This window comes from Streptomyces triticagri, from assembly GCF_003429565.1.
Lineage (GTDB): Bacteria > Actinomycetota > Actinomycetes > Streptomycetales > Streptomycetaceae > Streptomyces > Streptomyces triticagri.
In genome coordinates this window covers 1-57096 of sequence record NZ_QUAK01000020.1, presented here as the reverse complement: position 1 = coordinate 57096, position 57096 = coordinate 1, and the positions used below count along the sequence as shown (strand labels likewise).

Below are 57096 nucleotides of genomic sequence, written 5' to 3'. Positions count from 1 at the left end.
GCCGTAGGGATCCGCCAGCTTGGCGATCCGGCCCACGCCCTCGATGTCGGAGGGGCCGAAGCGCACCGAGCCCTCGCCCTCCCGCACGCGGGCCACCGTCGCGTCGCAGTCCTCCACGGCGAAGTACGGCAGCCAGTACGAGGGCCCCTCGGCCTCCACGGGGTCGTCCGCCTTGGCGACGACCCCGCCGAACATGGCGTCCGCGCCGGAGCCCACCGGGAGCACCGTGACGTAGGTGCCGCCGTCCATCGGTACGTCGAAGGTGTCGAGGCCCACCGCGGAGTAGAACGAAGTGGCCGCTGCGACATCCTCCGTGAAGAGCTCGACCCAGTTCAGCGAGCCCGCTTCCTCGACCTTCTCCAGGCCGGGCATCGTGCCGGGCCGCCAGACGTTGAACCCCGCGCCCTGCGAGTCCTCGAGGATGCCCATGCGGCCGAGGTCCGCTACGTCCATCGGCTCCATCGGCGCGGACCCGCCGGCGTCCTGCACCGCCTTGATGGTGGCGTCCACGTCCGGCGTACAGAAATAGATCGACCAGGCCGGGGCGGCCATGTCCGCGGGGACGGACATACCGCCGGCCACCGCCTTGCCGTCCGACGTGAATGTGCCGTACCCACCGAACTCCGCGGGTCCCGGCGCGAACTCCCAGCCGAAGACCCTGCCGTAGAACTCCGCGGCGGCTTCGATGTCCGGGGCACAGTAGTCCGTCCAGTTCAGCGAACCGGTGACGAACCGGGTTGTGAGCATGATCGGCTCCTTGGACGAGTCCGGTTGTCCCTTTCGTCACCGAGTCTTCCACCGCCCACTGACAATCGCCGCCCGTGACGTCTCCCGCGGTGCTGACAAAGATTCAGTTCCTGAAGCCGACAAGTTTCTGAGAGCGCTCTCAGTCACAACTCTTGACGCCGGGGACGACGCCCGCAACATTGATAACCCGCAGGGCGCCTCCCCCCAACTTCCGCACGCCCCTGTGTCCCCCACACATCAGGAGTGTCCTAGTGATATCGCGCAGAATGTTCCTCACCGCGGCCATCGGCACCACCGCGGCCCTGACGTACCCCGTCTGGGGATCCGCCGTCGCCCCCAAGGCGAGCGCGGCCCCCGAGACCTGCGAAATCGCCCTGGAGAACAAGTCGTTGCCCGGCACGGTGTACGCGTACGTCACCGGCCACGAGCTCGCCACGGACGCCTGGGTGCTGCTCAAGGCGGACGGCAGCGTCTACAAGCCCGAGGACGTCTCCGAGCCCGAGACGCCGCTGCCCGAGGACTGCGCGATCCCGCTGGGCGAGGCCGGGTCCGAGCCCGTCGTCCTGACGCTCCCTCAAATGCACGGCGCCCGGGTCTACTTCGTACGGGACGAGAAGCTGGACTTCTTCCTCAACCCGGGCCCGTCCCTCGTGGAGCCCGCGTTCTCCACGCCCGAGGACCCCAACTACGGCCGCACATGGTCGTTCGCCGAGTTCACGTTCAACACGGAGCAGTTGTACTCCAACATCAGCTATGTGGACCTCGTGACATCGTTGCCCATCGGCATCACTCTCGAGGGCGACGAGACGCACACCGTGGCACCGCTGCCGGACGGCGCGGTGGACAAGATCGCCTCCGACCTGGTGGCTCAGCAGGAGAAGGACGGCCAGCCCTGGGGCGACCTCGTCATCCGCGGCGACGGCGACAGCGTCCTGCGGGTGATCTCCCCGCAGAACCTCATGGCACCGTTCTTCGGCACACCCGAGGAGATGCCCTTCCGCGACCTGTTCGCCGACTACGTCGACCAGGTGTGGGAGAAGTACCGCTCGGAGGACCTCAAGATCGACCTGCAGGGCGGACGCGGTGTGCTCACCGGGCGGATCGAGGGCGACACCCTGACGTTCGAGGGCGGCCACACCTTCGCCAAGCCCGAGTCGAAGGACATCTTCACCTGCAACCACGGGCCGTTCGCCAACAACCCGGACGACCCCGACGACAAGAAGGGCCTGCTGGCGCGGATCGCCGCCGGGTTCAACCGCAGCATCATGCTGACCCACCCGGAGCAGCCCAACGGCGCCACCGCCGACGACTACTACGGCGACGACGTGACCAACCACTACGCGCGCGTGGTGCACGCCAACTCGCCGATCGGATACGCCTTCCCGTACGACGACGTGCGGCCGGACGGCGAGCCGGACGAGTCGGGCGCCGCGCACGACGGCAATCCGCAGCGCTTCACGGTGACCGTCGGGTCCTGATCCCGCGTGCGGCCGGTCCCGGGACCGGTACGACTCGTGACGTGGGCCCCGGCCGCCCTCCTCAGGCCGGGGCCTGCGTTCAGCCCGTCCGGCATCACTTCAGCCGTCCGGCTCTCCACCCCGGCCCTTTACCGGGCTCCACTTCAGCCGTCCGGCTCCACTTCACCCCTTTGTCGGGCACCACTTCGGCCCGTCGGGCACCACTTCAGCCCGTCCGGCACCACTTCAGCCTGTCCGGCGCTTGAGGACGAGGCGCGGCAGCGCCAATTCAGCCCGTCCGGCGTTTGAGGACAAGGCGCGCCAGCGCCGGGGCTGTTGAGGTACCACCCACCGGCCGGTGGCGGGTCGCGTTCCAGGCATCGGCCTGGCGGCCTCGTCCTCAAACGCCGGACAGGCTGAAAGATGTCCTCAAACGCCGGACCGGCTGAAGTGGCGCCGGACAGGGTGAAGTGGAGCCGGATGGCATGGATTGGTGCCCGGCAAAGGGCTGAAGTGGTGCCAGGTAAACGGCTGAGGTGGAACCGGACGACTGAAGTGGAGCCCGGTACAGGGCTGAGGTCGAGCCGGACGGCCGAGGTGGAGCCCGGTACAGGGCTGAGATGGAGCCGGACGGCTGAAGTGGAACCCGGTACAGGGCTGAGATGGAGCCGGACGGCTGAAGTGGAACCCGGTACAGGGCTGAGATGGAGCCGGACGGCTGAAGTGGAACCCGGTACAGGGCTGAGATGGAGCCGGACGGCTGAAGTGGAGCCCGGTGAAGGGCTGAGGTGGAGTCGGAAAGGTGGGCCCGGAAGGGGCCAGGGGCAGATGTGCTCGGCTCAGGCCGAGGTCCGCCTCACCAGTACCGTGGGGGTGACGATCGACGCCGGATCGGCCTCCGGTTCGGGGCCCGCGGCACCCCGCGCCGGTCCGCGTTCCAGGCTGCGCAGCAGAAGCCTGGCCATCATGCGGCCCATCTCCTCGATGTCCTGCCGCACGGTGGTGAGCGGCGGTTCCGTGCGGCCGGCCAGCGGGACCATGTCGTCGAAGCCGATCACCGCGACGTCCTCGGGGACCCGGCGGCCCGCCTCGCGCAGCACCCGCAGGGCGCCCGAGGCCGACAGGTCGTTGGCGGCGAACACCGCGTCGAGGCCGGGGCTGCGCTCGAGCAGCTCACGCATCGCCCGCTCGCCGCCCTCCGGGGTGAAGTCGCCCTCGGCGATCAGTGCGGCGTCCGCGTCCGGCACGACGTCCCGGTAGCCGTCCAGACGGTCAACGGCCGAGGTCTGGTCCAGCGGGCCGGTGATGTGCGCGACCTGACCGCGGCCGAGCGACAGCAGATGACGTACGGCCTCGCGCGCGCCCCCGCGGTTGTCGCAGTCCACGTACGGGGTGCTCTCCTCGACGGGATCCGGGCGGCCGCCGAAGACGGTGGGCAGGCCCGACGCCCGTACGATCGCGGGCAGTTCGTCCTGGGTGTGCACCGAGAACACCAGGGCGCCGTCGACATGGCCGCCCGCCAGATAGCGACCCACGCGCGCGTAGTCACTCTTCTCCTCGACGAGCAGGAGCACCAACTGCGAGTCGTGGGCGGTCAGTTCCTTGCTGATGCCGCGCAGCTGGCGGCCGAAGAACGGGTCCGTGAACACCCGGGTCTCCGGCTCCGCGATGATCACGGCCACCGCGTCGTGGCGGCGGGTGACGAGGCTGCGGGCGGCCCGGTTCGGTACGTAGCCGAGCTCTTCGACCACGCGCATCACCTTGCTCGCGAGGGGAGCGGTCACGCCCGCGCCCCCGTTGACCACCCTGGAGACCGTGGCACGGGACACCCCGGCCCGTGCGGCCACGGCCTCCAGGGTGGGGCGTGGGGCGGCGGGCTTGTCAGTCAACGGGGCGCTCCTCGACGGCGGTCGGCGGCCGGTGCGGCCCGCCGCAGCTCAGGATAGCCACCGGTGGCGGCTGCTCACCCGTTCATGAGAGCGCTTTCTGGATCCGCGCAGCGGCCCCTCCCGGGCCCGCCCCAGCCCTCAATGGTGACCCTCGTGCCCCGACGCGGCCTTCTCACCGGATTCCGCTCCACCCTGCGCGGACTTCTCCGATGCCCCCGACTTGCCCGACTCCCCAGCCTTGCCGGACTTCGCGCCGTGCCCGCCATGGTCCCCATGGCCCGGCACGGTGCCGTCCGGCTTGGCGACGAGCAGGAATCCCGCCATCCCCATGTCGGAGTGGCTCTGCACATGGCAGTGGTACATCCAGGCGCCCGCGCCCACCCCCTCCCCCGCGATGATCTGCAGTCCGAAGGAGTCGGCCGGCCCGGTGATCTTGTTGTCGATGACCGGGGTCGGATCGTCGGGTCCGGTGAGGATGCCGGTGCGGTTGTCCGCCCAGCGGTGACCGTGGATGTGGAACGTGTGGTACAGCTCGCCGTGCGTGATCACGATCAGCTCGACGCGGTCCTCGACGGTGACCTCGAAGTCAGGCCCCGCGTCGAGGTTGTTGATCGTCATGTCGTTGAAGACGATGGTGAAGCTCTTGTCGGGCAGCGGGTCCCCGTCGCGCCGTACGACCAGCGGGCCGTAGAGCCCCTTGGTCAGGCCGCCGGTCCCGTGGTCGGTGCCGACGACATGGTCGTGGTAGTTCCAGTAGCCCGCGCTGCCCTCCCGCCAGGTGCCGTCCTTGCGCTTGCCCGGAGCGTGGGTGCGCCAGGTGTAGGTGCGGGTCTCGCCCGGCTCGACATGGCTCTTGTTGTGCCGGGTGCCGTCGCTGGTGATCTCGTAGTCCACGCCGTGCGGATGGAGGCTCGCGGCCACCTTGGAGGTGTTCTCCACCTCGATGTGCAGGGTGTCGCCCTCGACCATCTCGATCAGCGGGCCGGGGATGGTGGCCTTGCCCTTCTCCAGTCCGTATCCCATCTGGCCGTCCGGGAGATCCTCCACGTACAGCTTCAGGTGGCGGTCCTCCTTGGCCGCGACGGCCTTCTTCACGGCATCCGCCTCGTCGGCCGCCGACTCGGGCGGGAACGCCGCCGACATCGATGTCAGACCCGTGGCCGCGACTGCTCCTCCGGCGAAAAGCCGCCGGTTGAAGCTCCGCCTGCCGATGCCACCCGCTTCACGCATCACCGAACTCCCCACGTCTGTACGGAGATTGACAGGGGCAGCACGGACCTATGGCTCCCCACGGACACCACACCGTAGCGGCGGGGTCCGGGTTTATCCACGCTCAGGACAAAGTTCGAAGTATTCCGGTCATACCTATTGGCGGGTTGCGAAAAGAGGTCTAGCTTCCTTGGCGCCGTTGCTGTATCCGACGAGGGGTGGGTGAACACATGCGGCTCACACCGCATCAAAAGCCCTTGGCACCAACAGGGTTGAGCAGATCCAGACGCAGAGCGCGACGGGCCCTCGGAGCGGGACTGCTGGCCGGGGCGGTGACCGCGGGCATGCTCGCCACCTCACCCGCCACCGCCAGGCCGTTCCCCGATCCGCCCGCGACAACGATGTCCGTCCAGTCGCCGCCCGGCGGTGACAATGTGCGCGTCCTCGTCTTCCACGCCTCGGCGGACGAGGAATCACCGGTGGTCAACGCCGGTATCGAGGCGATCGAGAAGATCGGCCAGTCAGGGCCTGCGGGCCAGCGTTTCACCATCACCGCGACCGACGACGCCTCGGTCTTCACCAACGACACCCGCCTGAGCCGCTTCAACGCCGTGGTGTTCCTCACCGGCGCCGGCGATGTGCTCGACGGTGCACAGGAGTTGGGCCTCGAGGCGTACATGGAGGCCGGCGGCGGATTCCTCGGGCTGCACGACGCGGCCCGCACCGAGCCGTACTCGGACTGGTTCTCCGGACTGATCGGCGCCCGGCCGACCGCGGGCAGCGGGGCCGAGGCCCAGCGCGCCACCGTCGAGCTCGGCGACCGTCAGCACCCGGCGACGAAGGACCTGCCGCTGGAGTGGAAGCGCCCCGACAAATGGCTCAACTGGGAGAAGAATCCCTCGGGTTCGGTGCACACCGTGGCCCGGGTCCGGGAGACCACGTACAAGCCGGGTGAGGGTGCGAACGGCGCCGACCACCCGATCTCCTGGTGCCGCGACTACGACGGCGGGCGCTCCTTCTACACCGGCATGGGCGGCACCGCCGACTCGTACGCCGAGGCGGACTTCCGCGACCACCTGCGGGGCGCCCTGCTGTGGACGACCCGTCTGGTGCGGGCCGACTGCAAGGCGGCCATCGACGCCAACTACGAGGCCAAGCGGCTCACCGAGCCCAACAAGCCCGGTGAGAACGACCAGATCGGCGAGCCGCACGGCCTTGTGACGGCCCCCGACGGCCGCGTCCTGTACATCGGCCGCGGCGGCGCGGACGCCTCGCAGCCGGTGGTCACCGACTGGGACGACCCGAACATCGGCAAGGGCACGGGCGAGATCCACGTCTACGACCCCGAGACCGGGAAGACCACCCGCGCCGGAGCGCTCACCGTCTTCGGCAACAAGGGCGGCGGCGACGAACTGATCAAGGTCGAGGAGGGGTTGCTCGGGATCGAGCTCGACCCGGACTTCGAGTCCAACGGCTGGGTGTACCTGCACTACACGCCGCACTCGGAGATCGACCGCGACAAGCACATGGCCGAACGCCGGGTCTCCCGCTTCACGTTCGACCTCGAGACCAACAAGCTGGACATGGACAGCGAGAAGGTGCTGCTCGACTGGCCGGTCCAGATCCACAGTTGCTGCCATGCGGGCGGCGGCATGGCCTGGGACTCGAAGGGCAACCTGTACATCGCGACGGGTGACAACAACTCGAGCCAGTTCAGCGACGGTTACTCCGGCAACAACCCGGAGCCGAACTTCAAGGGTGTCTCCTTCGCGGACGCCCGGCGCACCGCGGGCAACACCAACAACCTCAACGGCAAGATCCTGCGGATCCATCCGGAGGACGACGGCACCTACACCCTGCCGAAGGGCAACCTCTTCACCGGTGAGGAGCCCGACGAGGGCGGTGGCAAGACCCGCGGCGAGATCTATGTGATGGGCGTACGGAACCCGGCGCGCATCTCGATCGACAAGGCGACCGACACGCTGTACGCGGGCTGGGTCGGCCCGGACGCCGGTGAGCCCTCGACCACTTGGGGCCCCGCCAAGTACGACACGTTCGCGGCGATCACCGAGGCCGGCAACCACGGCTGGCCGTACTGCATGGGCAACAAGCAGCCGTACCGCGACCGGAATCTGCCGGACCCGACGAAGCCGCTCGACTGGTACGACTGCGACGCGCCGAAGAACGAGTCGCCGAACAACGACGGCCTGGTCAACATCCCGCCGATCACCAGCAACACCATCTGGTACTCCCCCGCCGGCGGCGGCCCGGACTTCCCGCGCGACGAGAACGGCGTGCCCTCGTACAAGGAGGACGAGCAGGAGTTCCTGCTGCCGTGGCTCAAGGGCGGCGGCCAGGCCGCGATGAACGGTCCCGTGTACCGCTTCGACTCCGACAGCAACAGCAAGGACAAGTGGCCCTCGTACTGGGACGGCAAGTGGTTCGTCGGTGACTTCTACGACACCGACCAGCCGCGGCACGCGGTGCTCACCGATCCGAAGACCGTGGGCAAGGGCGGCGTGCCGGTGCACGCGGAGTCCCTGAAGAAGATCGTCCCGATCGGCGACGACGGCATCAAGAACCTGATGGACTGGAAGTTCGCTCCCGACGGTTCGCTGTACGTCCTCGACTACGGACGCGGCTTCTTCACCTCGGACGAGAAGTCCGCACTGTGGCGCGTCACGTACAAGGGCGGCGGCGCCACACCGAAGGCCGACTGGGTGGCGAGGGGCTGAGCATGAGACAGAGACACACCGGCAATCGGCCGTGGCAGATACTGGCGACCGCGTTCCTGCTGCTCGTCGGGCTGCTCGCGCCCGCCGCCTTCGGCCAGGACGTGCCCGAGGCGGACCAGGCCGCGGCCAGGAAGGCGGCCGCGGAGCAGACGCTCACCTGGACCGCGGGCGACCCGATCGACAAGTACCTGTCGGCGCCGACCACGGCGGTGGCGGGTCCCACGACGATCGTCTTCGAGAACAGCGAGGCGACCGGCAACACGACGAGCATGCCGCACACCCTGACGTTCGACACGTCCAATCCGGACTACAACAACGACGTCACGCTGAACATCCTGGCCAACCCCTCGGACGCCGAGGGCGGCAAGCACACCGCCGAGGTCACCCTGACTCCCGGCAAGTACCGCTACCACTGCACGATTCCGGGGCACGGCACCATGGAAGGCGTCCTGGAGGTCACCGAGGGCGGCGGCGAGGACACCACCGCTCCCGAGACCGACGCGAAGGTGGACGGCACGCAGAACGCCGACGGCGACTATGTCGGCCAGGCAACGGTGACCGTCACGGCCACCGACGAGAGCGGCGGTTCCGGCGTCGAGAAGACCGAGTACGCGCTCGGTGACGACGGCGAGTGGCAGCCGTACACGGACCCGGTGGTGATCGACCAGGTCGGTGACCACAAGATCCGGTACAGAGCCACCGACAAGGCGGGCAACACCTCGGACGAGAAGACCGCCGAGTTCTCGGTGGTCGCCCCGTCCGGCGACGACACCGATCCGCCGGAGACCTCCGCCACCGTCACCGGTGAGGAGAACGAGGACGGTGCCTACGTCGGCACGGCCACGGTCACCGTGTCGGCCTCCGACGCCGGTTCGGGGGTCAACAAGGTCGAGTACGCGATCGGCGACGGCGGGTGGCAGGATTACACCGAGCCGGTGGCCTTCCAGGAGGCCGGTTCGTACACGGTGAAGTACCGCGCCACGGACAAGGCCGGCAATGCCGCGGAGGCCAAGGAGGTCGCCTTCGAGGTGGTCGAGCCGCCGGCCGAGGACAAGACACCGCCGGAGACCTCGGCGAAGGTCGAGGGCACGAAGAACTCCAACGGTGCCTATGTCGGTACGGCATCGGTGGCGGTCACCGCGACCGACGACGACTCCGGTGTCGACAAGATCGAGTACTCGCTCGACGGTGCGCCCTTCGTGGCGTACGACAAGGCGGTCGTGGTGGACCGGCTCGGCCGGCACACCGTGGCATACCGCGCCACGGACAAGGCGGGCAACACCGCGGAGGCCAAGTCGGCCGGCTTCACCATCGTCGAGGGCGGCGGCGTCCCGGCGCCCAACTGCCCGGAGTACGACGAGCGGGACACCGTCTTCCTCGGTGAGGTGGACAGTGGTGTGCCGAACCGGATGACCAAGTCCCGTTGCACGATCGGCGAGTTGATCGAGGACGAGAAGGACTGGTCCTCGCAGGCGCTGTTCCTCAAGCACGTGGACGAGGTCCTGGAGGATCTGCTCGACGAGGGCGTGATCGACAAGCGCGAGCGCAAGACGGTCCGTCAGGCGGCCAAGCAGTCCGGGATCGGCAAGCCGGGTCAGAACACCGGCTACAAGCCGATCTTCGACGGCACACAGAAGTCCTTCGACAAGTGGCAGCAGGTGGGCGGCGGCAAGTTCGGTCTGAACCCGGACGGTTCGATCACCTCCAGCACCGAGGTCGAGGGCATGGGCATGCTGTGGTTCCCGGAGCGGAAGTTCGAGAACTTCTCGATCAAGCTGCAGTGGCGGGACGACGCTCCCGGCAACGGGAACGCCAACGGCGGTCTGTTCGTCCGCTTCCCGCAGGTGCACGACCACCCGGAGGAGGACCGTCCGGAGTGGGTCGCCATCAACTACGGCCATGAGATCCAGATGCTCGACCGGCCGGACGGCGACATGTACAAGACCGGTTCGGTCTACGGCTTCGACCGCGTGGGCCTGGCCGGCGCGGGCGTGACGCCGAAGGGCACCTGGAACGACTACGAGGTCCGGGTGGAGGATCAGCACTACTCGATCTTCCGCAACGGCGAGCTGATCAACGAGTTCGACAACACCGGCGGTCAGGTCTTCGAGCCGCCGCGTGACGGCGACCCGGGCACGGACGGGCGGCGTTACGCCTCCGGCTATGTCGGGCTGCAGGTGCACGGGGTCACCGATGTGATCTCGTACCGCGACATCCGGGTCAAGGAGCTGTAGCCCGGGGCCTGTTCGCGGAATGTGCCGCGCGCCCTCTGCCCGTCCCCACGGGCAGGGGGCGCGCTTCTGCGCTCACGTGCCGTGCGCTTCTGCGCTCACGTGCCGTGTGCTTCTTCGTCGTCGTGCCGGGCGCGGCTCGGCTGTACGCGCTTGGGCTCGCCCGGCATCTTCGGGTACTCCGGCGGATAGGGCATGTCGCCGAGGCCGCGGTCGTGTTCGTCCCGGTCGGCGAGTTCGAGGAGGGCGTCGAGCCGGAAGCGGTGGTCGTCCATGTCCGCGTGCACATCGCCGAGTTCGGTGTAGCGGGCCGGCATGGTGGCGAGGTCGAAGTCCTCGGGCACGGCGTCGTCCAGCTCGTCCCAGCGCAGGGGTGCGGAGACCGGGGCGCCCGGGCGCGGGCGTACGGAGTAGGCGGAGGCGATGGTGCGGTCGCGGGCCGTCTGGTTGAAGTCGACGAAGATGCGCTCGCCGCGCTCCTCCTTCCACCAGGCGGTGGTGACCCCGTCGGGCATCCGGCGTTCGAGTTCGCGGCCGCAGGCGATGGCGGCGCGGCGGACCTCGGTGAACGTCCAGCGCGGTTCGACGGGCACGAACACGTGCAGGCCGCGGCCGCCGGAGGTCTTGGGCCAGCCGTGCAGACCGCCGAAGTCGGCCAGTACCTGCTTCAGTTCGTGGGCGGCGCGGACCGCGTCGTGGTAGTCGGTGCCGGGCTGCGGGTCGAGGTCGATGCGGAGCTCGTCGGGGTGGTCGGTGTCGTCGCGGCGGACCGGCCAGGGGTGGAAGGTGAAGGTGCCGTACTGGGCGGCCCAGATGACCGCGGCGACCTCGGTGGGGCAGATCTCGTCCGCGGTGCGGCCGCTGGGGAAGGCGACACGGCCGGTGGGGATCCAGTCGGGCAGGTTCTTCGGGGCCCGCTTCTGGTAGAAGGACTCGCCGTCCAGACCCTCCGGGTAGCGCTGCAGGGTGGTGGGACGGTCGCGCAGGGCACGCAGGATGCCGTCGCCGACGGTGAGGTAGTACTGCGCGAGGTCGAGCTTGGTGAATCCGGCTTGCGGAAAGTAGACCTTGTCCGGGCTGGAGAGGCGCACCTTGCGGCCGCCCGCGTCGAGCTCCACGGCTGCTCCCATGCCAGTCACGGTAGGCAGTCGGCGGCCGCCGCGCACCCCGGAGACGCGGCGGCGTATCGCGCACACCGGGCGCCGTGGACGTATCCGCAGCAGAATCGAGGCATGGATCTGCCGGTGATGCCGCCCGTGAAGCCGATGCTCGCGAAGTCCGTGGCCCGGATCCCGCCCGGGATGAGTTACGAGGGCAAGTGGGACGGGTTCCGGGCGATCGTGTTCCGTGACGGGGACGAGGTCGAGCTCGGCAGTCGTACGGGCAAGTCGCTGACCAGGTACTTTCCCGAGCTGGTCGGGGCGCTGCGGGAGGAACTGCCGACCCGCTGTGTGCTGGACGGGGAGATCGTGATCGCGCTCGACGGGCGGCTCGACTTCGACGCCCTGACCGAGCGGATCCACCCGGCCGACTCGCGCGTGCAGCTGCTCGCCGAGCGCACCCCGGCCTCGTTCGTGGCCTTCGATGCACTGGCGCTCGGAGGCGATTCGCTGCTCGACGCTCCGTTCACCGACCGGCGCGCCCGGCTCATCGGGGCGCTCGGCGGGGCGGACGCGCCGGTCCATGTGGCGCCCGCGACGACGGACGAGGCGACGGCGGCCGAGTGGTTCACGGTGTACGAGGGCGCGGGGCTCGACGGCGTCGTCGCCAAGCCGCTCGACCTCCCGTACCGGCAGAACGAACGCCTGATGTACAAGATCAAGCACGACCGTACGGCCGATGCCGTGGTGGCGGGCTACCGCTTCCACAAGTCGGGCCCGGTGGTCGGCTCACTGCTCCTCGGTCTCTACGACGACGCGGGCGCCCTGCAGCACGTGGGCGTGTGCGCGGCGTTCTCGATGAAGCGGCGCGAGGAGCTGATCGCCGAGCTGGAACCGCTGCGGATGGAGTCGGCGGCCGGCCACCCGTGGGCGGCCTGGGCCGAGGAGTCCGCGCACGAGTCGGCCCGGCTTCCGGGCGCACCGAGCCGCTGGTCGGGCAAGAAGGATCTCTCCTGGGTGCCGCTGCGGCCGGAGCGGGTCGCCGAGGTGGCCTACGACCACATGGAGAACGGCGCCCGCTTCCGGCACACGGCGCAGTTCCGCCGCTGGCGCCCCGACCGGGCGCCGGAGAGCTGCACCTACGCCCAGCTGGAGGAGCCGGTCCGCTACGCCCTCGGTGAGGTGCTCGGCACGGACTGATCCTCGGTGGGCCGCCGTACCGCGACCACGTCGATCTCGACGAGGATGTTCATCAGGTCCGAGCCGACCGTGGTGCGGACCGGGTACGGGGGCGTGAAGAACTCCTCGTACGCCCGGTTGAACTCCTCGAAGTCACGGTGCAGATGCTGGAGATGGACGGTGGCCTTGACGATGTCCGAGGCGTCCAGGCCCTGTTCGGCGAGGACCGCGAGGACGTTGCGGAGCACCTGCGCGGTCTGTTCGCCGACGGTGTCGGCGACGGCTCCGGTGGCCGGGTCCTGCGGGCCGAAGCCCGCGGTCCAGACGAGTCCGGCGGCCTCGATGCCCTGGCTGTACGCGCCGGCCGGGCGGGGTGCGCGGTCGGTGGTGATCGCCCGGGGTGCGGTGGTCGCGGTGGATGCGGTGGTGTCGTCGGGGCTGGTCATCCGGTCAGGTCTCCCTCGCGCTCGTTGACCGCGGCGTAGTGGCTGAGCTTGTCCTCGTCGACGGTGACGCCGAGCCCTGGCCCCTGCGGGACGGTGAGCCGGCCGCGGTGCAGGGTGAGCGGCTCGATGATGTCGTCGGCGTGCAGGTAGTACATCGAGTCGATGGCGCGGTTCAGGACCGGGGTGCTGGCGACGACGGCGAGGTGGGCGGCGGTGGCGATGCCGAGCTCGCCGCCACTGTGCAGATTCATGCCGAGGCCGAAGGTCTCGCAGTGCGCGGCGAGCGCCTTGGTCGGGGCGATGCCGCCCCATTTGTAGACGTCGCCGTGGATGATGTCGACGGCGCGCAGGCGCATCGCGGGGGCGAAGTCCTCGAAACGGACGACGCACATATTGGTGCACAGCGGGATGCGGACCTGGGCGTGCACCTGGCTCATGCCCTCGATGCCGACGCAGGGGTCTTCCAGGTATTCGAGGCCGAGATCCTCGAGGGCTCGTCCGGCGCTCACCGTGTCGGGCACGGACCAGGCGGCGTTCGGGTCGACGCGCAGCTTGATCGCGGGCAGCCGGTCGCGGATGGCGCGCAGGATCGCCACGTCGCCGTCGATGTCGGTGGTGCCCTTGAGCTTGACGGCGTCGAAGCCGCCCTCGTCGACGACCCGTGCGGTGTGCTCGGCGAGCGCGGGCCCGAGGTCCGCGCCGGTGGCGCCGCCGGCGTCGGCGCGGGTGATGAGCGCGGTCAGCGGGACCTCTTCGCGTACCGGGCCGCCCAGCAGGTCGGTGACCGAGTGGCCGGAGGCCTTGCCCATCAGGTCCCAGCAGGCGACATCGAGGGCGGCTATCGCGGCGTAGCCGAGGTAGCCGTGGAAGAACGGCACCATGTGCTGCTTGCGGTGGAAGGCCTCCAGGGCGAACGGGCTGGTGCCGATCAGATCCTTGGCCAGTCTGCGCACCAGGGCGGCGACGGGCTGCCCCCACATGGTCTCGCCCCAGCCGACGATGCCCTCGTCGGTGGAGATCCGTACGACGGTGCGGGTCTCGCCGGTCTTGGTCTCGAAGGAGCTGGTGAACGGGTTGGTCAGCGGCAGGTTGACGACCTGCACGTCGACGTCGGTGATCTTCAAGGCTCTCCTTGGTGGTGCGGGGTGCTGCGCTGGTGCTGGTGCGGTGCTGGTGGACGATTGGTGCCGGGGTCCCGTTCGGTGGGTCTCGTGTGGTGCCCGCCCCGGTGGTCAGGCGCTGTGCGTACGGGTCGCCGTGTCGAAGGCACGGATCGCCTGCGCGAGTTCCGCGCCCCGCGCAGCGAGCAGCCGGCCGCCGCGCTCCGCGTCCGCGCCGGACGGGTCGTCGGTCGCTCCGCCCACCCGCTCCCACTCGCCGTGCCGCTCGACGGTGAGCCCGGCGTGCGGCGGCCGGTCGAAGAGCGGTGGCGGCTCGACGGGCTCCCGCACGGGCAGCGGGGTGCGCACCAGGGCGGGGTGCGCGGCGAGCATCAGGGAGGTCTCGAACCAGCCCGCGTGCCCGGGCGTGACCTCGGGCCGGCCCGCGGCCTGCTCGTCCGGCGAGAGCGTCCCGAGGCTCCAGTACGAGCAGGCCGCCACCGCCGCGTCCGTGTGCAGGGCGAACTCCTTGACGGCGAGCCGCATGATCTCGTCGTTGCCGCCGTGGCCGTTGACGATCATGATGCGGCGGTAGCCGCTGCGGGCGAGCGAGCCGAGGATGTCGCCGAGCACGGCGGACAGGGTCGCGGCCGACAGCGACACGGCGGCCGCGAAGAGGTGGTGCGGACTGTGCCCGTACGGCAGCACGGGCAGTCGTACGACGGGGGGTCCGTCGCCCTCCAGAAGGGCGGCCGCCCGGTCCACGACCGCACTCGCGAGCAGGGTGTCGGTGCCCATCGGCAGATGGTCCGCGTGCTGCTCCTGGGAGCCGATGGGCAGCAGGGCGATCCCGCTGCGTCCGGCGTCCCGTGTCTCACGCCAGGTGAGGCCGGTCATCTCCCACACCGGTCTGTCTCCTTCGTTTCGGCCGTGGCAGAGTCTGCGCATGGCTGTTGAACGTCCCTCGCTGCGTCTCGTCCCCGAACCGGAATCAGGGCCTCCTGTGCCGCGTCCGGCGCTCGGCGCGGTCGAGGTGCTGCCCGGTCTGGTCCGGGCCGCGCTGGTGTCCCGGGCGGGTCAGCTGCTGCATCGCGCCGAGACGGCCTTCGATGCGGCCGGTCCGCGCTCCGGTGTGGACGAGGCGCTGCGTACGGCGACCGGGACCTGCTTCACGGGCGAGGGCAGGCGCCCGGCCGGTGTCGGCGTCGCCGCGGCCGGGCTGGTCGATCCGGCGACCGGCACGGTGCTCGAGGTGAACGACGTACCGGCCCTGCACGGCTATCCGATCGCCGCCGTCGTCTCCGGTCTGGTCGGTGCCCCGGTCCACGTGGAGCACCGGGCACGCCTGCAGGTGCTCGGCGACCGCTGGTTCGGTGCGGGCCGCGGGCGCCGGACCTTCGCATCGGTCGCCACCGGCGAGGTGCTCGGTGTGGGGATCCTGTACGAGGGTGCGGTGCTCGCGCCGGACGGCGGCCGCAGCGGTGCCCATATGACCGTCGCGGCCAGCGGCGAGCTGTGCACCTGTGGCGCCCGCGGCTGCTGGAAGACGATGGCCACCACGCGCTGGCTGCGCCGCCGCGCACAGGACGCGGGCCTCACCGGTGTCGCGTCCCTCGCGGATCTGGCTGACCGTACCGGCGATGCCATGGCGCGCGCCGTCGTCGAGGAGTACGCGGACAATCTCGCCCTGGGCCTGGTCAATGTCCAACAGCTGTTCGCGCCGGGCCTGTTCGTGCTGCACGGCGAGGCGCGCGAGGGCGGCGAGCCGTTCCGCGCCCGGATCGAGGAGCGACTGCGGCGCGACACGGCCTGGTCGACCGCCGAGCCACCGCGCGCCCTGCTCGGCGAGGTGGGTCCGGACGACGTGGCGCTGCTCGGCGGGGCCGGCCTCGTTCTGACACGCGCCTAGGCTCATCGCGCGCCCGCCGTCCCGCGCGTGCGGTACCCGTCGGGCCGCGGCACGGCGGCGAGTAGTTCACGCGTGTAGGGGTGCTGCGGGTGCTTGAGTACGTCCTCGGCCGTGCCGCTCTCCACGATCGCGCCGCGGCGCATCACGGCGACGCGGTCGGCGATCTGCTGCACGACGGCCAGATTGTGCGAGACGAACACATAGGTCAGGCCGAGGCGTTGCTGCAGATCGGTGAGCAGGTCGAGGACCTGGGCCTGTACGGAGACGTCGAGCGCGCTGGTCGGCTCGTCCAGGACCACGAGCCCGGGTTCCGGTGCGAGCGCGCGGGCGATGGAGATGCGCTGGCGCTGCCCTCCGGAGAACTCGTGCGGGTAGCGGTCCTGCAGGGCGGGGTCGAGGCCCACCGAGGTGAGCAGCTCGCCGACGCGCTCACGCAGTCGCGGACGCCCGCGCCGGCCGCGGTAGTCGGGGTGGTGGGTGACCAGGGGTTCGCCGATCACATCGGTGATGCGGAAACGCGGGTTCATGCTGGAGTACGGATCCTGGAGCACCACTTGCATCCGGGCGCGGGCCCGGCGCAGTTCGGCGGCGGGGAGCGCCGCCAGGTCGCGGCCTTCCAGGAGGACGGTGCCCGCGGTCGGTTCGAGCAGGGCGAGCAGCAGCCGGGTCAGGGTGGTCTTGCCGGATCCGGACTCCCCCACCAGGGCAAGGGTTTCGCCCTCGGTGACGGTGAGCGAGATGTCGTCGACCGCGACGGTGGCTGCGTCCCCGGTGCCGAACTCCTTGCGCAGACCGTTCAGTTCGAGCAGCGTCGTGCCGGCTCCGGCCGTCGCCGTACCGGCTCCTGTGGTCGTCATGCCGACTCCAGTCGGGGTGTGGCGGCGAGCAGGCGCCGGGTGTAGTCCTGTTCGGGGTTCTCGAAGACATCGGCGACGGCGCCGGTCTCCACGACCTGGCCGTGGTGCATGACCACGACCCGGTCGGCGGTCTCGGCGACGACCCCGAGGTCGTGGGTGATCAGGACGACGGCCATGCCGTGCCGGTCGCGCAGTTCGTCGAGGAGTTCGAGGATCTGGCGCTGCACGGTGACGTCGAGTGCGGTGGTCGGTTCGTCGGCGATGAGGATGCGGGGGCGGCCCACCAACGCCGTGGCGATCATGACGCGTTGGCGGAGTCCGCCGGAGAGCTCGTGCGGGTACTGCCGTGCTCGGCGCTCGGGTTCCGGGATGCCGACCTCGTCGAGGGCGCGTACCGCTTCGGCGCGGGCCTCGGCGCGGGTGGCGCCGCGGTGCCGGCGGAGCACCTCGGCGACCTGGTTGCCGACCCGCTGCAGCGGGTCGAGGCTGGTCATCGGGTCCTGGAAGACCATGGCGACGTCGTTGCCGCGCACCTCGCGCAGCTCCTTCTCGGGCAGGGCGAGCAGGTCGCGTCCGTCGAGCACAACCCGTCCCGCGGTGTATTCGCAGGGCGGCTCGGGGTTGAGCCGAAGGACGGAGAGCATGGTGGCGGACTTGCCGCTGCCGGATTCGCCGACCACGGCGAGGGTCTCGCCCGCATGCAGGTCGAGGCCCACGCCCCGTACGGCGTGCACGGTCCCCGAACCGAGCCGGAAGTCGATACTGAGGTCCTCGATCCGCAGCAGCGGGTCGGCGGTGGCCATCTCCTGCGGTGACTGGTTCGTCTGCGGTGTCCGGTTCATCGGCGGTACGCCTTAGGGTCTGCGACGTCGCGCAGGGCGTCGCCGGTGATGTTGATGGCGAGGGAGGTGAGCATCAGGGCGAGTCCGGGGAAGACGGCCACCCACCAGGCGGTGCCGAGGTACAGCTGTCCGTCGGCGAGCATGGCGCCCCAGGTGACGATCTCCTTGGGCACGCCGAGTCCGAGGTAGCTGAGCGAGGCCTCGGCGACGATGGCGGCGGCGATGTGCAGAGTGCCGATGGTGGCGAGCGGCGCGGTGACATTGGGCAGCAGATGGCGCCGCAGGATGGTGCCGTCCTTCACCCCGGTCGCCCGAGCCTGGGTGATGTAGTCCCGCGACCGCAGCGAGAGCACCTCGGCGCGTACGACACGGGCGTACGAGACCCAGCCGGTGAAGCCGAGTACGAGCACCACGTTCCACAGGCCCGAGCCGAGGAAGCCGACGATGGCGAGGGCCAAGAGGAGTGAGGGAAAGGCGAGTTGGATGTCGGCGGCGCGCATCAGGAGGCGGTCGAAGCGGCCGCCGCGGAAGCCGGCGAACAGTCCGCAGGCCGCTCCGACGACCCCGGCGAGCAGGGCCGCGCAGATCCCCACGAGCAGCGAGATCCGCGCACCGTGGATCACCCGGGAGAGCAGGTCGCGGCCGAGCTGATCGGTGCCGAGCAGGTGGCTCGCGGAGCCGCCGTCCTGCCAGGCCGGGGGCTTGAGGCGGACCAGCAGATTCTGCGCGGCCGGGTCGTACGGGGCGAGCCAGGGCGCGAGGAGCGCGGCCACGGCCATCAGGACGAGCACGCCGAGGGCGACGGCGGCCAGGCGGTTGCGGAGCAGGACGCGCAGGGCGCCGGTGCGGGCCGAGTGCGTGACCGTCTCGGGGGCGGTGGGCGACGGTTCGGTGGTGGGTGTGGTGGTCATCGCTGGGCCCGCACTCTCGGGTCGAGGAGGCTGTAGGACAGGTCGACGAGCAGATTGACGAGGACGAAGGCGGCGGCGAAGAACAGCACGGCGGCCTGCACCATCGGGAAGTCGCGGTCCGAGATCGCCTGTACGGTGAGCCGCCCGATGCCCGGCCAGGAGAAGACCTGCTCGGTGAGGATGGCGCCGCCGAGCAGCCCGCCGAACTCGAGGCCGATCACGGTGATGGTGGGCAGGGCGGCGTTGCGAAGCCCGTGGGCCAGGACGACCGCTCCGGGTGCGAGGCCCTTGGCTCGTGCGGTGCGGATGTGGTCGGAGCCGAGCACGTCGATCAGTGAGGAGCGCAGGAGTCTGGCGATCACCGCCACCGAGTACACGGCCAAGGTGATGGCGGGCAGCACCAGATGGGCGAAGGTCCCGTACCCGGAGGCGGGCAGCGCGCCCAACTGCACGGAGAACACCAGGATCAGCAGGATCCCGATCCAGAACGGCGGCGTGGACTGACCGAGCAGGACGGCCGTCATCACCGAGGTGTCACCCGCGCGGCCGCGCCGCATGGCGGCGTAGATCCCGGCCGGGATCGCGATCAGGAGGGTGATCACCATGGCGCCGAAGGCGAGTTCCAGGGTGGCGGGCAGCCGCTCCCCGATGACGTCCGCGACGGGGCGGCCGTACACGAGCGAGTCACCGAGGTCGAAGCGGACCAGGCCCCACAGATAGTCGCCGTACTGGGCGATCAGCGGTTGGTCCAGGCCGAGTTGGGCGCGCAGGGTGTGCTCCTGGGCGGCCGTGGCATCGGGCGGGAGCAGCTGCTTCACCGGATCGCCGGAGAGCCGTACGAGCAGGAAGGCGAGGGTGGCGACGGCGAAGAGCACGCCGATCGCGGTGCCGAGACGGGCGGCGACCTGCCGCAGCAGCGGCGCCGCGGTGCTGCGGGTCATCGGGAAACCTCCGCGCTCTCCATGGCGAGGGCGCCGTTGATGATCGGGGTCCAGTGGGCGCGGGTGGTGCGCGCCAGGATGATGTCCTGCTGGTAGAGGGAGACGAAGGGCGCCTCGTCGAGCATGAGTTGCTGCAGTTCGCTGAACGCCTTGGCGCGCTTCTCGGGGCTGACCGACAGTTCCTCGGCGTCGATGAGGTCGTCGGCGCGGTCCGAGGTCCAGCGGCTCTGGCGGCGGTCGCTGCGCACGTTCGACTGGAGCATGCTGCTGCCGTCGAGGGTCCACACCGAGCTGGCGGCCAGATAGAGCGGACCGAGGGCGCGCCGGTTGTCGGAGGTGAGCCGGGAGGCGTATGTGCCGGGGTCGAGGAGTTCGACGCGGGCGCGGATGCCGGCCCGGTCGAGCAGTCCGGAGATGGCCTCGGCGACCTGGGCGTCGGTGTTGGAGGCGGTGAGGGTGGTGGTGAAACCGTCGGGGTGCCCGGCCTCGGCGAGCAGTCGCCTGGCGGTGCGCACGGAGCGGCGGTACGGCTTGACGGATGCGTCGAAGCCGAAGGTGCCGTGCGGGACCATGGCGGGCACCTCGCGTGCCTTGCCGTCCAGGACCGCGTCGATCAGCAGGGGCACGTCGACGGCGTGGTTGAGGGCCTGGCGCACCCGGCGGTCGCGCAGCGGGCCGGACTCGGTGTCGAGGTTCAGGTAGGCGGCGCGGGTGCCGGGATGGTTCTCAAGCTCCACGCCCGCGTAGCCGGAGAGTTGGCGCGCGGCGTCCGGGGTGAGGCCGGTGACCAGGTCGACCTCGCCGCTCTGCAGGGCCGCGAGCGAGGACGCGGGGTTGGGCAGCGGGCGGAAGACCAGCTCCCGGACGTTCGGGGTGCCGTGGAAGTGGCCGGGGTGCCTGCGCATGCGCAGCTCGCGGTCGCGAAGCCAGGAGACGAAGCGGAACGGGCCGGTACCGACGGGCTTGCGGGCGAAGGCGGCGTCGCCGACCTCGGCGATGTACCCGGGCGGCACGATCACGCCGCCGAACAGCGAGAGCTTGTCGGGCAGTATCGGGTCGTGCTGGGTCGTGTGGATGTCCACGGTGTGCTCGTCGACGACGGACACGCTCTTCACGTACCGCAGTTCGACGATCGGTGAGCGGGTGGCCGGGTCCAGAATCCGCTCGATGCTGAACTTGACGGCGGCCGCGTCGCACCGCTCCCCGTTGTGGAAGCGCACACCGCGCCGCAGCTTGAAACGCCAGGCGGTGGGTGAGCGCACCTGCCAGCTCAGGGCGAGGCGCGGGGCGAGCCGGCCGCGGGTGTCGCGTGCGGTGAGGGTGTCGAAGATGTTGATCAGGACGTTCATGGTGATCATGTCGCCCTGTTTGTGCGGATCGAGGGTCGAGGGATCCTCGGTCTGCGCCACCCGCAGCTCCCCGCCGCTCGGGGCTCCCGCCGCGGTCCCGCAGCCGGTGAGCACCGCGGGCAGGGCGAGGGCAGGCACCGCAAGTCCCCCGAGCCGCAAGGCCCCACGACGTGACATGACTGGATGGGTCACGCGCCACGCACCCTTCATGAGTTCCATCGAACTGTACGGACGTTCCGTTCACCGGAACGCGGTTGGGTTAAGCTAAGCGACATGACGAAGGCGGTCAACACCCGGACGGGCCTCGAGATCGGCGCCAAAGGCCCCGTCGACAAGGCGCTCGAGCTGCTCGACGCCCTGGTGCAGCCGGACGGCCCGCACCGGCTCGCGGACCTCGCGGCCCACACCGGCCTGCCCAAACCGACGGTCCACCGGCTCCTCGGCACCCTGGCGGCGAACGGCTTCGCCACCGCCCTGGCCGGCGGCCGCTACCGGGCGGGCCCCAGGCTCCTCGGCCTCGCGGCGACCGCCCTGGCGGACAGCCCCGAGCTGCGCCTGGCCCGCCCCGTGCTCGCCGATCTCCGGCTGCGCACGGGCCAGTTGGCGCACTATTCGGTGCGCGACGGGGACACCGCCGTGCATCTGGCCCAGTCCGAACCCGCGGACACCTACCGGATCCCGCTGCGGGCGGGCGGCGTCGTCCCGCTGCACTCCAGCGCGGTGGGCCTGGCGATGCTCTCGGCGCTCCCGCCCGAGGAGGTCACGGCGGCACTCGACAGCACCCCGCTCCCCGCGGTGACGCCGCACACCATCACCGACCCCGAGGCCGTACGAGCAGCACTCGACGACGTACGCATCCAGGGCTTCGCGGTCGACGACGAGTACACCGAGCCCGATGTGCGCGCCGTCGCGGCACCGGTGCTCGGCGCGGACGGCCTGCCGGTGGGAGCGATCGGCATCATCGGCCCGACCTTCACCCTGGACGACGCGGGCGTGGCCCTGTACGGCCCGATGGTGCGCGCCGCGGCAGGACTCATCTCGCCGTCGAACGGCGGGAGTTCACCGATCGGCCTGGTGCAGTGATGAGCGCACTCGAGGAACTGCTCGCCGAGGCACAGCGCCACCGGATCTTCTCCGCGGCCGCCTGGTCGGTGAGCACCGCGGACAGCACGCTCGACGCCGGCCACATGGGCACCCGGCACTGGGGCGGACCCGAGCTGGACGGCACCGAGCTCTGGGACCTGGCATCGGTGACGAAACCGGTGGTGGGCCTCGCCGTCCTCGTACTGGTCGAGAAGGGCGCCCTGGCCCTCACCGACCAGTTGGGCGAGCTGCTGCCCGGGTACGGCGACACGGACAAGGCGCCCATCACGGTGGGCCAACTCCTCGCGCACACCTCGGGGTTGCCGGGCGGCACGCCGCTGTACCGCACCGCACCCACCCGCCCTGAGCTGCTCGAGGCCGTGCGCACTCTGCCGCTCCGCGCCGAACCGGGCACGGCAGTGGAGTACTCGTCCGCCGGATTCATCCTGCTCGGCCTGCTCGCGGAGGCTGCGGGCGGCAGGTCACTGGACGCACTGGTCGCTCAACTCGTGGCCGAGCCACTGGGATTGACGGGTCTCACCTTCCGCCCGGACGCCGTGGCACAGGCGAGTGCGGTGTCCACCGAGTACTGCACCTGGCGCGATCACCTGGTCACCGGCGAGGTGCACGACGAGAACGCGGTGGTGCTCGGCGGCATCGCGGGCCACGCCGGGCTCTTCGCCCCGCTCGCCGACCTGACCCGCCTGGGCCGGGCGCTGCTGCGCGGCGGCGACGGCATCCTCGGACCGGCCGCCTTCGCGGAGATGACGCGCTGCCACACGGACGGGCTCGCACTGCGCCGGGGCCTCGGCTGGCAGGGCCTCGACCGGGTCGCCTCACCGGTGGGTGCCGCGCCGGGTCCTGACTCGTACGGGCACACCGGGTTCACCGGGACGAGCCTGTGGGTGGATCCGGGCGCCGGGCTCAGTTGCGTACTGCTCACCAACCGGGTGCATCCACGCCGGGACGGCCGCCGGTTCCCTGCCGTCCGGCGGGCGTTCCACCATCGTGCGGCGCGACTCGGAGGCGGCACACCTGCGCCATGAGGTTCCACGATCGGTCGCGGGACGGTCCAATCCGGCCTGACAGGAACGGAGTTGGGTAGCGGCCAGTCATGAATCCGGGTAGCGGTCAGTCATGAAACGCCGAGTGTTCCTGCGGGGCGCGGCGGGAGCCGGCTCGGGCGCGCTCCTCGGCACAGCAGCCCTGTCCGCCTGCACGGTCGAGGGCCGCGCACCGGGCGGCGGCGCCGATGAGCCCGGTTCCGAGGCCGGAGGCCGTCCGCGCAAGGACCCCACCGTGCTTGCCGTGAAGATCGACAACGCCCCCGCGGCGCGCCCGCACACCGGGCTCGCGGAGGCCGACATCATCCATGTCGAGCAGGTCGAGTCGGGACTGAGCCGGCTGCTCGCGGTCTATGCGGCGGCGGGCCGGCTGCCGAAGGCCATCGGCCCGGTGCGCAGCGCCCGCGAGACGGACCTGGCTCTCCTCAGGCAGTACGGAGAGCCGGTACTGGCCTACTCCGGGGCGCAGTCGAAGCTGGAGCCGCTGATCGACGCCGCGCCACTGCATCCGCACACTCCGGAGTCGACCGGCAAGGCGTTCTACCGCGGCACCGACCGGCCGGCCCCGCACAACCTGTATCTGCGCCCGCGGGAGCTGGACCCGGAGCCGGATGCCGGGCGCCTCACCGCGTACGGCATCCGCTTCGGCGCCGCGCCGGCCGGTGGGAAGGGCCGGCCGAGCCACACCGTGCGCTTCCCGTCCGCCCGTTTCGAGTTCACCTGGTCCTCGGCGGAGCGGCACTGGCAGGTCTCGATGGACGGCGGCAGATCTCCGCACACCCCGGCCTCGGTGCTCGTCCAGTACACCCGTGTCCGGTCGTCCGGCTTCAAGGACCGGTGGGGCAATGTCTCGCCGTACACCGAGACCACCGGGTCCGGCCAGGTGCTGCTGCTGCGCGAGGGCCGCGCCCACGACGGCCGCTGGAGCAGAACGGACGAGCAGGCGACGACCCGGTACACGGATGCGGAAGGCCGCGAAATGGCCTTCCCGCAAGGACAGATCTGGGTGGTCTACGTACGGCAGTGAGTGCGTGCGCCGCGTGCGCGGGTGAGTACGGTGGGCGTCCTTGGACCGTCACACCCCAGGAGGTGCTCCCCATGGCGGACGACGAGGTGATGACCGGCGGCGAGAAGGAGAGTCTGCGGGCCGGTCTGGACCGCCACCGTGACGTGGTGCTCTGGAAGCTGCGCGGGCTCGACGACGAGCAGCTGCGCCGACCGCTGACCCCCACCGGGACCAATCTGCTCGGCCTGGTGAAGCATCTGGCGTGCTGCGAGTACGGCTGGTTCTGTCTGGCCTTCGACCGCCCCGCGGAGCCGCTGCCGGTGGAGGAGGACGCGGACTTCCGGGCCGGGCCCGAGGAGAGCACCGAGGACATCCTCGCCTTCTATGCTCGCGCACGGGCCGCCGCGGACCGCACCATCGATGCACTCGAGCCGGAGGATCTGGGTGAGTTCCCGGGCGGCACCGTGTCGTTGCGCTGGGTGCTGATCCATATGATCGAGGAGACCGCACGGCACACCGGCCACATGGACATCATCAGGGAGCTGATCGACGGCTCGACGGGCGACTTCCCGCAGGCGTGAGGGGCACAACACTTCGCCCGTCACACGCCCTGACTCAGCCCCCGAACGGCGCTTCCTGCCTCCCCTGCCCGACACCGGGGACCACCAGGAGGGAACCGGCCGGCCCGGACGGATCGCCGAGTCCGGTCCGTGCGGTGGTGACGTACAGATCGCGCAGCCCGTCCCCGCCGAAGGCGCAGGACGTCGGCCGCTGCACCGGCAGTGGGATCGTCCGGTCGAGCCGGCCGTCCGGCGTGTATCTGCGCACGGCGCCGCCGTCCCAGAAGGCGACCCATACGCAGCCCTCCGCGTCGACACACAGCCCGTCGGGCAGCCCCGAGCCGGGCGGCACGGTCACGAACGGCCGTCTGCCGCTCGCCCGTTGGGTGCCGGGGTCGAAGTCGAGCACGTCCACCCGCAGGGTCGGTGTGTCGACGTAGTACATCCGGCGTCCGTCCGGGCTCCAGCCCGTGCCGTTGCTGACCGTGACCCCGGTGAGCTGCTCGGTGGCGGTGCCGTCGGGGGCGATCCGGGTGACGTTCCCGCCGCCGGGGCGTTCGTCGTAGTACATGGTGCCCGCCCACAGGGCGCCGTCCGGGGCGACCATCGCCTCGTTCCCGCGGCGGCCAGGGACCGGGTCGTGATGCAGCCAGCGGAAGGACCCGTCGGCTGCGTAACGGGCCACACCGTCCCGGAGGTTGACCACCAGGCCGCCCGCTGCGCAGGGCTTGGCCGCGCCGACGTGCTGCTCGGTGGCGAGCACCGTACGGCGGCCGGTGTCCGGTTCGTACCCGTGCACCCGGGAGCCCAGGATGTCCACCCAGATCAGCCGCCGGCCGGCCGGGTCCCAGGTGGGGCCCTCGCCGAGTTCGGCCCGAGCGCGGACGGCGACCTCGGCGCGGGCCGCGCCCACCACCCTCACTGCGCGCCCAGGTGGCCGAGGCGCCCGGACAGCTCTCCGGCGCCCTTGAGGGCGAGCTCCGCGAGCTCCTGCTCCCGTGCGTCGCTCCAGCGGATCATCGGCACCGAGATGGACAGGGCGGCGACCACCCGGCCCGTCCGGTCGCGCACCGGGGCGGCGACACAGCTCACGTCCGGGTTGGACTCGCGGTGCTCGACGGCCACACCACGCTGCCGGACGGTGTCGAGTGCCGTGCGCAGCTCGACCGGCTCGGTGATGCTGTGCGGGGTCATCGCGGTGAGTTCGAGATCCGCGAGTCGCGCCTCGAGCTCCGTCCCGGGGAGCGAGGCGAGCAGCATCTTGCCGACCGAGGTGCAGTGTGCGGGCAGCCGGCGGCCGGCCGCCGAGACCATCCGGACCGCGTGGGTGGAGTCCACTTTGGCGATGTAGATGACGTCGGTGCCTTCGAGTATCGCCACATGCACCGTCTCGTCGCAGGTCCGGGCCACCTCGGTGGCGACCTGCCGGCCCTCCGCGGAGAGGTCGAGGTCCTCCGCGTACCGGCTGCCCAGCTGATACGTGCGGACGCCGAGGCGGTAGCGGCCGGGCCGGGAGGGCACCGGCGCCAGGTAGGAGCGCGCGGTGAGTGTGGCGATCAACTCGTGCACGGTGGTGCGGGGCAGGCCCAGGCTTCGGGTGACCTCGGGTGCGGAGAGCGTGCCGTCGCCTTCCAGGAAGAGTTCCAGTATGTCGAGCGATCTGGTGACCGCCGGGACGAGTCGCGCCATCGCCGCCCTCCGCCTTGCGTCGTCTTCGTCGGGTCGTGCCATATGTTCGAAATTCCGGTCGTCGACCGGCATCGCGAACACAGGCTAAGCGTCCGGCACTTCACCCGGCAATGCCCGTACGGACCCGGTCCGCGCCGTCGATGCGCACCGCCCGGCCGGTGCGTCACCCCGAACACCCCCATTGACACTGCTCCCGGCCCCTGATTACGGTCACGCCACCATTTCGAACGTGTGACGAAATCTCGAACAATCCGCTCGTGGACGAGCCCGCGCCGAGCGCGCCCGCCTCCACCGGACCGAGGGGCAACTTCCTTGCGCATCACGGGAATCAGCACGCACGTCGTCGGGACGCCCTGGCGCAATCTCACCTACGTCCAGGTCCACACCGACGAGGGCCTCACCGGCGTGGGCGAGACCCGCATGCTCGGTCACACCGACGCCCTGATCGGCTATCTGCGCGAGGCCGAGGCCAACCACCTGCTCGGCAGTGACCCGTTCGCCGTCGAGGACCTGGTCCGCAGGATGAAGTACGGCGACTACGGGCGGGCCGGCGAGATCGTGATGTCCGGCATCGCCTGTGTGGAGACGGCCTGTTGGGACATCAAGGGCAAGGCCCTCGGCGTACCGGTGTGGCAGCTGCTCGGCGGCCGGGTGACCGACCGGGTCAAGGCGTACGCCAACGGCTGGTACACCACGGAGCGGACGCCCGAGGCGTACCACGAGGCGGCGCGGGCCGTGCTGGCCCGTGGCTACCGCGCCCTGAAGATCGACCCGTTCGGTACCGGCAGCATGGAGCTCGACCCGGCCGGCACCCGGTATGCCGTCTCCCTGATCGAGGCCGTACGGGACGCCGTCGGCCCGGACACGGAGCTGATGCTGGAGATGCACGGGCGGTTCAGCCCCGCCACCGCGGTGCGCCTGGCCCGGGAGTTCGCGCCGTTCGCACCCGCCTGGCTGGAGGAGCCGGTGCCGCCGGAGAACCTGAAGGCGCTCGGCAAGGTGGCCCAGCAGGTCGAGATCCCGGTCGCGACCGGTGAACGCATCCACGACCGCATCGAGTTCCGCGAGCTCTTCGAGTCCCAGGCCGCCGACATCATCCAGCCCGATGTGGGTCATATCGGCGGCATCCTGGAGACCCGCAAGCTGGCGGCCACCGCCGAGACCCACTACGTACTCGTCGCGCCGCACAATGTGGGCGGTTCGGTCCTGACCGCGGCATCTCTCCAAGTGGCCGCCTGCACACCGAACTTCAAGATCCTGGAGCACTTCAACGATTTCGCCGACGCCGAGATCAAGAAGGTGGTCAAGGGCGCGCCCGAGGTGGTGGACGGATACTTCCGGCTTCCCGAAGGCCCGGGCCTGGGCGTCGAGTTCGATGCGGACGCGGCGGCCGAGTTCCCCCAGCAGCAGGCCCGTTTCGACCTGTGGGCCGAGGGCTGGGAGAAGAGGTCTCCGAAGTGAGCGCGGACGCTGCGTCCTTGACGAGCCGTTCGATCGTGGTCGGCCGTCCCGGCAGCCATCGCCTCATCCGCCGGCCGCTCCCCGAGCCCGGGCCCGGCGAGGTCCGCCTGCGCGTCGCGGCCGCGGGCATCTGCATGAGCGACCGCGAACTCTACGACGGCCGCAGGGCCCCCGGCTATGTCCGCTACCCCGTGGTCCCGGGGCACGAGTGGTCCGGGACGGTCGAGGCCGCCGGCGCGGGTGTGTCCACGGCCCTGATCGGCCGCAAGGCCGTCGCCGAGGGCTTCCGCGCCTGCGGGGTGTGCGCGCGCTGCCGGCACGGCGAGACGAGCCTGTGCACCGGCGGGTACGCGGAGACCGGATTCACCGAGCCCGGCGCGTTTGCCGACCATGTGGTGGTGCCCGCCCGCCTGCTGCATCTGCTCGACGACGCCGCGGACCTGCGGGCGGCGGCGCTCCTGGAGCCGGCGGCGGTGGTCGCGGGTGCGGTCACGGCCGGAGCGCCGGTGCCCGGCGAGCGGATCGCGGTGGTCGGCGCCGGCACCCTCGGGCTCCTCGCGGTGCAGCTGCTCCGGGCGAGCTCACCCGCCGCGCTCGTCGCCGTCGACCCGCGGGCCGCGCGCGTCGAGCAGGCCGTGTCGTACGGTGCGACACAGGGCCTGGCCCCGGCCGAGGCTGCCGAACTCGCCGCGAGCGAGAGCCTCTTCGACCTGGTGGTGGAGACGGCCGGCGCCCCGGACACCGCCCACGACGCCTGTCTGCTGGCCCGCCGGGGCGGCCGGGTCGTGCTGACCGGCATGTTCGCCGAGGGCGCCAGGGGCATCGACCCGGTGCATCTGTCGCTCAGTCAGCTCACGGTGCGCTCGGTGTTCGGCGCCTCCTCGTCGGCCTGGGCCGATGCCGTCCGCGCCTTCGGCCTCGGCCTGCTCGAACCGGCCGGCCTCATCACCCACGAGTTCCCGCTGGAGCGCTACGAGGCCGCGGTCGCCCTGGTCGGCAGCGGTGATCCGGCGGTGGGCAAGGTGCTGCTCCGGCCCTGAACGCACACTGTCCGCACCCCGTCCCCATGCCGCGACACCCCGCACCGATCGACCTCTAGGAGCCCCGTGTCCGCCTCCTCCAGCGCAGCAGCACGCCGTCCCGGCGCCGAAGCGCTCGCCCGCATCGGCCTCCCCACCCCGGCCCCCGACCCGGCCGACGCCTCCCCGCACGCGTTCCCCGACGGCGGCAGCTGGCGCACCGAGATCCCCTCCGTGGAGGGCCCGGAGGCGCTGGCCACGGTGCTCGGGGAGAGCGCGCGCCTCGACGTGCCCGTCCACCGGATCAGTCAGGGCAGCGGCATCTGGATGCTGACCGACGCGGAGATCACCGAGATGGTCGCGGCCTGCGCCGAACAGGACGTCGAGCTCTGCCTGTTCACCGGCCCGCGCGGCACCTGGGACACGGGCGCCGCGACCCGTAGCGACTCCGGCGGCGGCGGACTGCGGGCTCGGGGGCACGACGCGCTGGCCGGCTGTGTCGAGGACGCGCTGCGCGCCACCGAACTCGGCGTGCGCTGCCTCCTCGTGGCCGACGAGGGCGTCCTGTGGACGCTGCACCGGCTGCGTACGGACGGCGTCCTGCCGGCCGACACCACCCTGAAGGTCTCGGCCCTGATCGGCCCGGTGAACCCGGCCTCGTACGGCGTCTTCGAGCGTCTCGGCGCCGACTCGGTGAATGTGCCCTCCGATCTGACGCTGTCCCAGCTCACCGAGATCCGCCGCCGGAGCGCGGCTCCGATGGACTTCTATGTGGAGGCGCCGGACGACCTCGGCGGCTTTGTACGGATGTACGAGGTGGCCGAACTGATCCGGCGCGGTGCGCCGGTCTATCTGAAGTTCGGCCTCAGCAGGGCGCAGGGCATCTATCCGTACGGTGCCCATCTGCGTGACCATGCCCTGGCGACCGCGCGCGAGCGGGTGCGCCGCGGCCGGCTGGTGCTCGATCTGCTGGCCCGGCACGGGGCCGACGGCGGCATGTCGCCCCTGGGTGCGCGGCTGCCGGGTGCGCTGCGGCGCTTCCCTGCCGAGGCCTGAGCACGCGGATCCGATCAACTGCCACCGCCAGGCAGCTAGTTGGCGCGCGGCACCACGGATCGTCCACCTCTGCCTGCCGGTCCACCTGCCGCGCCGCCGACCGGGTGGATCGGGCCGGAACGAGTGAACGTCGCCGGGTGGATGGCGGCTTCCCGATTCGGGCGCCCGCGCGCGAGGCATGTGTGCGCCAGCCATGTCCTCGGGGGGCCGACGGAGGCGTATGTGATGACCATCAGGAATGTGACCCGGGCCGTACGGAAGCCGCACCGCACGCTGCGGCGCACCACCGTGCCCGCCCTGGTCGCGGCGGGCGCCCTGACGCTGGGCGCGGCCTACGGCAGTTGCTCGGTGAGTGCGGCCGAGGCGCCGCAGGAGAAGTCCCCGTACACGGGGGTCGAGGCGCCGCAGAGCGGTGTCCTGGCGGTGAAGTTCGACAACGCACGCGGCGCCCGTCCCCACCACGGCCTGAACAAGGCCGACATCGTGTACGTCGAGAAGGTCGAGGGGGGCATGAGCCGCCTGATGGGCGTGTACAGCGGCCGGCAGCCCGACAGTGTCGGTCCGGTGCGCAGCGCCCGCGAGTCGGACGTGGAGCTGCTGCGGCAGTTCGGGCGGCCCGCGCTCGCGTACTCCGGTGTGCGCAGCGAGCTCAACAAGGTGCTGCGGGACTCGCCATTGTACGACCGCGCCCACGGCAGCGTCCCGAGTGCCTACTTCCGCAAGTCGGGCCGGCAGGCACCGCACAATCTGTTCGTCCGGCCGCAGGCGATTCTCGAGTCGGCGCCGAACGCCGACAAGCCGGCCGACATCGGCTTCCGCTTCGGAGCGGCCCCGGCCGGCGGCTCCCCGGCCACCGAGCGCACCGTCCGGTACTCCGCGGCGAGCCACACCTTCCGCTGGTCGCCGGCCGCCGAGCGCTGGAAGGTGTCGTTCGACGGGTCGGCGGCGATGCAGACCAACGGCAGGCAGATGGCCCCCCGCACGGTCGTCATCCAGCACGTGGACATGCCGCCGTCCAAGTACAAGGACGTCAACGGCTCGGTGACGCCGTACATCAAGACCGTCGGCAGCGGCCGAGCGACGGTCCTGCGCGACGGCAAGGCCTACGAGACGCGGTGGCAGCGGCCATCGGCGGAGTCGGGGACGACGTTCACGCTCTCCGACGGCGAGCGCATGCCCTTCGCGCCCGGCCAGGTCTGGGTGGTGTACGCCGACCGCTGACCCACGGCTGCCACCTCCCGGGCGCCGCCCCGCCCACTGCCGCGTGGGGCGGCGCCTTTACCGTGAGGACGTACGACCGCCAGGCGCACGCACACTCGCCCCGGGCGCCCGTCCGGTGGAGGACGGCCCGGCCGGGAGCCGCAGTCCGGGAGATCCGTATGCATGCCATGCCCGAACCACCCGCCGTGCGCCTGCAGTTGGTGCCCGGCGCCGCCGACTCCCCCGTCCTGCTGCACCTGCCGCACAGCTCCCGATATCTGCCCGCGGACGTACGCCGGGACATCCTGCTCGACGACACGGCACTCGAGCGCGAGCTCGATCACATCACCGACGCCCATACCGACCGCATCGCCGCACTCGCGGCGGACGCCGTGCCGGCCGCGATCAGGCCGTGGCAGGCGCTCGCCCGCCAGTCCCGGCTCGTGATCGACCCCGAGCGCTTCCCCGACGAACGCGAGGAGATGCGGGCGGTCGGCATGGGCGCCGTCTACACCCACACCACGCACGGTGAACGGCTGCGCGCGAGCGGCTTTGATCCCGCGCCGCTCCTGGATGCCTACTTCCACCCGTACGCGCGGGAGATGACCGAGGCGGTCGAGGAGCGGCTCGCCGCGGCCGGCCGGGCCGTACTGCTCGACGTGCATTCGTATCCGACCGATCCACTGCCCTACGAACTGCACTCGGCAGGCCCTCGGCCGGAGGTGTGCCTGGGCACGGACCCCTTCCACACCGGCCGTCAGCTCCTGGAACAGGCCCGGGACGCCTTCGGGGACTTCGGGACCGGGACCGACAGTCCGTTCGGCGGTACGTATGTGCCGCTGACCCACTACGGCCGCGAGGCGCGGGTGTCGGCACTGATGATCGAGATCCGGCGCGATCAGTACATGAGTGAGCCGGGAGGACCGGCGGGGCCTGGCGTCCAGGGCCTGGCCGACGCCCTCGCGGAGTTGATCCGCGCCGTCTCGTGACGCCCTCCCGCGCACACTTCCCCACTCCCCCGCCTGCACCGCACCCGGAGGCAACGCACGTGACCACGACGATGCACAACTCGGCTCGCCGGCCCACCAATTGGGCGGGGAACGTGGTGTTCTCGGCGACCCGCACGCACCACCCCGAGTCCCTCGATGCGATACGCGCCCTCCTGGCGCACTCCGGCCGGGTCCGGGTACTCGGCTCGGGGCACTCGTTCAGCGACATCGCCGACACCGACGGCGCACTCCTGTCGCTCGATGCGCTGCCCGCCTCGATCGACGTCGACTCGGCCGCCGCCACGGTCCGCGTCGGCGGCGGTGTGCGCTACGCCGAACTGGCCGCCGCCGTCCACGCCGAGGGCCTGGCGCTGCCCAACATGGCCTCGCTGCCGCACATCTCGGTGGCCGGCTCGGTGGCCACCGGAACCCATGGCTCGGGCGACACCAACGGTTCGCTGGCCACCTCGGTACGAGGTCTCGAACTGCTCACCGCCGACGGCGAGTTGCACACCCTGGACCGGGAGCGGGACGGGGACCGCTTCGCCGGGTCCGTGGTGTCGCTGGGCGCGCTCGGCGTCGTCACCGCGCTCACCCTGGACCTGGTCCCGGCCTTCGAGGTACGGCAGGACGTGTTCACGGGACTGCCCCTGGACACGGTCGTCGAGCAGTTCGATGCGCTGACCTCGGCGGCGTACAGCGTGAGCCTGTTCACCGACTGGCGGGCTCCGCGCTTCACCCAGGCCTGGTTCAAGCAGCGGGTGTCCGGGGACGAACACCGCGCGCCGCACATCCCGTGGGCGACTCCGGCGGCACAGCCGATGCATCCGGTGGTGGGCATGCCTCCGGTGCACTGCACCGCGCAGGGCGGGGCAGTCGGGCCGTCACACGAACGAATGCCGCACTTCCGGGCCGAGTTCACCCCCAGCAACGGCGACGAGCTGCAGTCCGAGTACCTCCTCGACCGCCGCCACGCCGCCGATGCGCTACGGGCGGTGGCCGCCCTCGGCGCGGTGCTCGCGCCCGCCCTGCAGGTGTGCGAGGTACGGACCGTCGCGGCGGACGGGCTGTGGCTGAGTCCGGCGTACGGCCGGGACACGGTCGCCCTGCACTTCACCTGGACGTCGGACGCCGGCGCCGTACTGCCGGTGATCACACGGCTCGAGGCCGCACTCGAACCGTGGGCGCCGCGGCCCCACTGGGGCAAGCTCTTCACGCTCGGCGCGCCGGCTCTGCACGAGCGATTCGCCCGCCTCGACGACTTCGCCCGGCTCCGTACCGAGTACGACCCACAGCGCATCTTCGGCAACGCCTTCCTGCGGCGGATCCTCGGCGAAGGGCACACAGGCTGAGGCCGGCCTTGCAAAGTGGAACGGTGCTCCGTATCGTAAATGGAGCACCGTTCCGCTTCATGCTTCCTCCGCAGCCAAAGGACCGGCACACCATGCCCGAGTGGACTTCGACCGCCGACCGCCGACCGCCGACCGCCACCTCCACNTGGACTTCGACCGCCGACCGCCGACCGCCGACCGCCACCTCCACCCGTCCGCCCCGCCAGTGATCTCGGTCAGTCCCCTGACACTGTCCGTGCCCGGCCGCCCGCGGGTTCGTGATCCAGCCCAACCACCTCGGCGCCCCGAGGTTGAGCAATCTGGTCGGCCACCGCCCCGAAGCCCCGCTCTTCTGGCGCTCCCGCGCCGAGGACATGAGCGCCGTACTCGACCGGCTCGACGAGATCGAGCAGGCCGTACCGCAGCTCGCCGGACGGATGGACCGCACCGAGGTCGCGGTCGCCGGACACTCGCTCGGCGGCTTCACCGCCTCACTCCTCCTCGGCGCCCGGATCACCGACCCCGACACCGGCGAAGAAGTCCGCCTGCAGGAGTCCAGGATCACCCAGGGAGTGCTGCTGGCCGCCCCGGGCGGAGGCGGCGACACCTTCGACGGGTTCCGGGCCCACCAGGCGCCGATCCTGCGGACCTTGGACCTCACCACCATGGCCACCCCCGCCCTCGTCGTCGCCGGCGGCAAGGACGACTCCCAGCACTGGACGACCATGGGCCCAAACTGGCACGCCGACGCGTACCGCCTCGCCCCCGGCCCCAAGACCCTGCTGACGGTCCTGGGCGGCGAGCACCTCCTCGGCGCAGTGCAGGGCCACGACAGCATCGAGACGACCGACGGGAGCCCGGACCGCGTCGCGGCGATCGTCGAACTCACCGCGAGCTACCTCCGCACCGCGTTCACGCCCGACGACCGGGCCTGGCACACGGCACAGCAGGCACTCACCACCGGTCCCGGCGCGTTCGGCCGCATCGAAACCAAGCAGTCCGCACACCCCTCGACAAGGAGGACGAGTTCCGTGCCACATCGACAGCACCCCATCGGATCGGGCTTCACGGCCGCGTCCACCGCCGCCGACGTCCTCGCCGGCGCCGACCTGACCGGCACGTACGCGGTCGTCACCGGCGGCCATGCCGGAATCGGCCTGGAGGTGACCCGCGCACTGGCCGAGGCGGGCGCGTCCGTGACCGTGGGCGCACGCGACCCGGAGCGCGCCACGGCCGCGCTGACCGAGGCCGGTCTCGAAGCCGTCGCGGTCGACCGCCTCGACCTGCTCGACCCTGCATCCATCAGCGCCTTCGCCGACCACCGCCTGCAGACCGGCCGCCCGCTCCACGTCCTGGTCAACTGCGCCGCCGCACCGCCCCCGAAGCAGCTCCAACGGGACTCCCGCGGCTACGAGGTGCAGTTCGCGACCAACCATCTGGGCCACTTCCAGCTGACCCTCGCACTGCGCCCCGCGCTCCGCGCCGCCGGCGGTGCACGCGTCGTCAACGTCTCCTCCGGAGCGCAGCGCTTCTCCGACATCCGCTGGGACGACCCGCACTTCCAGCGCGACGAGTACCACCAGGGAGCGGCGTACGCCCAGTCCAAGGTGGCGAACGTGCTCTTCGCCGTGGCGCTGGACCATCGCTGGGCCGAGGAAGGGATTCGCGGGTACGCCGTGCACCCGGGCGTGATCGTCGGCACCGCTCTCAACAGCGCGGCAGGCCGGGACGCACTGCTCGCCGAGGGACTGATCGACGAGTCCGGCCGACCGGTCATCGATCCCGAGCGAGGCAAGAAGACACCCCGACAGGGCGCCGCCACCATCGTGTTCGCAGCGACCAGCCCGCTGCTGACCGGCATCGGCGGCGTCTACCTCAAGGACAACGACATCGCGCCGCTGGACGACGAGGTGAGGCCGGTGACCGCGCACAGCGCCCCCGCCGACGCCGCGTCGCACTCCATCGATCCCGAATCCGCCCAGCGCCTCTGGGAACTGAGTGAGGATCTGCTCAGGTCCTGAACTCCAGCCCTGCACCGGGCAGTTCAGTCGTGACCGGCGCCGTCCCCCGGCCCGCTGTGCAGGGCGCGGTGTTCCTCCGCTGTCGCCTTGGGTACCTGGCGGCCGGGTCCGTACAGGGCTCGGGACAGGCGGGCGCGCAGCAGTTGGGACCGGCGGAAGGTCCGCTCGACGCCGTTGCTGTCCACCCGTGGGCCCAGGTCCAGGGCCTGTGGCTGCTCATGTGCGGTGAGCTTGTGCGCCTGGGCCGGGGTGAGCGGGGTGTGCACCTCGATGTACTCGCCGTTCGGCAGCCGCTTGATCAGCCCCGACTCCAGTCCGTGCAGCGCCTTTTCGCGATCGCGGCGCTGCAGTCCGAGACAGATCCGGTGCGTGACGTAGAAGGCCACGACGGGCACCACGAAGAAACCGATACGGACGAACCAGGTGATGGCGTTGATCGACAGGTGCAGATGGGTGGCCCACAGGTCGTTGCCACCGCCGATCAGGAGCACCCCGTACAGACTCAGCCAGGCGACACCGAGACCGGTACGGACCGGTGCGTTGCGGGGCCGGTCGGCGATGTGGTGTTCGCGTCTGTCCCCGGTGATCCAGGCCTCGATGAACGGATAGGCCCCGATGGCCGCCAGGATCAGCGGGAACAGCGTGAACGGGATGAACACCCCGAGTTGGAGGGTGTGCCCGAGAGCGCTGATCTCCCAGCTGGGCATCACCCGGATCAACCCCTCGGAGAATCCGAGGTACCAGTCGGGTTGGGCCCCGGTGCCCACCAGATCCGCCCGATAGGGCCCGATCGCCCACACCGGGTTGATGGTCGCGACCGCCCCCATGACGGCGAGCACCCCGAAGACCAGGAAGAAGAACCCGCCGGCCTTGGCGATGTACACCGGCACGAAGGGCGCGCCCACCACATTCCGCTCGGTCCGTCCCGGGCCCGCGAACTGGGTGTGCTTGTGGTAGAAGACCAGGATCAGATGGGCCACCACCAGACCCAGCATGATCCCGGGCAACAGCAGTACGTGGACGGCGAAGAGTCTCGGGATGATGTCGGTGCCGGGGAACTCACCGCCGAAGAGGAAGAACGACACATAGGTGCCCACCACCGGGATGGACAGGATCGCACCCTGGGCGAAGCGGATGCCGGTCCCCGAGAGCAGGTCGTCGGGCAGTGAGTAGCCGGTGAGCCCGGTGATCAGGCCGAGGAAGAGCAGGGTCCAGCCGAACACCCAGTTCAGTTCGCGCGGCTTGCGGAAGGCGCCGGTGAAGAACACCCGCATCATGTGCACGAGCATCGCGGCGACGAAGACGAGCGCCGCCCAGTGATGGATCTGCCGGATCAGCAGTCCGCCGCGCACCTCGGTGCTGATGTCGACCGTCGATTCGAAGGCACGGGTCATCTGCACGCCCTGCAGCGGCTCGTACGGTCCGTGGTAGACGACCTCGGAGGCGCTCGGCTCGAAGAACAGGGTCAGATAGACGCCGGTGAGGATGAGGATCAGGAAGCTGTAGAGGCAGATCTCGCCGAACATGAACGACCAGTGATCCGGGAAGATCTTGCGCATATTGGCCTTGGCCATCGCATGCAGTCCGAGGCGGCCGTCGGCCCAGTCGGCCAGGCGCTCCCCGCGTCCCGGCGGTCCGGTGGTCGAGCGGTCGTCCCCGGTGCGTTCGGCCTTCCCGGTTCCACTCATGGGACCCCCTCCACGTATCAGCGTAATGTGCCGCCGCCTGCCTCCGACAGAAGGGGGACGAGTGGATCAGCGCCGTCCGTGACATCCGCACACTGCACAAGAACCCACACTGTCGGACACAGCTTCGTACGGAACCATTGACACCCCACCATCGGGCTGCATAGCGTCACGCCACCATTTCGAACGTGTGACGAAATTTCGAACGACCGAGGGGCAACTGCCGTGCGTCTCCAGGGGGTTCGGCCGCCGCGCGGCAGCCGCGGCCGCCGGCGTGAAGCTCGGCTCACCTCCACCCCGGCGCACCTGCCGCATCGCCGCATCCCCGTTCCGGAAGAGGACCGACCCATGTCCACCCGCACTACCGTCCCCCGCCCCGCCCGGGCCCGCCGGCTCGCGGTCGCGGCCACCACGGCCGCGCTGCTCGCCGCCTCGGTCACCGCCTGCGGCCAGGAGGCACGCGGCGGCAGCCGCTACCAGCCGGACGACGGCAAGGGCAGCACCATCGGCATCGCCATGCCCACCAAGTCGTCGGAGCGCTGGATCGCCGACGGCAAGAACATGGCCCAACAGTTCCAGAAGGCCGGCTACAAGACCGACCTGCAGTTCGGCGACGACAAGGTGGAGAACCAGGTCGCACAGATCGAGAACATGATCACCAAGGGTCGCAGTCTCCTGGTGGTCGCCGCGATCGACGGCAGCGCACTCACCGAGGTGATGCAGCGTGCCGCGGACGCCGGCATCCCGGTGATCTCCTACGACCGCCTCATCCTCGGCTCCGAACACGTCGACTACTACGCCTCGTTCGACAATGAGCGGGTCGGCGAACTGCAGGCGAACTACATCATCGACCAGCTGAAGCTCGGAAAGCCCGACGACGACTCCGACGACTCGTACAACATCGAGCTGTTCGCCGGCTCCCACGACGACAACAACACCCAGTTCTTCTGGAAGGGCGCGATGAAGGTCCTGCGCCCGTACTTCGACAGCGGTCAATTGGTCGTCCGCAGCAAGCAGACGAAGATGAGCCAGGCGACCACGCTGCGCTGGGACGGCGGCACCGCGCAGAAGCGGATGGACGACCTGATCAGCAAGAACTACGGCGACAAGAAGGTCCACGCGGTCCTCTCGCCGTACGACGGCATCTCGATCGGTGTCATCTCCGCGCTGAAGAGCGCCGGTTACACCAACAAGGACCTCCCGGTCGTCACCGGACAGGACGCGGAGCTGGCCTCCGTGAAGTCGATCATCCGCGGCGAGCAGACCCAGACCGTGTTCAAGGACACCCGCAAACTCGCCGCCCAGGCGGTGCAGATGGGTGACGCGGTACTCACGGACAAGAAGCCGCAGGTGAACAACACCAAGGACTACGACAACGGCAAGCGGGTCGTGCCGGCGTATCTGCTCAAGCCGGTGAGTGTCGACAAGAAGAACACCGATCTGCTCGTGAAAGAGGGCTACTTCACCGCGGGACAGCTCAAGTGAGCGCCGTGGAGGAGAGGGTGCCGACGACCCCGGGAAGCGGCCGTCCGGTGCTCGAGATGCGCGGCATCACCAAGACCTTCCCCGGCGTGAAGGCCCTCAGCGACGTCAGTCTGACGGTGCGTCCGGGCGAGATCCACGCGGTCTGCGGCGAGAACGGCGCCGGCAAGTCCACCCTGATGAAGGTGCTCAGCGGCGTGCATCCGCACGGCAGTTACGACGGCGAGATCCGCTTCGAGGACGAGCCGGTCGCCTTCAAGGACATCAGGGCCAGCGAACAGCGCGGCATCGTGATCATCCATCAGGAACTGGCGCTCGTCCCGTACTTGTCGATCGCCGAGAACATCTTCCTGGGCAACGAACAGACCACCGCGCGCGGTCTGGTCGACTGGAACGACACCCTGCGCAAGGCCGGCGAGCTGCTGCGCCGGGTCGGGCTGCCCGAGAAGCCCGGCACCGCGGTCGTCGACATCGCTGTCGGCAAGCAGCAACTGGTCGAGATCGCCAAGGCGTTGGCCAAGAAGGTCAAGCTACTCATCCTGGACGAGCCGACCGCCGCGCTCAACGACGAGGACAGCGCCAAGCTGCTCTCCCTGATCCGCGAACTCCGCGACCAGGGCATCGCGAGCATCATCATCTCCCACAAGCTGAACGAGATCCGCGACATCGCCGACTCGGTCACCATCCTCCGCGACGGCCGCAGCATCGAGACCCTGACGGTCCGTGAAACTCCCTCATCGGAACCGGAGTTGTCGGAGAAACGCATCATCCGCGGCATGGTCGGCCGCGATCTCGACCACCGGTTCCCCGACCGCACGCACTACGAGGGCGCCGACGCCGGCGAGATCGCTCTCGCGGTCGAGGGCTGGACGGTCCGCCATCCGATCGACCACCACCGCAAGGTCGTCGACGACGTGTCACTGACCGTACGGCGCGGTGAGATCGTCGGCATCGCGGGCCTGATGGGCGCGGGACGCACCGAGTTGGCCATGTCGGTCTTCGGCCGCTCCTACGGCCAGTACGTCTCCGGCACGGTCGCCGTCGCCGGCCGTACGGTCGACACCAGGAGCGTGCCGGCCGCGGTGGACGCGGGCATCGCGTACGTCACCGAGGACCGCAAGCGATACGGCCTGAATCTGATCGACAGCATCAAACGCAATGTCTCGCTGCCGTCGCTCCCCGGCATGCTGCGGCACGGTGTCGTCGACGAGCACCACGAGCGCCGGGTCGCCGAGCGCTACCGGCAGAGCATGAACATCAAGGCGCCCACGGTGTACGAGCAGGTGGGGCGGCTCTCCGGCGGCAACCAGCAGAAGGTCGTCCTGAGCAAGTGGATCCACGCCGACCCGGACGTCCTGATCCTCGACGAGCCGACCCGGGGCATCGACGTGGGCGCCAAGTTCGAGATCTACACCGTCATCGACCGGCTGGCGGCCGAGGGCAAGGCGGTGCTCTTCATCTCCTCCGAGCTCCCCGAACTGCTCGGGATGTGCGACCGGATCTACACGATGGCGGAGGGCCGGCTGACCGGTGAGGTCACCCGGGCCGAGGCCGACCAGGAAGTGCTGATGCGCCACATGACCATGAACCGAAGCTGAGGGCCTGCCATGACGACCACCAGTACTCCCCCGCGGGACGAGGCACCCGCCAAGTCCGCCGCGCAGTCGGCCGCTTCGCTGCTGCTGCAGAGCATGCGCAACAACATGCGCCAGTACGGCATGCTGATCGCCCTGGCGCTGATCGTCGTGCTGTTCCAGATATGGACCGACGGCACCCTCCTGCTGCCGAACAACGTCTCCAACCTGATCCAGCAGAACGGCTACATCCTCATCCTGGCCATCGGCATGATGATCGTCATCATCGCCGGGCACATCGATCTGTCCGTCGGCTCCCTGGTCGCCTTCGTGGGCGCCATGTCGGCGGTGATGATCGTCAACCACGATGTGCCCTGGGGCCTGGCACTCGTGCTGTGTCTGCTGATCGGCGCGGTCGCCGGCGCCTGGCAGGGCTTCTTCATCGCGTATGTGGGCATCCCGTCGTTCATCGTCACACTCGCCGGGATGCTGCTGTTCCGCGGTCTCACCCAGATCGTCCTCGAGGGCAAGTCCATCGCCCCGTTCCCCAACGGCTTCCAGAACATCGCCAAGGGCTTCATCCCCGAGATGGGTCCGTACACCCAGTACCACAACCCCACCCTGCTCCTCGGCCTGGCCACCATCGCCTTCCTGCTCGTGCGTGAATGGCGGGACCGCAAGCGGCAGTTGGCGTACGAGCTCGATGTACTGCCGACCGGTCTGTGGGTGACGAAGCTGGTCGCCATGACGGCCGCGGTGGTCGCCTTCACCCTCACCCTTGCGAGCTTCCACGGCGTGCCGGTCGTCATGCTCATCATGTGCGGCCTGCTGCTCGGCCTCGGCTATGTGATGCGCAACGCGGTCGTCGGCCGCCACATCTACGCCCTCGGCGGCAACTCCGCGGCGGCGAAGCTGTCCGGCGTGAAGGACCGGCGGGTCACGTTCCTGGTCTTCGTGAACATGGGCGTCCTCGCCGCACTCGCAGGATGCGTCTACGCGGCACGGCTCAACGCCGGCACCCCGCAGGCCGGCCTGAACTTCGAACTGGAGGCGATCGCCGCGGCGTTCATCGGCGGCGCCTCGATGAGCGGCGGCGTCGGCACGGTGATGGGCGCGGTCATCGGCGGCCTGGTCCTCGGCGTCCTCAACAACGGCATGTCCCTGGTCGGCATCGGCACGGACTACCAACAGGTCATCAAGGGCCTGGTCCTCCTCGCCGCAGTCGGCTTCGACATCTGGAACAAGCGACGGGTGGGGAGGTAGCGGCCCGACGTCGAGTTCTCTGTGCTCAGTTCGGCGGTGCGGCTCGCTGGAGCCGCACCGCCGACCCCTGGTCGGTCAACTCCTTGCGGCTGGCGTAAAGTTCAGCCGATCATCGGGCAGTCGTTCGCCGGCAATCGCCCGTACTCGGTGGGGGAAAGTCGATGACAGGAAAGTCCATGCAGCTCAAGCCCCGTTCTTCGGCCGGCTGGACCATGGCGGTCTTCGGCGTGCTTGCCACCACGATGGGGATCGTGGGGCTCATCGCACCCGATGCCCTCATCGAGTCCATGGGCTTCTCCGGAACACCCGACAGCGGGCGGCCGGACGGTGATCACACGCTGGTCTTCCTGACCGCCTCCTCCATGGCGGCCGTCAACATGGGCGTCTACTACATGCTCGCGGCGGCCGCCGACTGGACGCCCTTCTTCCGCTGGACCGTCCCCTTCCGCCTGCTCACGTTCACGGTCTTCACGCTGGCGGTCATCGGCGACCGGGCACCCGCGGGGCTCATCGGCGTGGGCCTGTGGGAGGGCGCGGGCGCCCTGGCGACGGCGATCGCACTGCGCGCGGACAAGCGCCGGACCACTACCCGGGCTTCGTGAACTCCTCGATCAGTACGGCGTATTCGAGGTCCGCGTGGCCGGCTGCGATCGCGCGGTCGGCCAGTGCCTTGATGAGCTTGGGCAGTTCGGCGTTGATGCCTGCCGTCTCGCTCTCCTCGATCAGGTGCTCCATCGCCCGTGTGTGGGTGCCCAGAGTCGACACCTCGGTCGCGAAGTCGCCCTTGTCGATCTGCTCCGCGTCGTACGGCAGCCAGCCCGCCACAGTGGCAGCCATCTGCTGCGCGAACGGCGCGAAGGTCGCCGCGTCCACTCCCGCCGTCCTGAGCAGGGCAATGCCCTGCAGCCAGGCGTTCAGGATGCTCCACATCATGGTCAGGCCGGCCGCGTCGTACAGGGACGCGAGGCCGTGGTCCACGCCGAGGTGGGTGACCGTGCCGAGCGCGGCGAGGGTCGGCTCGTACTCCTGAAAGTCCGCCTCCGGGCCGCTGTGCAGGATGACCGCCGCGTCGGTCCCGATCGCCGGAGGTACGGCCATGACGGCGCCGTCCAGGTAGCGGGCACCGCGCTCCGTGGCCCAGCGGGCGGTCTCCCTGGCCTGTGCGGAGTCGCCCGAGGTGAGGTTGACCAGCATCGCGCCGGCCAGATCCACTTCGCTCCCGCCCAGCAGTTCCCGCACGGCCGCGTAGTCGGTGAGACAGACGACGATCGGGCCGCCGGCCTTGACCGCGTCACCCACCGTCGGCGCCAACTGCGCACCCTGCGAGACGACGTGATCCGCCTTACCGGCCGTACGGTTCCACACGGTGGTCGCATGCCCGGCCTTCAGGAACGCCGGGGCGAGCGCCTGGCCCATCAGTCCGAGGCCGATGACGGTCACGGGACTATCGGTCTTGTGCGTGTTGTTCGTCATGGCAGCAGCATCAACGTTGATATCGGTGTGAAGGTCAAGTGAGGTGCCATGCGGATCGGGGAACTGGCTCGCCGGACGGGCGTCCACGCCCACCAGTTGCGCTACTACGAGGCCCAGGGCCTCCTGGACGCGGAGCGGGGCACCAACGGCTACCGCCAGTACGACGAGGACGCCCTGCTGCGGGTGAAGCAGATCCGGCACCTCCTGGGCGCGGGCCTGTCCTCCGAGGAGATCGCGTACGTATTGCCCTGCGCGGTCGGCGAGAACCCGAAGCTGGCCGGGTGTCCCGAACTGCTCGATGCGATGCGGACGCGGCTGCAGCGCCTGGACGACCAGTTGACCAAGCTGTCCCGCTCCCGGGACGCCCTCGCCGACTACATCGACACGGCCGACCGCTCGGGCGGCGACGGCTACCCGCCCTTCGACGAGGCGTGCGCACAGTCCGTCCCCGCCTGACCGACCCCGGGCGCCGGGTTCAGCGCCTGCGAGCGGCCGGGGCGGTGGCTCACGCCACGCCTTCCTCGATCAGGCGGTCGATGTCGGCTCCGTCCAGGCCGACTTCGGCAAGGATCGTGCGGGTGTGTTCGCCGAGTGCCGGGACGGGGTCCATCCGGGGCACGTCCGTGATCGGGCCGGGCGGGGCCAGTGCCGGGACGGGCCCCGCCGGGGTGGCGACCTGGTGCCAGCGGTCGCGGGACGCCAACTGCGGGTGGTGCCATACGTCTTCGGGGGTGTTCACGTGGGCGTTGGCCACCGGGACCGCCTCCAGGAGGTCGATCGCCTCGGCGGCAGTCAGTTCGGCGAAGCGTGCGGAGACGATCCGGCCGAGTGGCTCGCGGTTGGCGTTGCGGTCCGCGTTCCTTGCGTAGTCCGGGTGGTTCGCCAGGTCGGGGCGGCCGAGGAAGCGGTCGCAGAAGGCCGCCCACTCCCGTTCGTTCTGGACGCACATCATGACGACCTTGCCGTCCGCCGCGACGAACGGTCCGTACGGGTGGATGGTGGCGTGCGCGGCGCCCGCACGCGGTGGCGGCTCGGCCCCGTCGTAGGCGTAGTAGAGCGGGAAGCCCATCCACTCCACCGTGGCCTCCAGCATCGACACGTCCAGGCGGCTGCCCCGGCCGGTGCGGCCGCGTTCGATGAGGGCGGCGAGGATCGCGCTGTGGGCGTGGCTCCCGGCCGCGATGTCGGCTACCGGGATGCCGGCCTTCGCCATCTCGTCGGGCGTCCCGGTCACGGACAGCAGCCCCGCCTCGCTCTGCACCATCAGGTCGTACGCCTTCTTGGTCGCGTACGGTCCCGCGTCGCCGTAGCCGGAGATGTCGCAGACGATCAGGCGGGGGTTGAGGGACTGCAGGGCCTCGAAGCCGAGTCCCGCGCGGGCGGCCGAGCCCGGCGCCAGATTCTGTACGAACACGTCGGCGCCGGCGAGCAGGCGGAGCAGGACGTCCAGGCCGCGCGGGTCCTTGATGTCGAGGGTGAGCGATTCCTTGCTGCGGTTCGCCCAGACGAAATGGGAGCTCAGACCGTTGACCCGCGAGTCGTAGGCACGGGCGAAGTCACCGGTTCCGGGGCGCTCCACCTTGATGACCCTGGCGCCGAGGTCGGCGAGCCGGCGGGTGGCGTAGGGGGCGGCGATGGCCTGCTCGAGCGAGACGACGGTGAGACCGCGGAGGGGTTCCATGCGGGTGCATTCCACTTTCGACGGGCGGACGAGAACCGGACGCGGGCCCGGCGGCCCCTCCCATGATCCCGGAGGCCGGACGGCCGGGACCGGCGGGTATCGGGTGCCGGCCACGCGCCCACCGGCGGCCGCGTAAGCTACGGGTCGTGGCCGGCCCGGGGATGGGGCCGGGAAGTGATGAGGGGTTGGTTGTCATGGTCGCTGGTCGCGTGGTGCGGTTCGACGGAGCCCGGGGGTACGGGTTCATCGCTCCGGACGACGGCAGCGAGGACGTATTCCTGCATGTGAACGATCTGCTGATTCCGGAGCACCAGCTGCACCCGGGTCTGATCGTCGAATTCGACATCGAGGAGGGCGATCGCGGACTCAAGGCCTCGTCCGTGAAACTGGCCGCGGGCAGCCGCGCTCCGGCGCATGTCTCGGCCGCACAGCCGAAGATCCCTGGAGCCCTGACGTACCCCGGCTCCTCCAGGGCCGCGGACGGCGACGACTCGCTCTGCGACGTACTCACCTCCGACGAGTACGTGCACGAGGTGACCGAGGTGCTCCTCGCGACGGCTCCGGCGCTGACGGGCGACCAGATCGTCAAGATCCGCCAAGGACTGCTGCAGTTCGCCAAGAACCACGGGTGGACCGAGGACTGAATAGGTCGCGTCCCGGCCCCCGGGCCGGGACGCCGCTCCGGAACAGCAGAAGACCCCAGCCGCACGGCTGGGGTCTTCTTGTGGTGTCCGAGGGGGGACTTGAACCCCCACGCCCGATAAAGGGCACTAGCACCTCAAGCTAGCGCGTCTGCCATTCCGCCACCCGGACCAGGTGCCTGTCGGCCCGCGGGTCTCCCCGCGGCGACATGGACAACAATACCAAGGTTTCGGAGTGCCCTTCACCCGCATATCCGCTGGCCTGCGGGGTGCTGGGCGGGAGGTGCCCGGGCACCGGCAGGGTCATGACCGCCGGTGCACGGGCGGACACGTACAGGTGACAACTCCCGGTCAGGGCATGAGGTGGCGGTCGGGGAAGTTCCCGGGCAGGCGCTCGTCCCGAGGCCCCTGGGTGACCGCCCGCACGAGGAGCTCACCGCCGACGAAGGCACCCCGCCAGGAGGCTCCGAAGCCGCCGAACTGCTCTGCCCGGTCACCGCGGGAGCGCGGCACGCCGTGGCCGGTCTTGAACGCCCGGATCTGTGGTGCGAGCCGGGCGTACGTCGCCGGGTCGTCCGTACTGAGTGTGGCGACGAGCGCGCCGTTCGAGGCGTTCATGGCGGCGAGCAGCTCGGCCTCGGTGTCGACCAGGACGATCGTGTCGACCGGGCCGAACGGTTCGGCATGGTGCAGCGGGGAGGACGGCGGCGGGTTGAGCAGGGTGACCGGAGGCAGGTAGGCACCGGTGTCCTGGCCCGGCAGGAAGCGGCCGTCCGCGAGTGATCCGCGGTGCAGCGGCACCGCGCCACGGTCCACGGCCTCGGCGACCTGGTCGGCGAGCTCCTTGGCCTTGGCCGCGTTGATCAGCGGGCCGAGGTCCAGTGCGGGGAGTGGATCGTCGGGGGCGGCCACGGCCAGCGGGTGGCCGATGCGCAGGCTCCGCACGGCGGGCAGGTACACGGCGAGGAACGCGTCGAACAGCTCGCGCTGCACGACGAAGCGCGGGTACGCGGTGCAGCGCTGCTTGCCGTAGTCGAAGAGCTTGGGGAGCGCGGTGGCGAGCGGGGAGAGGTCGGAGCAGTTCCAGATGCCCCAGGTGTTGAGGCCCTCCTGTTCCAGGATGTGGCGTTTGCCGAGGTCGGCGACCGCGGTGGCCACGGCGGCTCCGGTGTCGCGGCCGCCGACGAAGGAGACGCAGCCGATCTCCGGTGCTCGCACCAGGGCCTCGGACAGTTCACCGCCGCTGCCGCTGACCAGGGTGACGGGGATGCCCTCGCGGGCGGCGAGTGCCGCGGCGAGGGTGAGGCAGGACAGGCCGCCGTCGGTCGGCGTCTTGGCGACGACCGCATTGCCGGCCAGGGCCTGTACGAGGAGGGCGTGGACCAGGACGGACATCGGGTAGTTCCAGCTGGCGACGTTCGACACCGGGCCGTCGAGCGGCCGGCGGTCGGTGAGCATCGGCTCGATGCCGTCGACGTACCAGCGCACACCGTCGATGGCCCGGTCCACGTCGGCCTGGGCGAGGCGCCAGGGCTTGCCGATCTCCCAGACGAGGAGGAGGGCGAGCAGCTCGCGGTGCTCGGTGAGGCGGTCGACGGTGGCGGCGACCCGTGCCCGGCGTTCGGCGAGGGGCAGGTGCCGCCAGGCGCGGTGCTGGTCGAGTGCGGCGCGCACGGCCTGCCGGGCGGTGTCCGCGTCGAGACGCGGTGGGCCGGCGATGGGGGTGCCGTCCAGCGGGCTGGTGGCGGGCAGGGCGCGGCCGTCGGTGTGCCACTCGCCGGCCCAGAGGTTGCGCACCCGGTCGTCCAGGAAGGCCTCCGGGGCGACGGACCGGCAGCGCTGCCAGGCGTCGGACCAGGCAGTGCCGGGCTTGAGGTGCAGGGTTGCCGGGGTGGTCGGTTCGTCGGTGGTCGGTTCTTCGGTGGACGGTTCGTCGCTGGTGGGAACCTGGGTTGCTGCCATCGAGGGTTCTCCGCTCGCTGGGAGGTCGCGGGGTGGGCGTGCAGGGCCGTCGTGATCAGCGGGTGAGGTGTGCGCGGACCAGTCGGGCCGTTTCCGTGGGCGTGGAGCCGACGCGTACGCCCACTGCCTCGAGCGCCTGCTGTTTGGCGCGGGCGGTGCCGGACGATCCGGAGACGATCGCACCGGCATGGCCCATGGTCTTGCCCTCGGGTGCGGTGAAGCCGGCGATGTAGCCGACGACCGGTTTGGTCACGTGATCGCGGATGTACTCCGCGGCGCGCTCCTCCGCGTCGCCGCCGATCTCGCCGATGAGGACGACGAGTTCGGTGTCGGGGTCGTCCTCGAAGGCCTCAAGGCAGTCGATGTGGCTGGTGCCGATCACCGGGTCGCCGCCGATGCCGACGGCGCTGGTGAAGCCGAACTCGCTGAGCTCGTACATGAGTTGGTACGTGAGTGTGCCGGACTTGGAGACCAGGCCGATGGGCCCCGGTCCGGTGATGTCGGCGGGCACGATGCCGGCATTGGACTGCCCGGGGGTGATCAGTCCGGGGCAGTTGGGGCCGACGACACGGGTGCCGCGGCGGCGTGCGTGGGACTGGAAGGCGACCGCGTCGTGCACGGGCACCCCTTCGGTGATCACGACGACCAGGCCGATGCCGGCGTCGGCCGCCTCGGTCACCGCGGCCTTGCAGAAGGCGGGCGGTACGAAGACGACGCTGACGTCGGCGCCGGTGGCGTCGATGCCCTCGCGGACGGTGCCGAAGACGGGGACCGTCGCGCCGGCGGACTCGCCCGCACCCGAGAGCCCCGACAGGTCGAAGTCGATGGCGCGGCCCGCCTTGCGCGGGTTGACTCCGCCCACGACCTGGGTGCCCGCCGCGAGCATCCGGCGGGTGTGCTTCATGCCTTCCGCGCCGGTCATGCCCTGGACGAGAACCCTGCTCTCCTTGGTCAGAAAGATGGCCATCTCTGCTGTCCTCTCCTGGCCGGCTCCGTGGCCGGCCGGTCAGCCGGTGAGGGCGAGTTCGGCGGCACGGCGGGCGGCGCCGTCCATGGTCGGGACCTGTTCGACGAGGGGGTGTCCTGCGGCCTCGAGGATCTCCCGGCCGCGCGTCGCGCTGTTGCCGTCCAGGCGGACGACCAGGGGTTTGGTGAGACGCACCGCGCCGAGCGCCTGGACGATGCCTTCGGCGACGGCGTCGCAGGCGGTGATCCCGCCGAATACGTTGACGAAGACGGACTCGACACCGGGGTCGGAGAGGATGACGGACAGGCCGTCGGCCATCACCTGCGCGGAGGCCCCGCCGCCGATGTCGAGAAAGTTGGCCGGCCGGGCGCCGCAGCCCGCGACGACGTCGAGAGTGGACATGACGAGGCCTGCGCCGTTCCCGATGACGCCCACCCGGCCGTCGAGTTTCACGTAGTTGAGGCCCTTGGCTGCCGCGGTCCGCTCCAGTTCGCTGTCCCGTACGGTGTCTCCCTCGCCCCAACGGGACTGGCGGAAGCGGGCGTTGTCGTCCAGGGTGACCTTGCCGTCGAGGGCCACCACCGATCCGTCGGTGGTCCGCACCAGCGGGTTGACCTCGACGAGTACGGCGTCCTCCTTGACCAGTACCGCCCAGAGACGCTCGAGTACGGGCCCGACCTCGGCCGGCAGTCCGGCGGCCGCGGCGATACGGGACGCCTCGGCGGCGGTCACCCCGCGGTCCGGGTCGACGGGGACGCGCGCCACTGCCTCGGGCCGTTCGGCGGCGACTTCCTCGATGTCCATGCCACCGGCGGCGGAGGCGATGGCGAGGAATCCGCCGGTGGCCCGGTCGAGCACGTAACTGACGTAGTACTCCTCGGCGATGTCGACCGGCCGGGCCAGCATCACCTGGCGGACCGTGTGGCCCTTGATGTCCATGCCGAGGATCTGGCGGGCTGTCAGTTCGGCCGCCTCGGGTCCCGCGGCCAGCTTCACTCCGCCCGCCTTGCCGCGCCCACCGGTCTTCACCTGGGCCTTGACCACGACCGGACCGCCGAATCGCTCGGCGATCAGGCGCGCCTCCTTGGACGTGCCGGCGACCTCGGCCTCCGGTACCGACACCCCGTATTCGTCGAAGAGTTCCCTTGCCTGGTGTTCATACAGGTCCATCTCGGCTCCTCACTGAAAAGTGCCGCACGCCCCCTGGACACCACCCACCGGATGCGGGATAACAAGCTTCATACAGTATTCGTCGACTGTATGCAATCTGCTGCGAGAGCAGTCAGGGAGCGCCGGATCCCAGCGCGGACGCGCTCCAACTCCCCTACGAAGGGACGGGACTTCGTCATGCCCGAGGACACCAGCGGGACCAACACCGACCTCATCTCCGGTGGGCACCTGGTCGCCAAGGCACTCAAGGCCGAGGGGGTGGAGGTCATCTACACCCTGTGCGGCGGGCACATCATCGACATCTACGACGGGTGCGTGGACGAGGGCATCGAAGTCGTCGACGTACGTCACGAGCAGGTCGCCGCGCACGCCGCGGACGGCTATGCACGCCTCACCGGCAAGCCCGGCTGCGCGGTGGTCACGGCCGGGCCCGGCACGACGGACGCGGTCACCGGAGTGGCCAACGCCTTCCGCGCCGAGTCACCGATGCTGCTGATCGGCGGTCAGGGCGCCCACACCCAGCACAAGATGGGCTCTCTGCAGGATCTGCCGCACGTCGACATGATGACGCCGATCACCAAGTTCGCCGCGACCGTGCCGGACACCGCGCGGTCGGCCGACATGGTGTCCATGGCCTTCCGCGAGTGCTACCACGGCGCGCCCGGGCCGTCGTTCCTGGAGATCCCGCGCGATGTGCTGGACGCGAAGGTGCCCGCCGACCGTGCCCGAGTGCCCGAACCCGGGCACTACCGGGCCTCGACCCGCTCGGCCGGCGACCCGGAGGCCGTCGAGAAGCTCGCCGATCTCCTGGCGCACGCCGAGAAGCCGGCCATCCTGCTCGGCAGCCAGGTCTGGACGACCCGCGGCACCGAGTCCGCCGTGGACCTGGTGCGCCGGCTGAACATCCCCGCCTATATGAACGGCGCCGGACGCGGCACGCTCCCGCCGGGAGACCCGCACCATTTCCAGCTCTCCCGCCGCTACGCCTTCTCCAACGCGGACGTCATCGTGATCGTCGGCACCCCCTTCGACTTCCGGATGGGCTACGGCAAGCGGCTCTCACCGGACGCCACCGTGGTCCAGATCGACCTCGACTACCGGACCGTCGGCAAGAACCGGGACATCGACCTGGGCATCGTCGGCGACGCCGGGCTGATCCTGAAGTCCGTGTCCGATGCGGTCACCGGGCGCCTCAACGGCGGCGCCGCCAAGCGCAAGGAGTGGCTCGACGAGCTGCGGGCCGCCGAGCAGACCGCCCTGGAGAAGCGCCTGCCGAACCTCCGCTCCGACGCCTCCCCCATCCACCCGTACCGGCTGGTCAGTGAGATCAACGACTTCCTCACCGAGGACTCCATCTACATCGGCGACGGCGGTGACATCGTCACCTTCTCCGGACAGGTGGTGCAGCCCAAGTCCCCCGGGCACTGGATGGACCCGGGACCGCTCGGCACCCTCGGCGTCGGCGTCCCCTTCGTCCTGGCGGCCAAGCAGGCGCGCCCGGACAAGGAGGTGGTGGCCCTCTTCGGCGACGGCGCCTTCTCGCTCACCGGCTGGGACTTCGAGACCCTCGTCCGCTACGACCTCCCCTTCGTCGGCATCGTCGGCAACAACTCCTCCATGAATCAGATCCGTTACGGCCAGAAGGCCAAGTACGGGGACGCGCGCGAACGGGTCGGCAACACGCTCGGCGACGTCCACTACGACAAGTTCGCCCAGATGCTGGGCGGTTACGGCGAGGAGGTCCGCGACCCCGCCGACATCGGCCCTGCGCTGCGCCGTGCCCGCGAGTCCGGCAAGCCCTCCCTGATCAACGTCTGGGTCGACCCGGACGCGTACGCCCCCGGAACCATGAACCAGACCATGTACAAGTGAGGAGTCGCCGGGATGACTGCACAGCCCGACCAGACCGCACCTCCCTCCGGTACCAAGGCACTCGAGGGCGTGCGCGTCCTCGACATGACCCACGTCCAGTCCGGTCCATCGGCCACCCAGCTGCTCGGCTGGCTCGGTGCCGACGTGGTGAAGCTCGAGGCCCCGAGCGGCGACATCACGCGCAAACAGCTCCGCGATCTGCCGGACGTGGACTCCCTCTACTTCACGATGCTCAACTGCAACAAGCGGAGCATCACCCTCAACACCAAGACCGACCGCGGCAAGGAGATCCTCACCGAGCTGATCCGGCGCTCGGACGTCATGGTCGAGAACTTCGGCCCCGGTGCGGTGGACCGCATGGGCTTCACCTGGGAGCGCATCCAGGAGATCAATCCGCGTATCGTCTATGCCTCCATCAAAGGGTTCGGTGACGGCCCGTACACCAACTTCAAGGCGTACGAGGTGGTGGCCCAGGCCATGGGCGGGTCCATGTCGACCACCGGATTCGAGGACGGGCCGCCACTGGCCACCGGTGCGCAGATCGGGGACTCCGGCACCGGCATCCATGCCGTGGCGGGGATTCTCGCGGCGCTGTATCAGCGGGAGAACACCGGTCGCGGTCAGCGGGTCAATGTGGCCATGCAGCACGCTGTGCTCAACCTCTGCCGGGTGAAGCTGCGCGATCAGCAGCGCCTGGCTCATGGCCCGCTCGCTGAATATCCGAACGAGGACTTCGGCACGGAAGTTCCCCGTTCCGGAAACGCGTCCGGCGGCGGTCAGCCCGGCTGGGCCGTCAAGTGCGCGCCGGGCGGCCCGAACGACTACGTGTACGTGATCGTGCAGCCCGTCGGCTGGCAGCCGCTCACCTCGCTGATCGGCCGGCCCGAGCTCGCGGACGACCCGGAATGGTCCACTCCGTCGGCCCGCCTGCCCAAGCTGAGCAAGATGTTCCAGCTGATCGAGGAGTGGTCGTCGACCCTGCCGAAGTGGGAGGTCCTCGAGCAGCTCAACGCGCACAACATCCCCTGCGGCCCGATCCTCTCCACCAAGGAGATCGTCGAGGACGCCTCGCTCGCCGCGAACGAGATGGTGGTGCGCGTCCCGCACCCGGAGCGCGGCGAGTTCACCACGGTCGGTTCCCCGCTCAAGCTCTCCGACTCCCCCGTGGACGTGTCCACCTCACCGCTGCTCGGCGAGCACAACGAAGAGGTGTACGTCGGCGAACTCGGGCTCGGCGACGAGGAACTCGGCCTGCTCAAGTCGAACGGAGTGATCTGACGTGATGGCCGAGGACCGCACACTGCGCGTGCGCAGCCTGCTCGACACGGTCCGTGCGGACGGGCGCACCGCCCTGACCGCGCCGGAGGGCAAGGTACTCGCGGACGCCTACGGAATCGCCGTCCCGGGTGAGGAACTCGCCCGGGACGTGGACCAGGCGGTGGCCCACGCCGCCCGTTTCGGCGGACCCGTGGTGCTCAAGATCGTGTCGCCGGACATCCTGCACAAGACGGATGCGGGCGGGGTGGTCGTAGGAGTGGAGGGCTCCGCGGACGTACGAGCCGCGTTCCACCGCATCGTCGACAACGCCCGTGCCTACGCACCCGAGGCCCGAATCGACGGCGTACAGGTGCAGGAACTGCTGCCCAAGGGCCAGGAGGTCATCGTCGGCGCGGTGACGGACCCGACGTTCGGGAAGGTCGTCGCCTTCGGGCTCGGCGGTGTCCTGGTGGAGGTGCTGCGGGACGTGACGTTCCGCCTGGCCCCGGTGGACGCCGACGAGGCCCGCTCGATGCTCGACTCGATCCGCTCGGCGGAGATCCTGCGCGGTGTGCGCGGCGCGCCCGCCGTGGACCACTGGGCGCTCGCCGAACAGATCCGCCGGGTCTCGGAGTTGGTCACCGACTTCCCGGAGATCGCCGAGGTGGATCTCAATCCGGTCGTCGCCACGCCGGACGGCGCGGTCGCCGCCGACATCCGCGTGATCCTCTCCACGGAGCCCGCCAGACAGCGTCGCACCTACGGCCGCGAAGAGATCCTCGCCTCGATGCGACGGCTGATGCAGCCTCGCTCGGTGGCGGTGATCGGCGCCTCCAACGAGGGGGGCAAGATAGGCAATTCGGTCATGCGCAACCTGGTCGACGGCGGCTTCTCCGGCGACATCCATCCGGTGAACCCCAAGGCCGATGACATCTTGGGCCGCAAGGCGCACAAGAGTGTCACGGACGTCCCGGGCGAGGTGGATGTGGCGGTCTTCGCGATACCCGCCAAGTTCGTCGCGGCCGCGCTCGAAGAGGTGGGCCGCAAGGGCATCCCGAACGCCGTACTGATCCCCTCCGGTTTCGCCGAGACGGGCGAGCACGAACTGCAGGGCGAGATCGTGGAGATCGCCGAACGCCACGGCGTACGGCTCCTCGGGCCCAACATCTACGGCTACTACTCGACCTGGCAGGACCTGTGCGCGACGTTCTGCACACCGTACGACGTGAAGGGTCCTGTCGCGCTGACCTCGCAGTCCGGCGGCATCGGGATGGCCATCCTGGGCTTCGCGCGGGCCACCAACACGGGTGTCTCGGCGATCGTCGGTCTCGGCAACAAGTCGGACCTGGACGAGGACGATCTGCTCACCTGGTTCGGCGAGGATCCCAACACGCAGTGCATCGCGATGCATCTGGAGGACCTCAAGGACGGCCGTGTATTCGTCGAGGCGGCCCGTGAGACGGTGCCCAAGAAGCCCGTCGTCGTCCTCAAGGCCGGTCGTACGGCGGCCGGCGCCAAAGCCGCCGGTTCCCACACAGGAGCGTTGGCCGGTGACGACGCGGTCTACGACGACATCCTGCGCCAGGCCGGCGTGATCCGGGCCCCGGGCCTGAACGAAATGCTGGAGTACGCGCGCGCGTTGCCGGTGCTTCCGGCGCCACAGGGCGACAACGTGGTGATCATCACCGGCGCGGGCGGCTCCGGTGTGCTCCTCTCGGACGCGGTGACCGACAACGGTCTCTCCCTGATGGAGATCCCGCCCGATCTGGACGCCTCCTTCAAGGCCTTCATCCCGCCGTTCGGCGCCGCCGGCAACCCGGTGGACATCACGGGCGGGGAGCCCCCGTCGACGTACGAGGCGACGATCCGGCTGGGCCTCGAGGACCCGCGGATCCATGCCCTGGTCCTCGGCTACTGGCACACGATCGTCACGCCTCCCATGGTCTTCGCCGAGCTCACCGCGCGCGTGGTGGCCGAATTCCGGGAGCGCGGCATCGAGAAGCCGGTGGTCGCGTCGCTCGCGGGGGACGTGGAGGTCGAGGAGGCCTGCGCGTATCTCTTCGAGCGGGGCGTGGTGGCGTACCCGTACACCACGGAGAAGCCCGTCGCGGTGCTCGGCGCCAAGTACCGCTGGGCGCGGGCCGCCGGACTGTTGGGAGGCGGCCGATGACCTGACGGAGCCCGACCCGAGGGGCCTGCGGTGACCGCTCGCCGCGGGCCCCGGTGCGAAGAGAACGGACAGGGGGCGCTGGCCAGACTTCTTCCACGCGAGGGGTTCGATCTGCATGGCGACAACTGACATCTCCACACCCGTCCCCTACAGGGAGGTGACGGACGCCAACGGCCGGATGTACCGGATCGGTGAGACCGATGTCGACATCATGGGCCGCAAGCGCAAGTGGATGGTCATCCTGCCCTGGGTGGGCATGATGGGCATCAGTTCGGCGGAGTACGCGTTCGCGTCCGCCGAGGACACCCTGCACACCGCGCACAGCTGGAGCAGCCAGCACATCTTCTGGATGCTGGGTGTCTGGGTGTTCTTCCAGGCCGCCGTCGCGTTTCCGGCGGGCAAGCTCAGGGAAACGGGCCGGTTGCCGGCCCGCTGGGCGATGATGTTCGGTGCTGTGGGCACCCTGCTCGGCTATGTGTCGCTGGCCTACGCGCCGCATGTGATCGTCGCGTATCTCGGCTTCGGCATGTTCAGCGGGATGGGCGCCGGCATGGTGTACGCGACCTGCGTCAACATGGTTGGCAAGTGGTATCCGGAGCGCAAGGGCGGCAAGACGGGCTTCGTGAACGGCGGTTTCGCCTACGGTTCGGTGCCGTTCGTGTTCATCTTCACCGGCTTCATGGACCTGACCAACTTCCGTTGGGTGCTCGTCTCGGTCGGTGTGTTCCTGGCGGCCGTGGTGGCGGTGGCCGGCTACTTCTTCCAGGACCCGCCGAAGAACTGGTGGCCCCCGGAGGTCGACCCGCTGAAGAAGCCCGACGACCCGCGGGCACGGCGGGCGCTGGAGAAGAACCCGCCCGCGGTCAGGCAGTACACCCCGATGGAGGCCTGGAGGACGGGCCGCGTCGCCCTGATGTGGTTCTGTCTGCTGTGCACCTCGGGCGTCAACATCTTCGGTATCGCCTTCCAGGTGCCGTTCGGTGACGAGGCCGGCTTCGCGGGCGGGATCGTCGCCACGGCGATGTCGCTGAAGGCCATCGTGAACGGTACGGGCCGCGGTGTGATCGGCTGGCTCTCCGACCGCTACGGCCGCAAGGAATGCCTCATCTTCGTCTGCATCGTGCTGGGCCTGGCGCAGTACGGCATTCTCTGGTCCGGGAACATCAACAACCTGCCGCTGTTCCTGATCTTCTCCAGCATCTCCGGATTCGGTGGCGGCGCCATCTTCCCGATGTTCGCAGCGATGACCGCGGACTACTTCGGTGAGAACAACAACGCCTCCAACTACGGCCTGGTGTACAGCTCCAAGCTGGTGTCCGGACTGCTCGGTTCCGGCATGGGCGCCGTGGTCGTGGGTGCCTGGGACTATGCGGGAGCCTTCATCCTCGCAGGTTCGATCTCGCTCTTCGCCGGCTTCGTGGCGCTCTTCCTGTATCCCCCGGGACGACCGCGCAAGGGCGGCATCACGCCGAATCCCCGGCCCATCAGCCGGGACGCCATGTGAGATTTCGTCCCCCACACAGGACCGTCCGGGCCGGTGCGGCCCGGACGGTCCTGTGTGGGACGGGTGGCTGCCGCCGTTCGCCGGCTAGCAGTCCTTCTCGCGCAGCTTGTGCAGGTGGTCGCTCGACTTGCGGGCGAACTCGAAGGAATCGACCGGGTTGTCGTGCTCGGTCTGCCAGTGGTGGTAGCGCCGGCCGTGGTGGGTACGGCGGGTGACCTCGGAGATGAACGTGCGGTAGTCGATGTCGCCGTCGCCGACGTCGCACATGCGGTAGCCGTCCTGCTGCGACTCGTCGTGCTCGCCGTCCTTGACGTGGAACAGCGGATAGCGGTGCGGTTGCTTCAGGACGTACGAGAGCGGGTCGAGCGGATCGGGTGTGCCGTCCGCCCGCACGGAGAAGCGGAACTGCCCGGCGAACGCCCAGTAGATGTCCATCTCCAGGTAGACGAGCTCCGGGTCGGTCTCGGCGAGCAGCACGTCGTAGAGCCGTACGTCGGGCTGGTCCGAGGCGAAGGAGAACTCCTCGGCGTGGTTGTGCTGGTAGAACTTCATGCCGCGCTTCTTGGCCTCGGCGCCATAGGTGTTGAACTCCTCGGCGCAGCGCTTCCAGCCGTCGACGGTGTCGCCGTAGCGCCAGGGTCCCGATGCGGTGCCGATGTGCTTGAGGCCGAGAGTCTCGGCGTCGTCGAGCACCTGGGTGAGGTTGTCGGCGAAGGTGTAGTCGCCGGGGTTGTCGGAGTAGTAGTTGACGTGGCTTCCGATGGGGTTCAGGCCATGGTCGGCGGCCAGATTCCTCAACTGGTCGAGGGTGATGTCCCCGCCGGTCTCCTGGGTGTAGCCGGCGAACTCGATCTCGTCGTAGCCGAACCGCTCCAACTCGGCGAAGACCGGGGCGAATCCCAGGGCGGCGACCTGGTCGCGCAGGCTGTAGAGCTGGATGCCGAGGCGGCCGGGCGGCAGGACGGGGCGGCCACGGCCGTGCCCGCGGCCCGCCGGGGCCGCTGCGGGGGTCTG

The 57096-nt window shown here is 70.1% G+C and carries 47 protein-coding genes, 1 tRNA gene and 1 pseudogene (1 of these 49 only partly in view); 27 read left to right on the top strand and 22 right to left on the bottom strand.

The features are described 5' to 3' along the window. Positions 1-747, bottom strand: partial view of a VOC family protein gene (locus tag DY218_RS04055; protein ID WP_128554501.1) — the 5' portion only. 54 nt of this gene lie to the left of the window's left edge; 747 of the gene's 801 nt are visible here — the first part of the coding sequence; its start codon is at positions 745-747; its stop codon lies off the left edge, out of view. A 266-nt stretch (positions 748-1013) separates the two neighbouring features. Between DY218_RS04055 and DY218_RS04050 the strand changes: the two genes are divergently transcribed. After that, positions 1014-2225, top strand: a complete 1212-nt coding sequence (locus DY218_RS04050) for a glycoside hydrolase family 64 protein (protein WP_199566625.1) — start codon at positions 1014-1016, stop codon at positions 2223-2225. Between the two features lie 818 nt (positions 2226-3043). Here the strand turns inward: DY218_RS04050 and DY218_RS04045 are convergent. Together DY218_RS04045 and DY218_RS04040 are read right to left on the bottom strand one after the other, a co-directional pair. Further along, positions 3044-4093 carry a LacI family DNA-binding transcriptional regulator gene (locus tag DY218_RS04045; protein ID WP_128554499.1) on the bottom strand — a complete coding sequence of 350 codons (1050 nt, stop codon included), beginning with the start codon at positions 4091-4093 and terminating at the stop codon, positions 3044-3046. Positions 4094-4231: 138 nt separating this feature from the next. Next, a complete protein-coding gene (locus DY218_RS04040) occupies positions 4232-5323 on the bottom strand; it encodes a multicopper oxidase domain-containing protein (RefSeq protein ID WP_199566623.1) in 1092 nt (363 codons plus the stop codon). A 323-nt stretch (positions 5324-5646) separates the two neighbouring features. On the opposite strand from DY218_RS04040, the gene DY218_RS04035 reads away from it, so the two are divergent. Both DY218_RS04035 and DY218_RS04030 read left to right on the top strand, forming a co-directional pair. Next, a complete protein-coding gene (locus tag DY218_RS04035; protein ID WP_233521346.1) occupies positions 5647-8037 on the top strand; it encodes a ThuA domain-containing protein in 2391 nt (796 codons plus the stop codon). Between the two features lie 2 nt (positions 8038-8039). Beyond that, positions 8040-10271, top strand: coding sequence for an OmpL47-type beta-barrel domain-containing protein (locus DY218_RS04030; RefSeq protein ID WP_128554497.1), 2232 nt, complete (start codon positions 8040-8042; stop codon positions 10269-10271). Between the two features lie 95 nt (positions 10272-10366). Here the strand turns inward: DY218_RS04030 and ligD are convergent, their stop codons facing one another. Next, entirely contained in the window at positions 10367-11398 is a 1032-nt protein-coding gene (gene ligD / locus DY218_RS04025) for a non-homologous end-joining DNA ligase (RefSeq protein ID WP_128554496.1), read from the bottom strand. A 102-nt stretch (positions 11399-11500) separates the two neighbouring features. Here ligD and DY218_RS04020 point away from each other — a divergent pair, with 102 nt between their 5' ends. After that, positions 11501-12568, top strand: a complete 1068-nt coding sequence (locus DY218_RS04020) for an ATP-dependent DNA ligase (protein ID WP_128554495.1) — start codon at positions 11501-11503, stop codon at positions 12566-12568. On the opposite strand, the gene DY218_RS04015 is transcribed toward DY218_RS04020, so the two are convergent. The 3 genes from DY218_RS04015 to DY218_RS04005 all read right to left on the bottom strand — a co-directional run bounded on the left by DY218_RS04015 (position 12535) and on the right by DY218_RS04005 (position 14990). Continuing rightward, positions 12535-12993, bottom strand: a complete 459-nt coding sequence (locus DY218_RS04015) for a RidA family protein (protein WP_128554494.1) — start codon at positions 12991-12993, stop codon at positions 12535-12537. The two genes, DY218_RS04020 and DY218_RS04015, sit on opposite strands and share 34 nt — an antisense overlap. After that, entirely contained in the window at positions 12990-14117 is a 1128-nt protein-coding gene (locus DY218_RS04010) for a mandelate racemase/muconate lactonizing enzyme family protein (protein WP_128554493.1), read from the bottom strand. The genes DY218_RS04015 and DY218_RS04010 overlap by 4 nt, the downstream gene beginning before the upstream one ends. Positions 14118-14225: 108 nt before the next feature. Further along, entirely contained in the window at positions 14226-14990 is a 765-nt protein-coding gene (locus DY218_RS04005; RefSeq protein ID WP_128554507.1) for a creatininase family protein, read from the bottom strand. 49 nt (positions 14991-15039) lie between these two features. Here DY218_RS04005 and DY218_RS04000 point away from each other — a divergent pair, with 49 nt between their 5' ends. Next, positions 15040-16002 carry an ROK family protein gene (locus tag DY218_RS04000; RefSeq protein WP_128554492.1) on the top strand — a complete coding sequence of 321 codons (963 nt, stop codon included), beginning with the start codon at positions 15040-15042 and terminating at the stop codon, positions 16000-16002. A 2-nt stretch (positions 16003-16004) separates the two neighbouring features. On the opposite strand, the gene DY218_RS03995 is transcribed toward DY218_RS04000, so the two are convergent. From DY218_RS03995 to DY218_RS03975, 5 genes are read right to left on the bottom strand one after another with little or no spacing between them, the layout of a single operon-like run. After that, the gene (locus tag DY218_RS03995) at positions 16005-16859 is read right to left on the bottom strand and encodes an ATP-binding cassette domain-containing protein (RefSeq protein WP_128554491.1); all 855 of its coding nucleotides are present in this window, start codon (positions 16857-16859) and stop codon (positions 16005-16007) included. Continuing rightward, positions 16856-17701 (bottom strand): ATP-binding cassette domain-containing protein, encoded by an 846-nt coding sequence (locus DY218_RS03990; protein WP_128554490.1) that lies wholly within the window; start codon positions 17699-17701, stop codon positions 16856-16858. Before DY218_RS03990 ends, DY218_RS03995 begins: the two co-directional genes overlap by 4 nt. Next, complete coding sequence (locus DY218_RS03985; protein ID WP_128554489.1) at positions 17698-18612, bottom strand: ABC transporter permease; 915 nt, start codon at positions 18610-18612, stop codon at positions 17698-17700. The genes DY218_RS03990 and DY218_RS03985 overlap by 4 nt, the downstream gene beginning before the upstream one ends. Then, complete coding sequence (locus DY218_RS03980; protein ID WP_128554488.1) at positions 18609-19553, bottom strand: ABC transporter permease; 945 nt, start codon at positions 19551-19553, stop codon at positions 18609-18611. The genes DY218_RS03985 and DY218_RS03980 overlap by 4 nt, the downstream gene beginning before the upstream one ends. Beyond that, positions 19550-21112, bottom strand: coding sequence for an ABC transporter substrate-binding protein (locus DY218_RS03975; RefSeq protein ID WP_407703547.1), 1563 nt, complete (start codon positions 21110-21112; stop codon positions 19550-19552). The genes DY218_RS03980 and DY218_RS03975 overlap by 4 nt, the downstream gene beginning before the upstream one ends. Before the next feature lie 63 nt (positions 21113-21175). Here DY218_RS03975 and DY218_RS03970 point away from each other — a divergent pair, with 63 nt between their 5' ends. The 4 genes from DY218_RS03970 (at position 21176) to DY218_RS03955 (ending at position 24636) form a co-directional block, all read left to right on the top strand. Beyond that, positions 21176-21985 (top strand): IclR family transcriptional regulator, encoded by an 810-nt coding sequence (locus tag DY218_RS03970; protein WP_128554486.1) that lies wholly within the window; start codon positions 21176-21178, stop codon positions 21983-21985. Beyond that, a complete protein-coding gene (locus DY218_RS03965; RefSeq protein ID WP_128554485.1) occupies positions 21985-23031 on the top strand; it encodes a serine hydrolase domain-containing protein in 1047 nt (348 codons plus the stop codon). The genes DY218_RS03970 and DY218_RS03965 overlap by 1 nt, the downstream gene beginning before the upstream one ends. Before the next feature lie 91 nt (positions 23032-23122). Further along, on the top strand, positions 23123-24076 hold the full coding sequence (locus DY218_RS03960) for a DUF3048 domain-containing protein (RefSeq protein ID WP_128554484.1): 954 nt from the start codon (positions 23123-23125) through the stop codon (positions 24074-24076). 71 nt (positions 24077-24147) lie between these two features. Further along, positions 24148-24636: a DinB family protein gene (locus DY218_RS03955; RefSeq protein WP_128554483.1), complete on the top strand. Its 489-nt coding sequence runs from the start codon at positions 24148-24150 to the stop codon at positions 24634-24636. A gap of 34 nt (positions 24637-24670) precedes the next feature. Here DY218_RS03955 and DY218_RS03950 read toward each other — a convergent pair whose 3' ends face one another. Both DY218_RS03950 and DY218_RS03945 read right to left on the bottom strand, forming a co-directional pair. Then, the gene (locus tag DY218_RS03950) at positions 24671-25528 is read right to left on the bottom strand and encodes an SMP-30/gluconolactonase/LRE family protein (RefSeq protein WP_128554482.1); all 858 of its coding nucleotides are present in this window, start codon (positions 25526-25528) and stop codon (positions 24671-24673) included. Positions 25529-25533: 5 nt separating this feature from the next. Next, on the bottom strand, positions 25534-26304 hold the full coding sequence (locus DY218_RS03945) for an IclR family transcriptional regulator (protein ID WP_128554481.1): 771 nt from the start codon (positions 26302-26304) through the stop codon (positions 25534-25536). A 312-nt stretch (positions 26305-26616) separates the two neighbouring features. On the opposite strand from DY218_RS03945, the gene DY218_RS03940 reads away from it, so the two are divergent. The 8 genes and pseudogenes from DY218_RS03940 to DY218_RS03905 all read left to right on the top strand — a co-directional run bounded on the left by DY218_RS03940 (position 26617) and on the right by DY218_RS03905 (position 35381). Continuing rightward, on the top strand, positions 26617-27765 hold the full coding sequence (locus DY218_RS03940) for a mandelate racemase/muconate lactonizing enzyme family protein (protein WP_128554480.1): 1149 nt from the start codon (positions 26617-26619) through the stop codon (positions 27763-27765). A gap of 17 nt (positions 27766-27782) precedes the next feature. Beyond that, positions 27783-28805 carry a zinc-dependent alcohol dehydrogenase gene (locus DY218_RS03935; protein WP_233521345.1) on the top strand — a complete coding sequence of 341 codons (1023 nt, stop codon included), beginning with the start codon at positions 27783-27785 and terminating at the stop codon, positions 28803-28805. 66 nt (positions 28806-28871) lie between these two features. Continuing rightward, positions 28872-29840: a hypothetical protein gene (locus DY218_RS03930; protein WP_128554478.1), complete on the top strand. Its 969-nt coding sequence runs from the start codon at positions 28872-28874 to the stop codon at positions 29838-29840. 225 nt (positions 29841-30065) lie between these two features. After that, positions 30066-31061: a DUF3048 domain-containing protein gene (locus DY218_RS03925; RefSeq protein ID WP_128554477.1), complete on the top strand. Its 996-nt coding sequence runs from the start codon at positions 30066-30068 to the stop codon at positions 31059-31061. A 167-nt stretch (positions 31062-31228) separates the two neighbouring features. After that, positions 31229-32029, top strand: coding sequence for an N-formylglutamate amidohydrolase (locus DY218_RS03920; protein ID WP_407703546.1), 801 nt, complete (start codon positions 31229-31231; stop codon positions 32027-32029). Between the two features lie 71 nt (positions 32030-32100). After that, positions 32101-33381, top strand: a complete 1281-nt coding sequence (locus DY218_RS03915; protein ID WP_128554506.1) for an FAD-binding protein — start codon at positions 32101-32103, stop codon at positions 33379-33381. A gap of 242 nt (positions 33382-33623) precedes the next feature. Next, positions 33624-34355 (top strand): annotated as a pseudogene (locus DY218_RS34805) (alpha/beta hydrolase family protein); the annotation flags it as partial. A gap of 36 nt (positions 34356-34391) precedes the next feature. Continuing rightward, a complete protein-coding gene (locus DY218_RS03905) occupies positions 34392-35381 on the top strand; it encodes an SDR family NAD(P)-dependent oxidoreductase (RefSeq protein WP_128554505.1) in 990 nt (329 codons plus the stop codon). A 23-nt stretch (positions 35382-35404) separates the two neighbouring features. Here DY218_RS03905 and qcrB read toward each other — a convergent pair whose 3' ends face one another. Beyond that, positions 35405-37069, bottom strand: a complete 1665-nt coding sequence (gene qcrB, locus DY218_RS03900; protein ID WP_128554475.1) for a cytochrome bc1 complex cytochrome b subunit — start codon at positions 37067-37069, stop codon at positions 35405-35407. Positions 37070-37414: 345 nt separating this feature from the next. Here qcrB and chvE point away from each other — a divergent pair, with 345 nt between their 5' ends. The 4 genes from chvE to DY218_RS03880 all read left to right on the top strand — a co-directional run bounded on the left by chvE (position 37415) and on the right by DY218_RS03880 (position 41987). After that, a complete protein-coding gene (gene chvE, locus DY218_RS03895) occupies positions 37415-38551 on the top strand; it encodes a multiple monosaccharide ABC transporter substrate-binding protein (protein WP_128554474.1) in 1137 nt (378 codons plus the stop codon). Beyond that, positions 38548-40146, top strand: a complete 1599-nt coding sequence (gene mmsA, locus DY218_RS03890; protein ID WP_456341166.1) for a multiple monosaccharide ABC transporter ATP-binding protein — start codon at positions 38548-38550, stop codon at positions 40144-40146. The genes chvE and mmsA overlap by 4 nt, the downstream gene beginning before the upstream one ends. Before the next feature lie 9 nt (positions 40147-40155). Continuing rightward, positions 40156-41385: a multiple monosaccharide ABC transporter permease gene (mmsB, locus tag DY218_RS03885; protein WP_199566622.1), complete on the top strand. Its 1230-nt coding sequence runs from the start codon at positions 40156-40158 to the stop codon at positions 41383-41385. Positions 41386-41561: 176 nt separating this feature from the next. After that, on the top strand, positions 41562-41987 hold the full coding sequence (locus tag DY218_RS03880; protein ID WP_128554473.1) for a hypothetical protein: 426 nt from the start codon (positions 41562-41564) through the stop codon (positions 41985-41987). Here DY218_RS03880 and DY218_RS03875 read toward each other — a convergent pair. Next, positions 41971-42858: an NAD(P)-dependent oxidoreductase gene (locus DY218_RS03875; protein ID WP_128554472.1), complete on the bottom strand. Its 888-nt coding sequence runs from the start codon at positions 42856-42858 to the stop codon at positions 41971-41973. The genes DY218_RS03880 and DY218_RS03875 overlap by 17 nt on opposite strands. A 48-nt stretch (positions 42859-42906) precedes the next feature. Here DY218_RS03875 and DY218_RS03870 point away from each other — a divergent pair, with 48 nt between their 5' ends. Then, a complete protein-coding gene (locus DY218_RS03870) occupies positions 42907-43314 on the top strand; it encodes a MerR family transcriptional regulator (protein WP_128554471.1) in 408 nt (135 codons plus the stop codon). 49 nt (positions 43315-43363) lie between these two features. Here the strand turns inward: DY218_RS03870 and DY218_RS03865 are convergent, their stop codons facing one another. Continuing rightward, entirely contained in the window at positions 43364-44539 is a 1176-nt protein-coding gene (locus DY218_RS03865) for a CaiB/BaiF CoA transferase family protein (RefSeq protein WP_128554470.1), read from the bottom strand. A 194-nt stretch (positions 44540-44733) separates the two neighbouring features. Here DY218_RS03865 and DY218_RS03860 point away from each other — a divergent pair, with 194 nt between their 5' ends. Next, entirely contained in the window at positions 44734-45183 is a 450-nt protein-coding gene (locus DY218_RS03860; RefSeq protein ID WP_128554469.1) for a cold-shock protein, read from the top strand. Positions 45184-45264: 81 nt separating this feature from the next. Here the strand turns inward: DY218_RS03860 and DY218_RS03855 are convergent. The 4 genes from DY218_RS03855 to sucC form a co-directional block, all read right to left on the bottom strand. Next, positions 45265-45352 (bottom strand) — tRNA-Leu (locus DY218_RS03855). A gap of 179 nt (positions 45353-45531) precedes the next feature. Further along, positions 45532-47142 (bottom strand): aldehyde dehydrogenase family protein, encoded by a 1611-nt coding sequence (locus DY218_RS03850; RefSeq protein ID WP_128554468.1) that lies wholly within the window; start codon positions 47140-47142, stop codon positions 45532-45534. A gap of 55 nt (positions 47143-47197) precedes the next feature. Then, complete coding sequence (gene sucD, locus DY218_RS03845; RefSeq protein ID WP_128554467.1) at positions 47198-48109, bottom strand: succinate--CoA ligase subunit alpha; 912 nt, start codon at positions 48107-48109, stop codon at positions 47198-47200. A 39-nt stretch (positions 48110-48148) separates the two neighbouring features. Beyond that, positions 48149-49279: an ADP-forming succinate--CoA ligase subunit beta gene (gene sucC / locus DY218_RS03840; RefSeq protein WP_128554466.1), complete on the bottom strand. Its 1131-nt coding sequence runs from the start codon at positions 49277-49279 to the stop codon at positions 48149-48151. Positions 49280-49456: 177 nt separating this feature from the next. On the opposite strand from sucC, the gene DY218_RS03835 reads away from it, so the two are divergent. The 4 genes from DY218_RS03835 to DY218_RS03820 all read left to right on the top strand — a co-directional run bounded on the left by DY218_RS03835 (position 49457) and on the right by DY218_RS03820 (position 56082). Next, complete coding sequence (locus DY218_RS03835) at positions 49457-51151, top strand: thiamine pyrophosphate-binding protein (RefSeq protein ID WP_128554465.1); 1695 nt, start codon at positions 49457-49459, stop codon at positions 51149-51151. 12 nt (positions 51152-51163) lie between these two features. After that, positions 51164-52429 carry a formyl-CoA transferase gene (gene frc, locus DY218_RS03830; protein ID WP_128554464.1) on the top strand — a complete coding sequence of 422 codons (1266 nt, stop codon included), beginning with the start codon at positions 51164-51166 and terminating at the stop codon, positions 52427-52429. A gap of 4 nt (positions 52430-52433) precedes the next feature. Continuing rightward, positions 52434-54578: an acetate--CoA ligase family protein gene (locus DY218_RS03825; RefSeq protein ID WP_128554463.1), complete on the top strand. Its 2145-nt coding sequence runs from the start codon at positions 52434-52436 to the stop codon at positions 54576-54578. A 115-nt stretch (positions 54579-54693) separates the two neighbouring features. Further along, entirely contained in the window at positions 54694-56082 is a 1389-nt protein-coding gene (locus DY218_RS03820) for an OFA family MFS transporter (RefSeq protein WP_128554462.1), read from the top strand. An 84-nt stretch (positions 56083-56166) separates the two neighbouring features. Here DY218_RS03820 and DY218_RS03815 read toward each other — a convergent pair. After that, the coding region (locus tag DY218_RS03815) for a sugar phosphate isomerase/epimerase family protein (RefSeq protein ID WP_147336119.1) at positions 56167-57096 on the bottom strand (930 nt) is incomplete at its 5' end.

What these genes read in the sequence shown, in the direction of transcription:
- DY218_RS04035 (WP_233521346.1), top strand. Translation starts at nt 5,647, where the DNA reads ATGCTCGCCACCTCACCCGCCACCGCCAGGCCGTTCCCCGATCCGCCC.
- DY218_RS03920 (WP_407703546.1), top strand. Translation starts at nt 31,229, where the DNA reads ATGCCCGAACCACCCGCCGTGCGCCTGCAGTTGGTGCCCGGCGCCGCC.
- DY218_RS03995 (WP_128554491.1), bottom strand. Translation starts at nt 16,859, where the DNA reads ATGACGACCACAGGAGCCGGTACGGCGACGGCCGGAGCCGGCACGACG.
- DY218_RS03860 (WP_128554469.1), top strand. Translation starts at nt 44,734, where the DNA reads ATGGTCGCTGGTCGCGTGGTGCGGTTCGACGGAGCCCGGGGGTACGGG.
- chvE (WP_128554474.1), top strand. Translation starts at nt 37,415, where the DNA reads ATGTCCACCCGCACTACCGTCCCCCGCCCCGCCCGGGCCCGCCGGCTC.
- DY218_RS03960 (WP_128554484.1), top strand. Translation starts at nt 23,123, where the DNA reads ATGAAACGCCGAGTGTTCCTGCGGGGCGCGGCGGGAGCCGGCTCGGGC.
- qcrB (WP_128554475.1), bottom strand. Translation starts at nt 37,069, where the DNA reads ATGAGTGGAACCGGGAAGGCCGAACGCACCGGGGACGACCGCTCGACC.
- DY218_RS03945 (WP_128554481.1), bottom strand. Translation starts at nt 26,304, where the DNA reads ATGGCGCGACTCGTCCCGGCGGTCACCAGATCGCTCGACATACTGGAA.
- DY218_RS03880 (WP_128554473.1), top strand. Translation starts at nt 41,562, where the DNA reads ATGCAGCTCAAGCCCCGTTCTTCGGCCGGCTGGACCATGGCGGTCTTC.
- DY218_RS03850 (WP_128554468.1), bottom strand. Translation starts at nt 47,142, where the DNA reads ATGGCAGCAACCCAGGTTCCCACCAGCGACGAACCGTCCACCGAAGAA.
- DY218_RS03955 (WP_128554483.1), top strand. Translation starts at nt 24,148, where the DNA reads ATGGCGGACGACGAGGTGATGACCGGCGGCGAGAAGGAGAGTCTGCGG.
- DY218_RS03820 (WP_128554462.1), top strand. Translation starts at nt 54,694, where the DNA reads ATGGCGACAACTGACATCTCCACACCCGTCCCCTACAGGGAGGTGACG.
- DY218_RS03970 (WP_128554486.1), top strand. Translation starts at nt 21,176, where the DNA reads ATGACGAAGGCGGTCAACACCCGGACGGGCCTCGAGATCGGCGCCAAA.
- DY218_RS03875 (WP_128554472.1), bottom strand. Translation starts at nt 42,858, where the DNA reads ATGACGAACAACACGCACAAGACCGATAGTCCCGTGACCGTCATCGGC.
- ligD (WP_128554496.1), bottom strand. Translation starts at nt 11,398, where the DNA reads ATGGGAGCAGCCGTGGAGCTCGACGCGGGCGGCCGCAAGGTGCGCCTC.
- DY218_RS04040 (WP_199566623.1), bottom strand. Translation starts at nt 5,323, where the DNA reads ATGCGTGAAGCGGGTGGCATCGGCAGGCGGAGCTTCAACCGGCGGCTT.
- DY218_RS03825 (WP_128554463.1), top strand. Translation starts at nt 52,434, where the DNA reads ATGGCCGAGGACCGCACACTGCGCGTGCGCAGCCTGCTCGACACGGTC.
- frc (WP_128554464.1), top strand. Translation starts at nt 51,164, where the DNA reads ATGACTGCACAGCCCGACCAGACCGCACCTCCCTCCGGTACCAAGGCA.
- DY218_RS03925 (WP_128554477.1), top strand. Translation starts at nt 30,066, where the DNA reads ATGACCATCAGGAATGTGACCCGGGCCGTACGGAAGCCGCACCGCACG.
- DY218_RS04050 (WP_199566625.1), top strand. Translation starts at nt 1,014, where the DNA reads ATGTTCCTCACCGCGGCCATCGGCACCACCGCGGCCCTGACGTACCCC.
- mmsB (WP_199566622.1), top strand. Translation starts at nt 40,156, where the DNA reads ATGACGACCACCAGTACTCCCCCGCGGGACGAGGCACCCGCCAAGTCC.
- DY218_RS03990 (WP_128554490.1), bottom strand. Translation starts at nt 17,701, where the DNA reads ATGAACCGGACACCGCAGACGAACCAGTCACCGCAGGAGATGGCCACC.
- sucC (WP_128554466.1), bottom strand. Translation starts at nt 49,279, where the DNA reads ATGGACCTGTATGAACACCAGGCAAGGGAACTCTTCGACGAATACGGG.
- DY218_RS03915 (WP_128554506.1), top strand. Translation starts at nt 32,101, where the DNA reads ATGCACAACTCGGCTCGCCGGCCCACCAATTGGGCGGGGAACGTGGTG.
- sucD (WP_128554467.1), bottom strand. Translation starts at nt 48,109, where the DNA reads ATGGCCATCTTTCTGACCAAGGAGAGCAGGGTTCTCGTCCAGGGCATG.
- DY218_RS04015 (WP_128554494.1), bottom strand. Translation starts at nt 12,993, where the DNA reads ATGACCAGCCCCGACGACACCACCGCATCCACCGCGACCACCGCACCC.
- DY218_RS04005 (WP_128554507.1), bottom strand. Translation starts at nt 14,990, where the DNA reads ATGACCGGCCTCACCTGGCGTGAGACACGGGACGCCGGACGCAGCGGG.
- DY218_RS04000 (WP_128554492.1), top strand. Translation starts at nt 15,040, where the DNA reads ATGGCTGTTGAACGTCCCTCGCTGCGTCTCGTCCCCGAACCGGAATCA.
- DY218_RS04030 (WP_128554497.1), top strand. Translation starts at nt 8,040, where the DNA reads ATGAGACAGAGACACACCGGCAATCGGCCGTGGCAGATACTGGCGACC.
- DY218_RS04020 (WP_128554495.1), top strand. Translation starts at nt 11,501, where the DNA reads ATGGATCTGCCGGTGATGCCGCCCGTGAAGCCGATGCTCGCGAAGTCC.
- DY218_RS03870 (WP_128554471.1), top strand. Translation starts at nt 42,907, where the DNA reads ATGCGGATCGGGGAACTGGCTCGCCGGACGGGCGTCCACGCCCACCAG.
- DY218_RS03975 (WP_407703547.1), bottom strand. Translation starts at nt 21,112, where the DNA reads ATGAAGGGTGCGTGGCGCGTGACCCATCCAGTCATGTCACGTCGTGGG.
- DY218_RS03980 (WP_128554488.1), bottom strand. Translation starts at nt 19,553, where the DNA reads ATGACCCGCAGCACCGCGGCGCCGCTGCTGCGGCAGGTCGCCGCCCGT.
- DY218_RS03965 (WP_128554485.1), top strand. Translation starts at nt 21,985, where the DNA reads ATGAGCGCACTCGAGGAACTGCTCGCCGAGGCACAGCGCCACCGGATC.
- DY218_RS03985 (WP_128554489.1), bottom strand. Translation starts at nt 18,612, where the DNA reads ATGACCACCACACCCACCACCGAACCGTCGCCCACCGCCCCCGAGACG.
- DY218_RS03865 (WP_128554470.1), bottom strand. Translation starts at nt 44,539, where the DNA reads ATGGAACCCCTCCGCGGTCTCACCGTCGTCTCGCTCGAGCAGGCCATC.
- DY218_RS03835 (WP_128554465.1), top strand. Translation starts at nt 49,457, where the DNA reads ATGCCCGAGGACACCAGCGGGACCAACACCGACCTCATCTCCGGTGGG.